The following is a 57,671-nucleotide window of genomic DNA, read 5'->3' as shown; positions in this document are numbered from 1 at the left end:
CTGGCTGGCGCTGGTGCTCGCCACGCTGGCGCTGTGGGCGTGGCGCTCCCGGGCCGCCGTGGCCGCCGGCGACGAGGCGACCGGCCTGGCGCTGACCGGCGCGGTGATGTGTCTGGTCAGCCCGGTCACCTGGGTGCACCACCTGGTCTGGTTGCTGCCCGCGCTGATCCTGCTGGTGGACAACGGCATGGCCGCACCGGGCGGCGGCCGCCGGCGCCGCGTCCTGCTGGGCGCCGCGATCGTCGGGTACGGCTTCCTGATCAGCCGGATCGTCTGGGCCTGGGAGAAGGACTTCACCGGGCTCGACGGCTTCCTCGGCAGCAACACCTACGTCTGGATCAGCCTGGCGCTGCTGGCGTTCCTGCCGGTCCGTCGCCTGGGCGACGCCGGCCGGATCAGCCGCCGCTGGGCGACCCCGGCCAGGTCAGCCGTCGAGGCGCCCGGCGTACCGCAGCTCGACGAGCCCGACCGGCGGGCGCCCACCGGCCAACGGCACCGGGTAGGTCGACCGCTCACCGTCCGGTGACAGCCCCGCCCGCGCGTAGAACCGGCGGGCCCGGTGGTTGTCGGCCAGCACCCAGAGCCGGTAGTCGGACCAGCCCCGCCCGGCCAGGCCGGCGCGGGCCGAGGCCAGCAGCGCCCCCGCCGTGCCGTCGCCCCAGTGCGCCGGCTCGACGTACATCGCCACCACCTCCCCGTGCGCGAGGTCGAGGTCGCCCCGGTCCTGGTTGATCCGGTACGGGCCGAACGTGGTGAACCCGGCCAGCGTCCCGTCGGCCTCGGCGAGCATGGTGGTGAACGGGTGCTCCGGATCGGCGGTGCCGAGGTCCCGGCGGCGCTGCGCCCACGCCGCGACGTTGAGCCGCCGCAACACCTCGTCGGGCATGATCCCCGCGTAGCCGGCCTGCCACCCGTGGATGTGCACCCGGGCGACCGCCTCGGCGTCCTCGGGCTCCTCGCGCCGGATCGTGAGCATGCGTCCGTTCTATGCCTCGGCGGGCGATCGGTCCAGCGTCCGCTCCGGTGTCGTACGCGTGGATTAGGGTGCCCGACGATGGCCGCACCGGAATCACTCTCGCTCGCCCAGGCGCGCCGGGTGGCGCTCGCCGCCCAGGGCTTCGCCGATCCCGCGCCCACCGGCGTGCCCACCCGCCGACACCTGCGCCGGGTGCTGGCCCGGGTCGGGCTGATCCAGATGGATTCGGTCAACGTCCTGCAACGCGCGCACTACCTGCCGCTCTACAGCCGGCTCGGGCCCTACCCGACGTCGCTGCTCGACACCGCCGCCTACCGACGCCCCCGGGAGTTGTTCGAATACTGGGGCCACGAGGCGTCGCTGGTCCCCGTCGGGTTGCACCCGGCGTTGCGCTGGCGGATGGCCCGGGCCCGCGCGGAGGCGTGGGGCGGGATGCGCCGGATCGCCGAGGAGCAGCCCGGTCTGGTCGCCTGGGTCCGCGACGAGGTGGCCGGCCGGGGGCCGCTCACCGCCGCCGAGATCGAGCACGACGCGCCCCGGGAGACCGGCAACTGGGGGTGGAACTGGTCGGCGGTGAAGCGGGCGCTGGAGTTCCTGTTCTGGGCCGGCGAGGTGACCGCCGCCGACCGCACCACCTCGTTCGCCCGCCGCTACGACCTGCCGGAGCGGGTGCTGCCGGCCACCGTGCTGGACGCGCCCACGCCGACCGACGCCGAGGCGTACCGCATGCTGGTGGCCATCGCCGCGCGGTCGCTCGGGGTGGCCGCGGAGCCGGAGCTGCGCGACTACTTCCGGCTGCCCCTCGCCGGCGCCCGGCAGGCCATCGCGGAGCTGGTCGAGGCGGGCGAGCTGCTGCCGGTCGCCGTGCAGGGCTGGCGGCAGCCCGCCTGGCTGCACGCCGGGGCGCGGCTGCCCCGCTGGGTGCGCGGCAACACACTGGTCAGCCCGTTCGACCCGCTGGTCTGGGAGCGGGCCCGCACCGAGCGGCTCTTCGACTTCAGCTACCGGATCGAGATCTACGTCCCGGCGCCGCAGCGGGTCCACGGCTACTACGTGCTGCCCTTCCTGCAGGGGGAGCGCTTCACCGCCCGGGTCGACCTGAAGGCCGATCGCAAGGCCGGGGTGCTGCTGGTGCCGGCCGCCTGGGTCGAGCCGGGCGCCGACCCGGGCGAGACCGCGCTGGCACTCGCCGCCGAGCTGCACCGCCTCGCCGGCTGGCTCGGCCTGGACGCGGTGGCGCCGCCCGCCGCCGGCGATCTGGCCGCCCCACTGGCCGCCGCACTGCTGGGCGTGGCCGGTGTACGGTGAGCCACGTGACGAGCGTTGACGGGCCCGCCCCCCAGCCGCATCCGCAGAGCGGCGGGGTCGACGCCCCGCCCCAGGCGTCTCAGGCGGGGCAGCCCGACACGGGGCCGGCGGGCGAGCCGGGCGCCTGGCCCTCCGGTGAGCCGGGTGCGTGGCCCGCGGGCCAGGTGCCGCCCTACCCGGTGCCCGAGCCGGACCGGCTGACCCGCTTCGTCGTCGGCCTCTACGACCGCTCGCCGCGCTGGGCCGTGCCGCTGGCCGCGCTCGGCTGCGTCGCCGCCGGCGTCGGCTACACGCTGCTCAGCAACCCGACCCACGCCGCGCCGGACGCCGCGCCGACCTGCCTGCTCAAGCTGACCACGGGGCTGGACTGCCCGGGCTGCGGCGGCACCCGCGCGCTCTGGTACGTGCTGCACGCCGATCTGCCGGCCGCCGCCCGGCACCACTTCCTCTTCGTCTTCGCGCTGCCCTTCCTGGCCTACCTCTTCGTCGCCTGGGCGGGGAAGCAGGCGTTTGGCTGGCGCCTGCCCGAGCTGCAACTCAGCTCGAAGGTGATCGGCGGCTTCCTCGCCGCCTGGCTGGCCTTCTCGGTGGTACGCAACCTTCCCTGGGCGCCGTTCACCTCGCTCTACGTCTGATCCTCCCTCCCGGCGCGGCCCACGCTTTCCGAGGCGGCCCACGCCTCCAGATTTGCCGGCGGGGTCGAGTGGGTCGGGCGGGGCTCGGCGGGGCTCGGGCGGGGCTCGGCGGGGGCTCGGGCGGGGGCTCGGGCGCGGCGGTCGCCGGCCCGTCGCACCATCGACTTCCGGCAGCCCACGGTGCCCTGCCGCGACACTGTCGAGCTGCCCCGCCTGTAGGACCACCACGGGTGGTGGGCTCTGCCCGCCTCGCCCGGCCGCACCGCCGGGCATCGACCTCGCAGAGTGGAACGCCACGGGTGTCACGCAGGGCTCGTGACACCCGTGGCGTTCCACCGGCGGGTCGGTGCGCACCCTCCTTGCGCGCCGGGCTCGCGGCCGCCGCCCGCGCGGCCGACCCGTCGTGGCCGCTGTCGTCCGCGCCGCCGACCCGGTGGTGGCGCCTCCGTGCCGCCGACCCGTGGTGGTTGCCGGCGCCCGTGCCGCCGACCCGTGGTGGTTGCCGTCGCCCGTGCCGCCGACCCGTGGTGGTTGCCGGCGTCCCGGCCGCTCGGGTGGCTCCCGGCCGCTCGGGTGGCTGCCCCATCTGTGAGGGCAGCTCGACAGCGTCGTCGCGCATCCATCCATCGGCAGCCCGAGCGCGTCGAGATCTTGGCCACGTGTCGGTCAGGCGGACCGGCACCTGTCCGACCATTTCGCAGCTCAACGACCCGTTCGGCCCGTGAGCCCAACTTTCTCCCGCGACCGCGGGGCCACTACAGTGCCAGGAATGCCGGACATGGTGCAGCCGCAGGTCAAGCTCATCGCGTGGACCCACTTCGAGGCCCCGGACGACGTGCCGTGGTCGACCGACGCCGAGGGCGGCCAGGCGCTCGCCGAGTTCGCCGGCCGGGCCTGCTACCAGAGCTGGAAGAAGCCCAACCCGGCCACGGCCACCAACGCCGGCTACCTCGCGCACATCCTGGAGGTCGGGCACCTCTCGGTGCTGGAGCACGGCTCGGTCAGCTTCTACTTCAGCGGAGTGTCCCGCTCGTTCACCCACGAGCTGATCCGGCACCGCCACTTCTCCTACTCCCAGCTCTCCCAGCGGTACGTGCCGGAGCGGGACGCCGCCATGGTCGAGCCCACGGTGATCGCCGAGGACCCGGAGCTGCACAAGAAGTTCGTGGAGGCCGCCGAGGCGAGCGTGCGGGCGTACAACGAGCTGCTGGCGGGGCTGGAGCGGCGCTTCGCGGACGTGGAGAACGCCACGCTGCGGCGCAAGCAGGCCCGCCAGGCGGCCCGCGCCGTCCTGCCCAACGCCACCGAGACGCGGATCGTGGTCACCGGCAACTACCGGGCCTGGCGGCACTTCATCGCCATGCGCGCCACGGAGCACGCCGACGTCGAGATCCGCGAGCTGGCGGTGGAGTGCCTGCGGCAACTCCAGCGGGTCGCCCCGAACGTCTTCGCCGACTTCGTCATCTCGGCCCTGCCCGACGGCACCGAGGTGGCCGCCAGCCCGCACGCCGAGCTGTCCTGAGCCCTTCCCCGGCGGGGTGCGGGTGGTCGTCCGCTAGGTTGGTGGCATGACGCACGACCACCCTGACACCCCCGCCCGGACGGTGTCCCGCCCCTTCGGGCGAGTGCTCACGGCCATGGTGACCCCGTTCACCGCCGACGGCTCGCTCGACCTCGACGGCGCGGCGCGCCTCGCCAGCTACCTGGTGGACGAGCAGGGCAACGACGCGCTGGTGGTCAACGGCACCACCGGCGAGTCGCCGACCACCACCGACGCGGAGAAGGAACACCTGATCCGGGCCGTGGTGGAGGCCGTCGGCGACCGCGCCAAGGTCGTGGCGGGGGTCGGCACCAACGACACCCGCCACACCATCGAGCTGGCCGCCGGCGCGGAGAAGGCCGGCGCGCACGGCCTGCTCGTGGTGACCCCGTACTACAACAAGCCGCCGCAGGCCGGCCTGCTGCGCCACTTCACCGCCGTCGCGGACGCCACCGGGCTGCCGGTGATGCTCTACGACATTCCGCACCGCTCCGGCGTGCCGATCGCCACCGAGACGCTGGTGCGGCTGGCCGAGCACGGCCGGATCGTCGCGGTGAAGGACGCCAAGGGCGACCTGACCGCGACCGGCTGGGTCACCGCCCGCACCAACCTCGCCTTCTACAGCGGCGAGGACTCGCTGACCCTGCCCGCGCTGGCCGTGGGCGCCGTCGGCGTGGTCGGCACCTCGACCCACTTCACCGGCGCGCTCACCAAGCGGATGATCGAGGCGTACGACGCGGGGGACACCGCCGGTGCGCTGGACCTGCACCGGCGGCTGCTGCCGTTGTACACCGGCATCTTCCGCACCCAGGGGGTGATCCTGGTGAAGGCCGGCCTGGCCGCCGCCGGGATGCCCGCCGGCCCGGTGCGTCCGCCGCTGGTCGACGCGACCGACGACGAGATCGCCCAGCTCCGCGCGGACTGCGCGGCAGCGGGCCTGGAACTGCCCGAATGACCGAACGACACGACGGGCGCCGGATGACGGCGCCGCAGAATGAGGTGGACGCGTGACCGAGGCGCACATCGAGGCGGAACTGCCCCCGCCGCTGCCGGAGGGTGGGCTGCGGATCATCCCGCTCGGCGGGCTCGGCGCCATCGGTCGCAACATGACCGTCTTCGAGTACGACGGCAAGCTGCTCGTCGTCGACTGCGGGGTGCTCTTCCCGGACGTGGAGCAGCCCGGCGTCGACCTGATCCTGCCGGACTTCGGCCCGATCCTCGACCGGCTCGACGACGTGCAGGCGATCGTGCTCACCCACGGTCACGAGGACCACATCGGCGCGGTGCCCTACCTGCTCGCGCACAAGCCCGACATCCCGCTGGTGGGCTCGCAGTTCACGCTGGCCCTGGTCGAGGCGAAGCTCGCCGAGCGGCGGATCCAGCCCTACACGCTGACCGTGCGGGAGGGCGGCCGGGAGCGGCTAGGCCCGTTCGAGTGCGAGTTCTTCGCGGTCAACCACTCGATCCCGGACGCGCTCGCGGTGGCCATCCGCACCCCGGCCGGCCTGGTGCTGCACACCGGCGACTTCAAGATGGACCAGCTCCCGCTGGACGGCCGGATCACCGACCTGGCCGGGTTCGCCCGGCTCGGCGCCGAGGGCGTGGACCTGCTGTTGTCGGACTCCACCAACGCGGAGATCCCCGGCTTCGTCACCCCCGAACGCGAGATCGGGCCGGTGCTCGACTCGATCTTCGCGAAGGCGCGCGGCCGGATCATCGTCGCCTCGTTCGCCTCGCACGTGCACCGGGTGCAGCAGGTCTTCGACTCCGCCGCCGAGCACGGCCGCAAGGTCGCCCTGATCGGCCGCTCCATGGTCCGCAACATGGGCATCGCCCGCGACCTCGGGCTGCTCAACATCCCGGCCGGGCTGGTCGTCGGGTTGGAAGAGGCGACCACCATGCCGCCCGAGCAGATCGTGCTGATGTCCACCGGCTCGCAGGGCGAGCCGATGAGCGCCCTGGGCCGGATGGCCAGCGGCGACCACCGGCACATCACCATCGCCCCCGGCGACACGGTGGTGCTCGCCTCGTCGCTGGTGCCCGGCAACGAGACGTCCGTCTACCGGGTCATCAACCGGCTGGCCCGGGCCGGCGCGGTGGTGGTGCACAAGGACGTGGCCAAGGTGCACGTCTCCGGCCACGCCCCCGCCGGCGAGCTGCTCTACCTGCTGAACGTGGTACGCCCCAGCAACCTGATGCCGGTGCACGGTGAGTGGCGGCACCTGCGCGCGCACGCCCGGCTCGGCATCGAGTCCGGTGTCGCCCCCGACCGCGTGGTGCTCTGCGAGGACGGCGACGTCGTCGACCTCGTCGAGGGCCGGGCCAGCCTCGTCGGGCACGTGAAGAGCCGCTACGTCTACGTCGACGGCCTCGCCGTCGGCGACGTCAGCGAGTCGCTGCTCACCGAGCGGCGGATCCTCGGCGACGGCGGGTTCATCGCCACCACCGTGGTCGTCGACTCGGTCACCGGCAAGGTGGTCGCCGGCCCGACCCTGTCGGCGAAGGGCTTCTCCGAGGACCCGGAGGCGTTCAACCCGGTTATCCCGCTGGTCACCGAGGCACTGAACCGGGCGGCCTCCGACGGCATCACCGACCCGCACCAGCTCCAGCAGATCGTCCGGCGCACCGTGGGGCGGTGGGTGAACGACGCGTACCGGCGCCGGCCCATGATCGTGCCCACCGTCGTCGAGGTCTGACCGCGCTCCACCGACGCCCGCCCGCACCCCGTGTGCCGGCGGGCGTCGCGGCGTCCGGAGCCGTCGGCTCAGGCCAGCAGCGCGTTCAGCTCGCCGTAGCTGATCGCGCCGGCCAGCGAGTCGTACGAGCCGGAGCGCAGCGCCTCCCGAACGGGGCGGTCGGCGATGAAACAGGAAACCTATGGGGCGACCCAGGGACTCCCCGTCCTTGAGGACGGGGAGGATGTCAAGGGCACGAGTCCACCAGGGCGGGAGGAGATCGTCCGGCGGGTTTCGGGCCTCACCTGTGAGCCCGCCCGGCCGGTCAGGGCAGCGCGGCCACGGCATCGGCGTACGCGACGCCGGTGTCGACGGCCGCGTCGAGCAGGACCGTGAGCTGGGCCGGGGCCACCCCGTGCGCCAGGTCGGTGCTGACGTCGCCGGCCAGCACCAACTCGCCCCCGAGGTCGTGCACGTACGCCTTCGGCAGCAGCCGGTCGTGGTTCCACGCGTTGCAGAACGCGTACGCCTCGGCGAGCCGGTCGGCCGGCAGCCGGCGGCTCGCCACCGCGCGCGCCCGGAGGATCTCGCCCCGCTCGCCGGCCCGACGGAACTGGATGAGCGCCTCGCCCCACCGGCCGACCACGGTGCCGTCGGCGTCCACGGCGTAGTGGTCCCCGCGCCGGTCCAGGGCGGCCGTGATCATCTCCAGGCTCAGCGGGCGCGGCTCCCCGTCGGCCGGCGGGCCGTCGTCGGCCGGGTCGTCCGGATCGTCCCGGTCGCCCGGGTCGTCGTCGGGCGGCAGCGGCACCGGTGCGGCGAGCGGCCGCTCGGCCAGCCAGGACGCGATCCGGCCGGACTGGTGGCCGGTGCCGTTGCGGGCGTCGAAGCTGCCAGCCAGCGCGGTGGCCAACCCGAGCAGGGTGGCGCCGAGCGTGGCCACGTCGAGGTCGGCGGCCGGCCGGTCGCCGTACCCGGGTCGGTGCACCGTCCGACCCCCCAGCCCCGCCTCGACGGCGAGCGTGCAGACCAGCGCCCCGGCGGCGGCGAACTCCATCGCGGACAGGTCGTCGTGCGGCCGGTCCAGCCGGGGCAGTTGCTCGGCCAGGACGTCCAGCCCCCGGGCGGGGTGCCCGGCCAGCGCGCACCACCGCAGGTGCGCGGCGAGGTACGGGAAGGCGGCCTGCTCCCGCCGGTGCCGCCGGTACGCCCGCACGTGCGCCTCGGCCGCCCGCTCCGGCTCCCCGGCGCGCAGCCAGGGCAGCAGCCCGGCGGCCAGCGCCCGCTCGGGTTGCTCGGTGCAGCCGCCCGTGCCGGCCGGCGCGTCCGCCAGCGCGTCCAGCGCGGCCCGGTGGTCGCCCCATCCGGCGAGCAGTTCCGCGCGCCGGGCCGGCGCGCAGCCGGGGCAGCCGCCGGCCGGCCCCGCCCCGGCCGCCGACCAGCGGTCGAACCACCGCCGGGCGGTCGGCTCGTCGCCCAGGTGGTCGGCGATCCGGCAGCGCAGCTCGGCGACCACCGCCGCGTCCCCGCCCGACCCGCCGGCGCGGCCGTGGCCCGTTACGCCCGCCGGGGCGCCGCCGTGGCCCGTTACGCCCGCCGGGGCCCCGCCGTGGCCCGTCGCGCCCGCCGGGGCGGCACCGCCGGAGCCTGTCCCGCCCGGCGGGGCGGCTGCGTCGCCGACGTCCGGCGCAACGGGGGAGCGGGCGGCGGCCCGGGCGGCGAGGTCGTCCAGCATGGCCCGGGCCTGGTCCAGCCCGACCCGGGGGCTGCCGAGCAGGGACTCCACGGCGTACCGCTGGTAGCGCAGCAGCAGCGCGGCGTCCGGGCCGGGCAGCAGGTCGGGGCGACGGTCGACGGCGGCGAGGCAGCGGCGCACCGGCTCGACCAGCCGCCACCGCTCCCCGTGCAGCAGACAGCCCTCGATCAGCGCGAACCGGGCCTCCACCGCGGACCGGTCGTCGCCGGTGGCGTCGGCGTGCGCGGCGATCCGTTCCAGCTCCGCGCTGCGGGCCTCGCCGTCGGGCGCGTCGCGGGCGTCGGCGAGCGCCTCGGCCAGCGCCGGGTCTCGGTGCCCGCCCCCGCGCCGCCGCCCGCCCCACCGGCCGGTCGGCCCGAAGGGGTCCAGCCCGCGCGGGGCCGGCTCCCCGCCCCGGCCCGTCACGCCACGACTCCGCCGGGCAGCCGGGCGACCTCGGTGGCGAGCTGGCAGCCGGTGGCGATACCGCAGTCGAGCAGCTGGTCGAGCTGGTGCGGGGTGACGCCGCGCTCCAGGTCGGTGATGACCTCGCCGCAGACCCGGGCCCGCCCGTCGTCCTCGACGTGCACGAAGGCCTTCGGCCAGAGCCGGTCGTGGTTCCACGCGTTGCAGAAGGCGTGCAGCGCCGGCACGTACTCGATCGGGAACGTCGGCGCGGCCAGGGTGCGGACCTGGAGCAGCTCACCGGCGGCGCCCGGCCGCAGGAACCAGATCAGGCTGTCGGCCCAGCGGCCGACCAGGTCGCCGTCCGCGTCGGCCTGGACCACGTACCCCCGGCTGCGCAGCACGGCGGCGATCAGCTCACCGGTCAGCGGTCGCAGCGCCGCCGGGTGCCCGGCCAGGGGGCCGTCCGGAGCGTCCTCGATTCCCGGCGACGCCATCGGGCATCCCTTCTGAGACAGATATCACGTGAAGCGGCGGGGTCCGCGCTGCGACGCGCGGACACGACCCGGAAAAGCGGCGATCTGCCGGGTCACGCCGTTAAGTTGATGCTATGGCGGGCCGTACCTCTCAGGCGAGTCGGCGGCGCGGCGCGTCGCCGCGTGGCACCACGAACAGTCGTGCCCGCCAGCCGGCGAAGAAGACCGCCCGGGCGGCCCCCCGGCGGCGGCCCGCGGCGCGGCCGGGCCCGGGGCTCCTCGTCGGACGCGCGGTCGGCGCACTGTGGATGGGGCTGGCGCACGGCGTCGGCTGGACGTTCCGCGCCGCCGGCCGGCAGGCCGCCTCGGCCCGCGGGCTCGACCCGGAGCACCGCCGCGACGGCGCGGGGCTGCTGGTCTTCGGCCTCGCCCTGCTCAGCGCGGTGGCCATCTGGTTCTCCGGCGCCGGCCCGGTCGGCGAGCAGTTGGCCGACACCGTCCGGCTCTTCCTCGGCGCGATCGCCATCGTGGTGCCGGTGCTGCTGATGATCGGGGCCTGGCGCCTCATGCGCGAGCCCGGCGACCCGGAGCACCGCGGCCGGGGGCTGGTCGGCTGGGGTTCGATGCTGGTCGCCACCGCAGCGATGCTGCACATCGGGCAGAACCCGGTCGACGCGGTCCAGCGCGACTTCGCCGGCGGCCTGGTCGGCGCGGGCGTGGGCAGCCTGCTGGAGCGGGCCGTCACCGCCTGGGTCGCCGTGCCGCTGCTGATCCTGCTGCTGGTCTTCGGCCTGCTGGTGGTCACCGCGACACCGATCAACAAGATCCCGGAGCGGCTCGGCCTGCTCGCCGGCACCCTGGTCGCCCCGCCGGCGGAGGAGGAGACGGACGAGGCGCCCGCGAAGCCCGCCCGCAAGCGCGCGACGAAGCGGGCGGCGCCGCCGCCGGTCGACCCGGCGGAGTTCGACGACGACCTCGACGGGGCGGACCTCCAGGAAACCCTCGTGCTGCCCCGCAAGCCTCGCGGCAAGGTCCCGGCCAGCCGCAAGCCGGTCGAGCCGCCGGAGCACTCGCCCGCACCGACCCGGGCCGAGCAGCTCGCGCTGACCGGGCTGGCCGGCGACTACACCCTGCCGCCGGCGAACATGCTCAGCGGCGGCGCGGCCCCGAAGAGCCGGAGCAGGGCCAACGACGAGGTGATCGCCGCGCTCACCGGCGTCTTCGAGCAGTTCGACGTGGACGCCGCCGTCACCGGCTTCACCCGCGGGCCGACCGTCACCCGCTACGAGGTGGAGCTGGGCCCGGGCGTCAAGGTCGAGCGGATCACCCAGCTCTCCCGCAACATCGCGTACGCGGTGAAGTCGCCGGACGTGCGGATCCTCAGCCCGATCCCGGGCAAGAGCGCGGTCGGCGTGGAGATCCCGAACACCGACCCGGAGAACGTGGCGCTCGGCGACGTGCTGCGCTCGCGGGCCGCCACCAGCGACCACCACCCGATGGTGGTGGCGCTCGGCAAGGACATCGAGGGCGGCTACGTGGTGGCCAACCTCGCCAAGATGCCGCACATCCTGATCGCCGGCGCGACCGGCGCGGGCAAGTCGTCCTGCCTTAACTCGCTGCTGGTGTCCATTCTCACCCGGGCCACGCCGGACGAGGTGCGGCTGCTGCTGATCGACCCGAAGCGGGTCGAGATGACCGGCTACGAGGGCATCCCGCACCTGGTCACGCCGATCGTTACCAACGCCAAGAAGGCGGCGGACTCGCTGGAGTGGGTCGTCCGCGAGATGGACATGCGCTACGACGACCTCGCCGCCAACGGGGTCCGGCACATCGACGACTTCAACCGCAAGGTGCGCACCGGCGAGATCAAGGCCCCGCCGGGCAGCGAGCGGGAGATGCGCCCGTACCCGTACCTGCTGGTGATCGTGGACGAGCTGGCCGACCTGATGATGGTCGCCCCGCGCGACGTGGAGGACTCGGTCGTCCGGATCACCCAGCTCGCCCGGGCCGCCGGCATCCACCTGGTGCTGGCCACCCAGCGTCCCTCGGTCGACGTGGTCACCGGCCTGATCAAGGCGAACGTGCCGTCCCGGCTGGCGTTCGCCACCTCCTCCCTGGCCGACTCGCGGGTCATCCTCGACCAGCCGGGCGCGGAGAAGCTGCTCGGCCGCGGTGACGGTCTCTTCCTGCCGATGGGCGCCTCGAAGCCCATCCGGATCCAGGGCGCCTGGGTGACCGAGCGCGAGATCGCCGACGTGGTGAAGTTCTGCAAGGACCAGCGCGAGCCGGAGTTCCGCCCCGACGTGCTCGCCGCGCCGGACAGCGGCAAGAAGAAGATCGACGAGGACATCGGCGACGACCTCGACCTGCTGGTGCAGGCCGTCGAGCTGGTGGTCACCTCGCAGTTCGGCTCGACCTCCATGCTGCAACGCAAGCTGCGGGTCGGCTTCGCCAAGGCGGGCCGGCTGATGGACCTGATGGAGACCCGGGGCGTGGTCGGCCCGTCGGAGGGCTCCAAGGCCCGCGACGTGCTGGTCAAGCCCGACGAGCTGGAGGAGGTCCTGGTCGGCCTGCGCGGCGGCGAGGAGTGACGCCGACCGGGCGCCGACACGTCGCCTGCTCCCTTGTCCCGCCCTGGTCGGCCGGGTCGGACACGGACGGGCCCGCCGGAAGCCGGCGGGCCCGTCCGTGGGGGAGCGGCGGTCAGGAGTTGTAGAGGGCGGCGCCGATGACCATGCCGATGATCGCGCCGGCCACGCTGGCGACGGCGGTGTACCAGCCGAGCGGCTTGTCGCCGAGCACGGCGCCGACGATCCCGAGGATCAGGCCGGCGAGGCCGAACAGCGGCGGCAGGAACAGGATCGCGATGACCGCGAAGACGAAGCCCAGGATGGTGCAGATGCGGGCCGCGCCGTGCGGTCCTCAGTGGAAGATCTTCAGGCCCACGATGCCGGCGATCACCAGCAGGAGGCAGGCGATCCGGGGCAGGTTGGCCGGCTCGTTCAGGGCGAGCATCCCGACCAGGGCGGTGCCGACCGTCCCGATGCCGACCCAGACGGCGTAGCCGGTGCCGACCGGGATCTCGCGCAGCGCGTACCCCAGCCCGGCCATGCTGAGCACCAGGGTCACCGCGAAGACCGCCGACGGGACGGGACGGCTGAAGCCGGCGCTGCGGTCGAGGGCGATCGCCCACGCCGTCTCGAGGAGTCCAGAGATCACCAGCACGATCCAGGCCATTGAAGATCACCTCTGCGGTTGCGCCCGGACCTCCGGGGCCGGGACGAGTCGGGTCTGCACGTCACGCGGGCGTCTTGGCCTGACCGGGTACGCCCACCACTCGTCCGGGACGGCCGTGGCCGTCAGGGCCGACGCTAGCACCGGACGGGACGTGCCGGAGGAGGGTGGTGAGCCCCGCCACCCCTCGTTGACCTTAACTTGACTTCAACTTGCAGTATGGGCGCATGCCGCTGCTCTTCTCCGACGCCGAGGTCACCGCCGCGCTGGACGCCCCCACCACCGTGGCGGCCATGCGGGACGCCCTGCTCGCCGCGTACGCCGGCCGCCTGGTGGCCCCGCCCCGGGCCGCCGCGCCGCTGGGTGGGGGGCGGATGGTGCTCACCGCCGGGCACCTCACCGGCGAGTGGTACGGCTTCCGCTCGTACGACACGTTCGGGCACCCGGAGAGCGAGCAGGTGGTGGTGCTGCACGACGGGCGTACGGGGGCGGTCCGGGCGGTGGCGGTCGGGGAGGAGTTGGGCTCCCGCCGCACCGGCGGGCTCGGCGGGGCCGCCGTGGACGCCCTGGCCCGCCCGGACGCCGCCACCCTGGGCGTGGTCGGCTCGGGCCGGCAGGCGTGGACGCAGGTCTGGGCGGCGGCCGCGGTCCGCCCGCTGCGCGAGGTCACGGTGCACAGCCGCTCCGCCGTCCGGCGGGAGGCGTTCGCCGCCCGGGTGCGCGCCGAGCTGGGCGTGCCGGCGCGCGCCGTGGAGTCGGCCCGGGCCGCCGTGGCCGACCGCGACGTCGTGGTGCTCGCCACCACCAGCGTCACCCCGGTGCTCGACGCCGCCGACCTCGCTCCCGGCACCCACGTCAACACGGTCGGCTTCAAGCAGGTCGACCGGCACGAGTTCGGCCCCGACCTGCTGGACGCCGCCGACCTGCTGGTCACCGACTCGCCGGCGCAGGCCACCGCGTACGACCCGCCGATGCTCGCGGCGCTGCCGGCGTACGCCGGGCGGCTGCGCGACCTGGGCGCGGTGCTGGCCGGCGCGGTGCCGGGCCGGACCGGCGCGGACGAGGTCTCGGTCTTCTGCTCGACCGGCCTGGCCGGCACCGAGGTGTTCCTGCTCGACCGCCTGGTCCGGGTCGGCGCGGCGACCGTCTGACCGGCGCGGCACCCGTCACCCCGCCCGCCAGGAGCGTCAGGAAGGGCCCCTTGCTCCACCAGGGGCGTCGCGTGCCCTTTCTCGCAGGACGGGCGTGCGTGGGGGTCGCGGACGGCCCGGTACCCTCGGATGGTGTCTGCCACCTCCCCTTCCGACAACTCCGCCGGCCGCCGCGTCGCCCTGCTGACGCTGGGCTGCGCCCGCAACGAGGTCGACTCGGAGGAGTTGGCCGCCCGGCTGCACGCCGACGGCTGGCAGGTCACCACCGACGGCGAGGGCGCCGACGTGGTGGTCGTGAACACCTGCGGCTTCGTGGAGAAGGCGAAGCAGGACTCCATCCAGACCCTGCTGGCCGCCGCCGACACCGGCGCGAAGGTGGTCGCGGCCGGCTGCATGGCCGAGCGGTACGGCCGTGAGCTGGCCGACAGCCTCCCCGAGGCGCAGGCCGTGCTCAGCTTCGACGACTACCCGGACATCGCCGCCCGGCTGGACGCCGTGGTCGCCGGCGAGGCGATCCACGCGCACACCCCGCGCGACCGCCGTGAGCTGCTCCCGCTGACCCCGGTCTCCCGCCGGGACAGCGCGGTGTCGCTGCCCGGCCACGGCACCCCCGCGCGGGGCGTCACCGAGACCGACGAGCACACCCCGGCACACCTGCGCCAGGTGCTGCGCCGCCGGCTCGACACCGGCCCGGTCGCCTCGCTGAAGCTCGCCAGCGGCTGCGACCGGCGCTGCGCGTTCTGCGCCATCCCCGCCTTCCGCGGCGCCTTCGTCTCGCGTACGCCGGACGAGCTGCTCGCCGAGGCGGAGTGGCTGGCCAAGACCGGCGTCCGCGAGCTGGTGCTGGTCAGCGAGAACTCGACCTCGTACGGCAAGGACCTGGGCGATCCCCGGGCGCTGGAGAAGCTGCTGCCGCAGCTCGCCGCGATCGACGGCATCGTCCGGGTGCGGGCGAGCTACCTCCAGCCGGCCGAGACCCGGCCCGGCCTGGTCGAGGCGATCGCCACCACGCCCGGCGTGGCCCCGTACTTCGACCTGTCGTTCCAGCACTCCAGCGAGCCGGTGCTGCGCCGGATGCGCCGCTTCGGCTCCACCGACCGGTTCCTGGAGCTGCTGGCGAGCGCCCGCGCCCTGGCCCCGGAGGCGGGTGCGCGGAGCAACTTCATCGTCGGCTTCCCGGGCGAGACCCGCGCCGACTACCAGGAGCTGGTCCGCTTCCTGACCGAGGCGCGGCTCGACGCGATCGGCGTGTTCGACTACAGCGACGAGGACGGCACCGAGGCCGCCGGGCTGCCCGGCAAGGTCTCCGCCGCCACCGTCAAGCGCCGGTACGACCGGCTCGGCGCGCTCGCCGACGAGCTCTGCTCGCAGCGGGCCGAGGAGCGGCTCGGCTCCACCGTCGAGGTGCTGGTCGACTCGGTCGCCGACGGCGTGGTCGAGGGGCGGGCGGCCCACCAGGCCCCCGAGGTCGACGGCTCGACCACCCTCGTCGCGCCGTCCGGCGGCGGGGTGGACCTCGCCGCGCTGCGCCCGGGCGACCTGGTGCGGGCGACGGTGACGGGCACCGAAGGGGTGGACCTCGTCGCGGTCCCGGATGAGATGATCTCGGCTGCGCCCGGCGCGGCACGGTGACGGCGGGCCCGGACAGAGCGGGGGAGCCACGTGGTGGGGTGCCAGGTGCGCCACGGCGGCCGGAGCCGGGGGCGGCGGTGACCGGGGCGACGGATTCCACGCCGGCGCCGGTGGTGGCCCGGGTGCCCGTGCTGAACGCGGCGAACGCGCTCACCGCGCTGCGGCTGGTCCTGGTGCCGATCTTCGGCGCGTCCCTGGTCATCTCGGGGATGACCCACGCCGGCTCGCAGATGGCCGCCTGCCTGATCTTCGCCGTCGCCTCGGTGACCGACCTGGTCGACGGCTGGATCGCCCGCCGCTTCGCCCTGGTCACCTCGGTCGGCAAGGTCGCCGACCCGATCGCCGACAAGGCGCTCACCGGCGCCGCGCTGCTGCTGCTCTCCTGGTACGACCGGCTGCCCTGGTGGGTGACCACGGTGATCCTCGCCCGCGAGCTGGGCATCACCGCGCTGCGCTTCTGGGTGATCCGGCACGGGGTGATCGCGGCCAGCCGGGGCGGCAAGATCAAGACAGCGCTCCAGATCCTCGCGATCACCTGGTACCTGTGGCCCATGCCGGCCGCCCTCGCCGCCGTCGGCCCGTGGATCATGGCCGCGGCGGTCGGGGTCACGGTGGTCACCGGTTTCGACTACGTCGCCCAGGCCCTGCGCCTGCGCCGGCCCGCCTCCTGACCCGGTCTCCCGGCGGCGCTCCGGCGCAGCAGGCCGAGCTCGGCGGCCATCCGGACCGACCCGGGCCGGCACAGCTCGGGCGGGCCGGGGATCCAGGCCGCCCACCCTGTGATCCTGTCGGCTCGGGGAGGATGAGTAGGCCCGGCGGGGCGGGGGAAGGAGCTGGGACATGGAGAGTGACGCGGCCGGCGCGCGGCCGGTGGGCAGCCCGGCGGCGGGCGTGGTGCACAGTCTGGCGGAGCGCCACGAGACCCTGGCCACGGTGGAGTCGTTGACCGGGGGGCTGCTGGCCGCCTCGATCGTGGAGATCGCCGGGGTGAGCGGCATCTTCCGGGGCGGGCTGGTGGTCTACGCCACCGAGTTGAAGTCGCAGCTCGCCGGCGTCGCGGAGGATCTGCTGGCCGACCGCGGGCCCGTCGACCCGGATGTGGCGGTGGCCCTGGCGGAGGGCGGGCGGCGGCGCTGCGGGGCCGACTGGGGTCTGGCCACGACCGGGGTGGCCGGCCCGGAGCCGCAGGACGGCAAGCCGGTCGGGCTGGTCTACGTGGCGGTGGCCGGGCCCGCCGGGGCCGACGTCCGGCAGCTCGACCTGGACGGTGGCCGCGACCACATCCGCTCCGCGGCGGTCGTCGAGGCGCTGCGGCTGCTCGCCGAGCGGATCCACCGCGCCGACGCGGGCGAGGCCGAAGCCGGGCGGACCGACACCGCCGCCGCCGGGCGGCACTGAGCCGACCCGCGGGTCGGGTCGGGTCGGGCCGGGCCCGGCCCCGCAAGCCGAGCCCGACCCCCGCAACGCGGGCTCGGCGTCCCACGCCGAGCCGATCCCACAGGCTGAGCAGACTCCGCAATCCGAGAGGCGGGGTGGGATGTCGGCGGGGCCGGCAACGGGTACGGTTGCGGGAAGGCTCCGACGGTCGGAGCCGGCACGACGTGCCGGACGGCCGCGCGAAACAGCGGTGTCCCTCAGGGGAGGTGCGAATGGTCCTGCTACGCCGGGTTATCGGTGACGCACTGCGGGCGCGCCGGCAGGGGCAGCACCGCACCCTGCGCGAGGTCTCCTCCGCCGCCAACGTCAGCCTGGGCTACCTCTCCGAGATCGAGCGCGGCCAGAAGGAGCCGTCCAGCGAGCTGCTGGCGGCGATCTGCGACGCGCTGGGCGCCCGCCTGTCCGAGCTGCTGCGCGAGGTCAGCGACACGGTCGCGCTCGCCGAGCAGATGCCGGGCGTGCTCGTGCCGGTGCAGGACGAGACCGTCGACACCGCCGGGGTGACCACGGTGCGCAAGGCCACCGGCCGGGGCGTGCACCAGGTCAGCTCCGACGGCAAGGTCGCCGTCCAGGTCCGCCAGGATTCGCCGCTGAAGGCCACGCTGCGCACCTCCCGCGTCCGCGGGGGCGACCGCGACGTGGTCTGCGCCGCCTGACCCACCCACCCCACCCCCGTTCGCGTCCCATGGTCGCGGTGGCGACCGCCGCGTAGGGTTGATCGCGGACGGCGTCGGCGCTCGCTTCGCTGGCCGGTACGGATGCCCCGGTGGCGTCCGGCTGGGACGATGGAGCCACTGCCGCGCCGCAGCCGGCCGGGCCCGCCCGGCCGAGGCGGAGCGACGCTACTGAGGGGATACCGGGGAGATGGCTAACCCGTTCGTCAAGGGTTGGAAGTACCTGATGGCGCTGTTCGGCGCCAGGATCGACGAGCACGCCGATCCCAAGGTGCAGATCCAGCAGGCCATCGAGGAGGCCCAGCGCCAGCACCAGGCGCTCGTCCAGCAGGCTGCCGCGGTGATCGGCAACCAGCGGCAGCTGGAGATGAAGCTGTCCCGCCAGATGTCGGAGGTCGAGCGGCTCCAGGCCAACGCGCGCCAGGCCCTCGTCCTCGCCGACCAGGCCCGCGCCCGGGGCGACGAGGCCGAGGCCAACCGCTACGAGCACTCCGCGCAGACCCTGGCCACCCAACTGGTCTCCGCCGAGCAGGCCACCGAGGACCTGAAGACCCTGCACGACCAGGCGCTGGGCGCCGCCGCCCAGGCCCGCCGGGCCGTCGAGAACAACTCGATGATCCTCCAGCAGAAGCTCGCCGAGCGCACCAAGCTGCTCAGCCAGCTGGAGCAGGCCAAGATGCAGGAGAGCGTGGCCCGCTCGCTGGAGTCGATGTCGGCGCTGACCGCGCCCGCCAACACCCCCTCGCTCGACGAGGTGCGCGACCGGATCGAGCAGCGGTACGCCACCGCGATGGGCCGCGCCGAGCTGGCCGGCAACTCCGTCGAGGGCCGGATGCTGGAGATCCAGAAGGCGACCCTCGACTCGGCCGGCTCCGCCCGGTTGGAGCAGATCCGGTCGAGCATGGCCGGTGAGCAGCTCGGCGGCAGGCAGGAACGACCGCCCGTCGCGCGTACGGAGCCCGCCGCGCCGGCCGCCGACCCGGCCGCCGCCGCCCGGCTGGACGAGATCCGGGCCAGCATGGGCCGGGAACGCGGCACCGGGGACACCACCGCCGCCGGCTGAGGCCGGTCAGGTCGAGGAGGCAGCAGAGGTGGCAGACGAGCGCACGCGATACTTCCGGCACCTGAGTCGGTTGCGGCGGTCCGCCCGCCGGTGGAGCGTCACGGCAGGGGGCCTCGGCGGCGCGGCCGCCGTGCTGACCCCGTACGCCGGGCTCGGGCTGCCCGACGCGGCCTGGGCGGCCGGGGCGGGCGGGGCGGTGGTGCTCGCCGCCTGGCGCTGGGTCGACCTGCGCGCGCTGGCCGCCCGGCCGGCGCCGCCCGCGCTCGACCCGGCCGAGGCCGCCGCCCGATCCCGCGCCCGCTTCGTCGCCGCCGTGGAGCGGCTCCCCGCCGGCCCCGGCGTGCTGGCCGAGGTGCGCCGGGTGCGCTCCCGGGTGGCGCTGCGCGGCACCAGCGCCGCCGAGCCGTGGGCCCGGCTGGACCGGGCCGCCCTCACCCTCGCCGGGATGGCCGGCCGGCTGACCGGGCTGGCCGGGCCCGCCGTGTCGGAGGCGGCCGACGCCGACCGCTCGCTGCGGGACCTCGCCGGCCGGGTGGCCAGTGTCGAACGCGCGCTGCGGCTCGCCCCCGACGACGCCCGACCGCCGCTGGCCGAGGCGCACCGGGCGTTGGCCGGCCAACTGGAGCAGGGCGTCGCGGCGTACGAGCGGCTGGTCGTGGCCGCCGCCGGCTACGTCGCCGAGGACGCGCGTCCCGACGCCGACCACCCGGCCGCCTCCCGCCTGACCGAGGCGACCGACCTGCTGCACGGGGTCGCCTCGGCGCTGGCCGAGCTGCGCGGCGCGGGCGCGCCGCTGCGCACTCCCTGATCAGGCGGGCCGCTGCGCACTCCCTGATCAGGCGGGCCGCTGCGCACTCCCTGATCAGGCGGGCCGCTGCGCACTCCCTGATCACGGCGGCGTCGTGACCGGCACCGGGCCGGTGAACGGGGAGCTGCCGACGACGTTGAACGACCGGATGCGGTAGTGGTAGGTGACGCCCCGCGCCAGGCCGGTGTTGGTGAAGCCGCGGCCGGTGACGGTGAAGGTCGACACCTCCCGGCTGAATGCCGGGTCCAGCGCCCGCTGCACGATGAACCCGGCCCCCGGTCCGGCGGGGGTGCTCGACGACCAGCCGAGGATCACCGTCGCCGTGTCGGGCCCGGGTGCCGTGGCGGTGGCGGTCACCCCCGTGGGCAGGCCCGGGGCCGGCGGCGTGGTCGCCCGGGCCACCGTCGACCAGGGTGACGCGGCCCCGAGGTAGGTGCTCCGCACCCGGTAGTAGTACGTGGTGTCCGGGGCGACCGCCGCGTCGAGGTGGTTGTCGCCGACCCCGATCGCCGTGGTGCCCGGCCCGCTGCTGAAGGTCGGGTTGGTGGCCCGCTGCACGTCGATGCCGGTGGCGTAGGAACGGTTGGTCCAGCGCAGCGCGATCCGCAGCGGAGCGGCCGGCGGGATCGCCGCGGTCAGCCCCGCCGGCGCGGCGAGCTGCACCGACGCCGGCACGCTGTTGGACCAGGTGGAGCAGCTCACCGCGTTCTCCGCCCGGATCCGGTAGTGGTAGGTCGCCCCGGGGGTGACGGTGGCGTCGGTGTAGCGGCTCGCCGTGGCCGCCACGGTGATCGCGGTCAGCCCCTGCGTGAAGGTGGCGTCGGTGGCCCGCTGGAGCAGGTGGCTGGTGGCCGCCGGGCGGCTGCCGTTGCCCGTCCAGGCCAGCGCGATCGCCGGCAGCGCCGTCGCCGAGCCCGGGGCCGGGGTCGCGGTCAGCCCGGTCGGTGCCCTGGGCGAGACCCGCAGCACCAGGGGCCGGGTCATGCCCTGGTCGCGGTGCCCGGCGAGCTGGCTGTGCCAGTGGTACTCCCAGCCCAGGTTGACGAGCTGGTTCACCACCAGCGACGGCCGGCCGTCGATCGGGCTGACCGGGGTCGAGCCGGTCCGGGCGCCGGCCGGCCGGGCCGGGTCGAGCAGCCGTACGCTGTCGCCGATCTTGAACGGCAGGGGCGGCGCGACGGGGCGCAGGGCGACGATCACGTCCTCCCGCGGGTTGACCCGGACCACCTGCTTCCAGCCCCGCTCGGCAGGGTGCGGCGGGCGGGTGGCGCCGTCCCAGCCGACCCGGTTGACCAGTTGGACGTCGCAGCCGGCGAACCGCACCGGCTGGGTCTGCCGGCTGTTGCCGCGGATGCGCCAGAGCTGGGTGCCGTCGGCGGGCGCGCCCACTCCGACGGCCGGATCGCTCACGTGCAGCACCTCGGTGGCCGGATCGGTCGGGCCGAGCGGCAGGGTGGTGGGGGCGAGCGGCCCGGCGTGCGGGTGCCCGACGCCCAGCCGGCCGACGAGCCGGCCGTGCTCCGGTTCGAAGACCTGCTGCACCGCCTTCACCTGCAACGGGAGGAGCACCGGGGCGGCGCCGGCGGTCGGCACGAAGCTGACCGTGGCGGCGTGCACCGGGACGACCGTTTCCCGGCCGGTACGGGTGCCGAACGCCGCGTCGTACGCCGCCTGCGGCACGATCGGCGGGCGCTGGCTGGCCGCGTACGCGCGGGGCAGGCGGTCCCGCAGCCGGGCCAGGTCGTACGGCGGCGCCGGGGTGCCGGCGACCCGGAACTGGAGCAGCGTGCGGGTGTTCGGGCCGTACCCGGGGCGGGTCGGCGGCGGGCCGCCCTCGGCGGTGCGGTCCGGGGCGCCCGTGTGGTGGTCGGCGCGCGGGTCGAAGCCGGGCAGCGGGGCGGGGCAGTCGTTGTAGAGGATCACCGTGCCGCCCGGCGGCACGGTCGAGAAGTCGACCAGCACGTCGGCCACCTCGCCCGGGGCGAGCAGCAGCGCGTGCGAGTCGACGTTGAGCACGGTCGGGTCCCGGCGGTCGTACCGGTAGCCGACCGGCTGGTTGGGCACGACCACCGGCGCGGGGAGCAGGCCGCCCTCGTTGCCGATCTGGACCAGCTCCGGGCCGGCGGCGCGCGGGTCCGGGACCCCGCCCTCGCGCCCGTCCGTCGGCCAGCCCGCCGGACGGTCCGGCGCGCGGACCGCCTCCACCATCGGCACCTCGCCGGCGTCCGCGTCGGCCAGGTCGCCCTCCGGGTCCCACATCGGGCCGTCGGAGCGGGCCCGGTAGAGCTGGAGGTTCAGGCCGCGGTCCAGGCAGGCGTTGAGGACCCGGAAGCGGTACGTCCGCGGCTCGACCTCCAGGTACGGGTACGCGATCCCGTTGACGAGCATGGTGTCGCCGAACGCGTCCGGCACCGCCGACGGGTGCGGGACGCCGGGCGTCAGCGGCGGCTCCTCCGGGTCCGTGACCGGGTCGTGGTGCGGGTTCGGCACCGGGCCGGCGTCGGGCGTCCCGGGGTGCTCCCGCGGCCCGGGCTCGTCGGCCGTACGCGACCACGGGCCGTAGTCCCACCGGCCGGTCGGGTTCGTCCCGTCGGCGCGGTGCGGGTTCTGCCGGGGCTGGTAGACGTGCGGGTGCCAGAGGCTGCCCCGGGAGCCCCAGCGGTCCCGGTCCCAGGTCGGGTCCTCCCCGGCGAGCTGGGTGTCGTCCGGCACGAACGTCTTGTCCTCGATCACCAGCGGGAGCTGGTCGGCGGGCAGTACGCCGTCGGCGACGAGCTCCTCCTCGGCCGGGTCGGTGAGCAGGTAGAGCGCGAGCTGCCCGGAGTAGACGGTCAGCCGGGCCAGGCCGACGGTGTTGTCGTGGAACCAGCACAGCCGCCCGCTCTGCTCGTTCGGGTAGTAGAGCGTGGTGGCACCCGCGCCGGGCGGCGGCATGTCGGGGACGTGGGTCGGGCCGATCCCGTTCGGGTACGGGGTGATCTCGCCCGCCGGGGTCACCCACTGCCAGGGGTTGCCGGCGCTGATCCACCCGGTGTGCGCGCCCGCCAGGCGCAGCACCGCCCGGTTCTGCGGGTAGGGCGCGGGCCCGTCGAGCGGGCCCGTCCCCGCGCCCTCGACGGTCGGGTCGACGGGCAGGAAGAGCTCCCCGGCCCGGCCGGTGGGGAGGTGGTTGATGAACTTGACCCGGACCGGGCGGCCCCGGCGGGCCAGGATGACCGGGCCGAGGTGCCAGGGGCGCCCCGCCGGCACGACCGTGTTGTGCCCGTCGGCGTCCGTGCCGAGGTTGAGTTGGCGGTAGCCGCGCAGCCGGGTCGCCGGCAGGTCCCGGTGCAGCCGCTGCGCGTACTGCTCCAGGACGATCTCGTAGTAGTCGCAGCCCGGGTAGCTGATGGTGTCGGGCACCGCCACGGGGAGGTGGCCGCCCAACTGGGTGTGGCCGAGCGTGCCGAGGCCGGGCAGCGCGTCGACGAACTTGCGGATGCCGGTGCCGGGCACCACCCGGCCGTCGGCCCCGACGACCGGCAGCGGGCTGCGGGCGTAGTTCGGCACCGGGCCGAAGCAGCGCGGGACGGCCGCCGGGTCGAGGCTGGCCGGCACCACGACCGGCTCCTCCACGCGCCGGGCCGCCGGGACTGGCCCCGCCGCCGGGCGGGACCCGGCGGGGGCGCCGTTCCCGGTGCGGGGCGCCGCCCGCTCCCACGGGATCCGGAGTCTGCGGAACAGGTCCATGGCTCTCCCCGGTGTCCGGGCGCGCGGCCCGCCACGGCGGCGTGGCGGCCCGGTCGCGCGTCGCTGACGATGCGTGAGGAGTCAACCGCAGCATGCGACGCGACGGCGGGGTTAGGAAGTACCCAATCGTCCGTATCTGTGGCGGGGACGCGACTTTCCCGCCACACCGGCGGAGTGTCTCGCCCGACACGCCGGCCCCACGTCGGCCGGCCGGTGGCGGAGGGAGGGCCGACGTGCCCCCGGGGTCGTCAGCCGGCCGGGCGTTCGGGCTGGCAGACGGGGCACCAGTAGGTGACCCGCGCGCCCAGCTCCTCCTTGCGGATCGCGGTGCCGCACCGGCGGCAGGGCTGGGCGCGCCGCCCGTAGACGTAGCTGGTCTGCCCCCGGTGCAGCGACCCGGTGGTGCTCTGCGTCCAGCGGCCCCGGTTGGCCGCGAGCAGCTTCTGCGCCAGGGCCACGGTGCCGGCGAGATCCGGCACGGCGCGTACCGGCGTCCACGGCGACACGCCGCGCAGGAACAGGATCTCGCACTTGTAGAGGTTGCCGACGCCGGCCAGGTTGCGCTGGTCCAGCAGGGCCTCGCCGATGGTGACGTCCGGGTGTGCGGCCAGCCGGCGTACCGCCTCGGCCGGGTCCCAGTCCGTGCCGAGCAGGTCGGGGCCGAGGTGGCCGACCAGCGAGTCCTCCTCGGCCGTCGGCACCAGTGCCAGCTCGTGCAGGTGGTAGCCGACGGCGACCGCCTGCGGGGTGCGCAGCACCACCCGGATCAGGTGCGCCGGCCGGGCGGTCCACCGTTCCCCCGGCGCGTACGCCCGCCAGGCGCCCTTCATCCGCAGGTGGGAGTGCAGCGTCCAGCGCGCCCCGCCGCCTCCCGGAACGGCGCCTCCCGGTGCGTTTCCCGGCGGTGCGTCCTCCGGCGGCGCGACGAGGCGGAGCAGCAGGTGCTTGCCCCGGCTGACAGACTTCCGCACCGTCCAGCCGGTGAGGTCGGTCGCGGCGAGCTGCGGCACCCGGAATTCGCTGCCGGTCAGGCGGGCGCCCGCCAGCGTGCGGTGCAGGACGCGGGCGGTGTTCCAGACGGTGTCGCCTTCGGGCACCCGTCCATCCTCCCTCGCCGCCCGGGACCCGGCGCCGCGGTCACCCGGCCGTGACGCGCAGCAGGTCGCCCGGCGCCACCGTGAGCAGGTCGACCGCCCGGCCGCCGTTGACCGCCACGGCGACCAGGCCGGCCGAGTCGGCGTGCACCACCAGCCCGCCCGCCGGGGCGTCCCCGAAGGTGCGGCCGTGCACGGCCTCGCGCCCGGCCCCCGGCTCGACGTCCGGCCGCACCCGCACCCAGGCCGGCAGCGGCGCCAGCAGGTCGGCCGGCGCCGCCAGTTGCACGTTGCCGAAGTGGTCCACGGTCAGCACCTCGGCGGTGAAGCCCGCCGCCTCCGGCCGGACGACCGGCGCCGGCAGCCGGACCAGGGTGGCCGGGTCGACGGCCGGGCCGGCCCCGGACAGCGGGGCGCCGAGCGCCAGCCGAGCGGCGACGGGCGCGAAGACGTCCCGGCCGTGGAACGTGCGGGACACCTCGGGCGCGAGCCAGTCCGGAGCGGTCAGTTCGACGGCCGCCGTGACCCCGCCCAGCGCCTCGGCGGCGTCGACGAGCAGGCCGTTGTCCGGCCCCACCAGCAGCCCGCGCGGCGCGGCCAGGGCGACGCCCCGGCGGGCGGTGCCGACGCCGGGGTCGACCACCGCCACGTGCACGCCCTCGGGCAGGTGGGGCACGGTCTGCGCCAGCACCGCCGCGCCCCGGCGCACGTCGGCCGGCGGCACCAGGTGGGTCACGTCGATCACCCGGGCGGCCGGCGCGAGCCGGGCGATCATCCCGTGGCAGGCGGCCACGAAGCCGTCGGCGAGACCGTAGTCGGTGGTCAGCGAGATCCAGGGCGTGCGGTCCATGCCGGGCAGGCTAGCCGCCGGTGGTGAGCCGCAGTTCGAGGATCAGCTCGTCGTGCAGCGGGACAGCGCGTCGACCGCCGCGCGGTCCCCGGCCCGGGGCGGCGCTGGCGGATATGGGACAGCCGGATGGCCGACCGGCCACTGCCGGGACGGGACCGGGTTGGGCAGACTGCCAGGGGTGACCAACCGGAGCCTGCCCGCCGTCGCGGTGCTCGTGATCGCCGCCGCCCTGACCGCCGCCTGCGGGGACGACGCGGAGGAACCGCCGCCTGCCGCGCCCCCGGCCGCCTCGGCGTCGACGCCGGCCGCCGACGTGCCGTCGGGCTCCACGGGGGCGCCCGGGACGGCCACGACGCCCGCCGCACCGTCCACCGGCGCGGGTCCGGCCGGGCCGAGCGCCGGGACCACGGAGCGTCGCCCCGCCAGCCCGCCGCCGGTGGCGTTGCCCGTCCGGCCGACCGGGACGCCCGGCGCGCGGCAGGTCGTCGACGCGTTCAAGGCGGCCGGGCTGAAGGTGCCGAACCCGCGGGACCGCTCGGTCGACTGCGGGCCGGACGGCCTCGGCCTGGGCTGCTCCGAGCTGATCGCCACCGACGCCGTCACCGTCTACGTCTTCCCGGACGAGTCGAGCGCCAGCGACATCGCCGAGACCTGGGGCGGCCAGTCCTTCCGGCGTGGCACCGTGGTGCTCAACTACCTGGAGGCGAGGACGCCCAAAACTGACCGCGCCAGGTACGAGAAGGTCCTCACCGGCCTGCGCTGACGCGCCCGGGCATCCGGCAACCCCGGCCGCCCATCCGTCGTCGGACGCCTGGTGCCGAGCACGGCCGCGTCGGTCGCGTGGCGGGTGCCCGGCAGGCTCGCCCCGGGGACGCTGTCGAGCTGCCCCGCCTGTGAGACCGCAGCACCGAGCCCGCACCTGTCGACCTGCTGACCCCGTCAGCCGGTGAAGGACTCGGGGCCGAAGCGGCCCCACGCCACGAAGGCGGCCATGGCGAGATAGACCAGATCGGGCACGATCGTCACCGTCTCGCCACGGCGGAGGCGCATGGTCGCCGCGCCGGCGAACAGCAACGCCACACAGGTGGCGGTCACCGGCACCAGAACCGGCGCGATGTCGAGGACCGCGGGCAGGACCAGGCCCGCCGCAGCCAGGATTTCGAGGGTTCCGATGACCCTGAGGGTGCCGGGGCTGAAATCCAGGACCCATTCCGCGGCGTGGCCCCCCATGGAGGCCATCTTCTCCCTGGGTACGAACATCTTGGAGGTGCTGACCAGGAGGACAACGGTCAGCAGCCCGGTGGCGATCCACAGCCAGCGGTTGAGGTCCATCGGTTGCTCCTTGCAGGGTGGTCGTAGCGATTGTCGTTCCTGCGTGGCGGTGGCCGGTGCCGGCTGCGCGTCAGCGACTCCGGTCCCGTTCTCACGTCAGTCCGTGGGCCGGCGAGCCTGGTGAAACGTGCGGGCGACCGCCCAGGCGTCGGCCACCGAACCCAGGTGCTGGAGCTTGTCGGGGTTGATCACCAAGCGGATCGCCTGGATCTGCCCGTCGAGGATGTCGAGCGCCAAGGCGTTGACCGCTCTGTTGTCCCGGTCGCGGAAGATCGCGCCCGGCTGGCCGTTCACCTCGTGCGGCTCCAGGACGCCGCCGATCCGGACCATCGGCGCAGCGGCCGCGGCGAGCACCCGGGCCACGTTGTCGGTGCCGATGATGGCCCTGGGCAGTTGCGGGGCCTTGCCACCGCCGTCGCTGACCATCTGCACGTCGGCGGCGAGGAGTTCCCGTAACCCGTCGAGATCGCCTTCCCGGAAGGCGTCGAAGAAGCGTTCGGCGAGTTCCTCGCGCTCCCTGCGGTCTGCCTCGAACCGGGGCCGGCCCGCGTCCATGTGGCGGCGTGCCCGCACCGCGAGCTGGCGGCACGCCGCCTCCGAGCGGCCCACCGCCGACGCGATCTCCCCGAAGCCGAACCCGAACACCTCCCGCAGCACGAAGACCGCGCGCTCGAGCGGACTGAGCCGCTCGAGCAGCAACAGCGCCGCCATCGACACCGAGTCGGCCAGCTCCGCCGACCGCTCCGGATCCTCGTACGGGTCGGCCAGCAGCGGCTCGGGCAACCACTGCCCGACGTACTCCTCCCGCCGCAGGCGGGCCGAGCGCAGCACGTTGAGCGCGACCCGGGTGACCACGGCCGAGAGAAACGCCTTGGTCGAGGTGGGTCGTGTCGGGGAGGCCTCGTAGCGCAGCCAGGTCTCCTGGACCGCGTCCTCGGCCTCGCTCACGCTGCCGAGAATCCGGTAGGCGATCGCGAACAGCAGCGACCGCAGCTCTTCGAACTCCTCGGCCCGGGTCACGCCGGCTCCTCCCTGAGGCACTGCCGCCACGGCGGATCGCGCCGCTCCCACCCGAGCTCAGTCACCACGGAGCGGGGCCGTTGCGATCGATGAAGGTCCCGGTCGGCCCGTCGGCGTCGATCATCGCGAGTGCGACGATCGAGTCGGTGGTGGTCGCGCGAGCCGAGGAAGATCGTCCAACCCTGCTCCCCGAGCCGGCGGGCGGCGTCAAGACCAGGTCCCTTGTTGCCTCCAGTGATCAACACAGAGGTCTGTTCCGAGTTCGTCATACCCCCGAGACACATACGCCTGCCCGGCTGTGACACGGTGAGCGCTGCGTCACAGCCACTCCACCAGGAGCCCCGCAACGGCGCCTGCTGCGCCGCCACCACGTCCCGCGCCGACGCAGCCTCCGGTCATGGGGCCCGAGTGCGGTTCAGCCGCGCAGGCGCAGGCCGCGTGGGGTGGCCCGGAAGCCGGCGGCGGTGAGCGCGTCGCGTAGCGGCGAGGAGCGCACCGCCTCGCCGTCGGCCCGTTCGACCGACATCGCCCCCAGCGCGCCGGAGTGGACCGCGTCGGCGAGCGCCTTGCCGGCCGCCGCCAGCGTGTCGGCGTCGTCGCTGAAGGAGAGAATGGTCCGCCCGCCGCGCTCGACGTAGAGCACCAGGTCCCCAGCGACCAGCACCACCAGGGCGCCGGCCTTGCGCCCCGCCCGGTGCCCGGTCGCCGGGGCGGCCCCGTCGCCCGAGTCGACCACCCGTTCCGGCCAGGGCAGCGCCGCCCCGTACGGGTTGGCCGGGTCCGTCGCGGCGAGCACCAGGGTGGGCCCGCCGCGCCCCCGCCCGCCGTCGACCGGCTCCGCCAGCGCCCGGATCCGGTCCACCGCGCCCGGCACCGCGAACTGCGCCGCACCCAGCCCCTCGACGAAGTAGCCCCGCCGGGCCGCGCCGCGCTCCTCAAGCGCGGAGAGCACCGGATAGACCGCGGCGAACCCGCCGGCCACCTGCTCGGCCATGACCGCCCCCCGGGTCACCACGCCGTGCCGTTCGAGCAGCACGTCGGCCAGGGCGGCGGCACGGCGGGTGGGATCGGTGTCGCGCTCCGGCAGGCGCGACCAGCGCCCGGCGACGGTCGGCGGGCCGCCTCGGGTCGGCAGGGCCACCCGCCCGGGGCGGCGGTAGCGGGTGCGCGGCGCGGTCGGGCGGGACCGGTGCGCCCCGCCGCCGCCGAGCACCGCCCGCAGCGGGGCCAGGGTGTCGTTGGTGAGCTGGCCGGCCCAGACCAGATCCCAGACGACCGCGGTCAACGCGGCGTCGTCCGTCGAGCCCACCCGGTCGGACAGCGACCGGAAGAACAACGCCTGCCCGTCGCCGAGCGCCTCCAGCACCGCGTCGTGCAGCGGGGTGCGGGTGAGCGCCTCGTCGGGCGGGGGCAGCAGCAGCGGAGCGGCGTCCGCGTACGCGAGGGTGACCCAGCCGTCCCCGCCGGAGATCGCCCCCGAGCCGGCCCAGAGCACCTCGCCGCTGGCGCACAGCTCGTCGAGTTGGGCGGGGGAGTAGTCGGCGACCCGGCCGGGCAGCACCAGGCGTTCCAGGGCCGACGCCGGCACCGCCACCCCCTGGAGCTGCTCAACCGCCGCGGCCAGCGCCTCCACGCCGCGCGCCGACGAGCCGACCTGCTGCCACCGGGGCAGGAACGCGGCCAGCGCGCGGGGCGGCACCGGCTCGATCTCCCGGCGCAGCGCGGCGAGGGACCGGCGGCGCAGCAGGCGCAGCACCTCCGCGTCGCACCACTGGGCGCCGGCCGTGTCCAGGGCGAACTCGCCGGAGACGACCCGCCCGGTGGCGGCGAGCCGGCGCAGCGCCTGCTCCACCACGGCCACCCCGAGCCCGAACCGGGCGGCGCAGGTGGCGGCCGCGAACGGGCCGTGCGTACGCGCGTAGCGGGCGACCAGGTCGCCCAGCGGGTCGGCCACCGGGGCGAGGTACGCCTCGGCGACCCCGACCGGCAGGGCCACGCCGAGGGCGTCGCGCAGCCGGGCCGCGTCCTCGACGCCCACCCAGCGCTCCTCGCCGGCGATGCGCACCCGCAGCACCCGGCGGGCGGCCGCCAGCCCGGTCAGCCATTCCACGGGCGCGCCCCGCTCGGCCAGCTCGGCCTCGGACAGGTCGCCGACCACCCGGAGCAGCTCGACCACGTCCTCCGCGTCGCGCGGTCGGCGCTGCTCGGTCAGCCAGCGCAGCTGCCGCTCGGTCTCGGTCAGCACCGCCGGGTCGAGCAGCTCGCGCAGGTCGACGCGGCCGAGCAGCTCGCCGAGCAGGGCCGAGTCCAGCGCCAGCGCGGCCGCCCGTCGCTCCGCGAGGGGGGCGTCGCCTTCGTAGAGGAAGGCCCCGACGTAGCCGAACAGCAGTGACCGGGCGAACGGCGACGGCTGGGCGGTCTCCACCTCGACCAGACGCACCTTGCGGGCGGCCAGGTCCCGCATCAGCTCCGCCAGCGCGGGCTGGTCGAAGACGTCCTGGAGGCACTCCCGGGCGGCTTCGAGGGTGACCGGGAAGTCGGCGTACTCGCGGGCGACGTCGAGCAGTTGGGCGGCGCGTTGACGCTGCTGCCACAGCGGCTGGCGGCGGCGCGGGTCGCGGCGGGGCAGCAGCAGCGACCGGGCGGCGCACTCCCGGAAGCGGGACGCGAACAGCGCGGAGGTGCCGACGGACTCCTCGACGAGCTGTGCGATCTCCTCCGGCTCGAAGACCACCACGTCCGCGCCCGGCGGCTCGTCGGCCGTGTCGGGCAGGCGGACGACGATGCCGTCGTCGGACGGCATCACCTGGGCGTCCACCCCGTAGCGCTCGGTGAGCCGGCGGCCGATCGCCAGCGCCCACGGCCCGTTGACCCGGGCGCCGAGCACGCTGTGGACGGCCAGCCGCCAGTCGCCCAGCTCGTCGCGGAACCGCTCGACCACCACCGTGCGGTCGTCGGGCAGGGACCGGGTGGCCTCCTTCTGCTCGCGCAGGTAGGCCATCAGGTTGCCGGCGGCCCAGTCGTCGAGCCCGCCGGCCCGCAGCGCGGCGACGGCGGACTCGTCGTCCTGCCGCAGCAGGGCGCGCACCCGGGCGCCGATGGCCCGGCCCAGCTCGACGGGCCGGCCGAGCTGGTCGCCCTTCCAGAAGGGCATCTTCGCCGCCTGCCCGGGGGCCGGGGAGACCAGCACCCGGTCGGGCGTGATCTCCTCGATCCGCCAGGACGAGGAGCCGAGCAGGAACACGTCGCCGACCCGCGACTCGTAGACCATCTCCTCGTCCAGCTCGCCGACCCGGGCGGCCCGTTCGGCGCCGGCCAGGAAGACGCCGAAGAGCCCCCGGTCGGGGATGGTGCCGCCGCTGGTCACCGCGAGCCGCTGCGCGCCGGGTCGGCCGGTGAGCGTGTCGGTGGCGCGGTCCCAGACCAGCCGGGGCCGCAGCTCGGCGAACGCGGTGGACGGGTAGCGGCCGGAGAGCATGTCGAGCACGGCGTGCAGGGCCGAGTCGGGCAGCTCGGCGAAGGGCGCCGCCCGGCGGACCAGGACGGCCAGGTCGCCGACGTGCCACGGCTCCAGCGCGACCATGGCGACGATCTGCTGGGCGAGCACGTCGAGCGGGTTGCGCGGGTAGTGCAGCTCCTCGATGGCACCACCGCCCATCCGCTCGGCCACGACCGTGCAGGACAGCAGGTCGCCCCGGTGCTTGGGGAAGACGACGCCCCGGGAGACCGCGCCGACCTGGTGCCCGGCCCGACCCACCCGCTGCAGGCCGGCGGCCACGCTGGGCGGCGCCTCGATCTGCACGACCAGGTCGACCGCGCCCATGTCGATGCCCAGCTCCAGGCTGGAGGTGGCCACCACGGCGGGCAGTTGGCCGGACTTGAGCGCCTCCTCGATGTGCTTGCGCTCCTCCCGGGAGACGCTGCCGTGGTGGGCGCGGGCGATCACGGTCGGTGCGCCGGACGCCCCACCGGCCTGGGCCATCATCTCGGCCGGAGTGCGGCGCGCCGGGCCGGTGGTGCCGCCCCGCGTGCCGGTGCCCCGGTCCAGGCCGGTGGTGCCGCCCCGCGTGCCGGTGCCCCGGTCCAGGCCGGTGGGACCGTCCCACGCGTCGGCGCCCCGGCCTGGGCCGGTGGGGCCGTCCCACGCGTCGGCCTCCCGGGCCGGCACGGCCCGGTCGTCCCCGGCGCCGGGGACGGCGGGCGGGCCGGCCAACTCGTCGGCGGCCAGCTCGTTGAGCCGCGCGCAGAGGCGCTCGGCGGAGCGCCGCGAGTTGGTGAAGACGATGGTCGAGCGGTGTGCCCGGATCAGGGAGAAGACGCGCTCCTCGACCGCCGGCCAGATCGACGCCCGGCGCGGCCCGGGCCCGCCGAGGTCGTCCTCCGGCGCCTCCCGCTCGTCGAGGCGGGTCATGTCCTCCACCGGCACCTGGACGCTGACCTCGATCGTCTTCGCGGTGGGCGGGGCGACGACGTCGACGGGCCGGGCGCCGCCGAGGAAGCGGGCGCACGCGTCGACCGGCCGGACCGTGGCGGACAGGCCGATCCGCTGCGCCGGCGCGGGCAGCAACCCGTCGAGGCGCTCCAGGGAGAGCGCGAGGTGAGCTCCGCGCTTGGTGCCGGCCACCGCGTGCACCTCGTCGACGATGACCGTCTCGACGCCGCGCAGGGAGTCGCGGGCGGCGGAGGTCAGCAGCAGGAACAGCGACTCGGGCGTGGTGATGAGGATGTCGGGCGGGGTGCGGGCGAACGCGCGCCGCTCGTCGGCCGGGGTGTCGCCGGTGCGCATCCCCACGGTGATCTCCGGCGGGGCGACGCCCAACCGGGTGGCGGCCTGCCGGATCCCGGCCAGCGGCGTGCGCAGGTTGCGCTCGACGTCGACCGCGAGCGCCTTGAGCGGGCTGACGTAGAGCACCCGGCACCGGTGCCGGCGGTCGGCCGGGGCCGGCTCGCGGGCCAGCCGGTCGAGTGACCAGAGGAACGCGGCGAGCGTCTTGCCGGAGCCGGTGGGCGCCACCACCAGCGCGTTGCGGCCGGCGGCGACGGAACTCCAGGCACCGGCCTGGGCGGCGGTGGGCGCGGCGAAGGCGGCGGTGAACCATTCCCGGGTGGCCGCGCCGAAACCCGCCATCGCATCCGTCACGCCATCCATCCTGCCCCGGCCGTCTGACATCCGTTTCCCTGGCGGGCGCTGATGTGTCCTGGTCCGGCTCATACGCGATGGTTGTGCCGTTGAATGCGTTAAGTCTTACTTAACTGCTTGCTTGTGGCGCGCAACGTAAAGTAACTTCACTCGGAGTCGGCCGGGGTGGAGGGGATCGGATGACCGTCGAGCAGCGGAGCTTCGAGCCCGGCACCGACGTGCTCATCCGCAAGGTCGACAGTCATCTCGCCGCCGTCCGCGCCGGTCTCGCCGGCCCGGAGCTGGAGTTGGCCGAGCGGCTGGCCGCGGCGCTGCGGGAGTTGGTCGTCTCCACCGCCCAGGCCAGCGCCGCCGACCGGGGCCAGGTGCGTGCCGCGGTGCACTACTTCGTGCTGCGCCGGGAGAGCCGGGGCCGGCTGCTGTCGGTGCGGTCGCTCGCCGCCGCCCAGCGGGTGGTCAACAAGGTGGTGCTCCAGCTCGACCGCCCCGATCTGCTGGTGGAGACCCGCCGGGAGCGCCCCGCCCGGGAGCCCGCCGTCCCCGCCGCCGACGTCCCCGTCGGCTGACCGCGCCGCCCGGGAGCCCGCCGCCGACATCCCCGTCGGCTGACCGCGCCGCACCACGCCCTTCGACCCGGCACCGGGCAGTCCACGGGAGAGCGGCAAGGCCGCCGAGGGTACGAATTCCGGCAAAACGGCCCGACGGGCGGTCATCTGGCGTCTGATCGCACCTAGGTGCCGGCCCACCTCCGGCGCGCGCCGCTGCCACCTCGACCGGGAGTGCGGGTGCTCGTACTGCTGATCCTCCACCTCGTGGCGGCCCTCCTGGCGCCGCTGCTGGTCCGGCGGTGGGGTCCGCGTGCCTGCTACGCGCTGGCGCTGGCGCCGGCCGCCGCCTTCGGCTGGGCGCTGGCCCGCACGCCGGCCGTCCGCGACGGCGGGGCGGTGGTGGAGACGTACCCGTGGATCCGGCAGCTCGGGCTCGACCTGGCGCTGCGGCTGACCACCCTGTCCTGGCTGATGACGCTGCTCGTCGGCGGCGTCGGTGCGCTGGTCCTCGTCTACAGCGCCCGCTATTTCGGCCCCGGGGCGGTCGGGATGGCCCGGTTCGCGGCCGTGCTGGTGGCCTTCGCCGGGGCGATGCTCGGGCTCGTTCTCGCCGACGACCTGCTGCTGCTCTACGTCTGCTGGGAGCTGACCACGATCTTCTCGTACCTGCTGATCGGGCACAGCACGGAGCGGCGTGCCAGCCGCTGGGCGGCCGCCCAGGCGCTGACCGTGACCACTCTCGGCGGGCTGGCCATGCTGGTCGGGTTCATCATGCTCGGCCACCACGCCGGCAGCTACCGGTGGTCCGAGATCGCTGCCGGTCCGCTGCCCGGCGGGGCGTACCTGGTCACGGCGGTGCTGCTGATCCTGGCCGGGGCGCTGTCCAAGTCGGCGGTGCTGCCGTTCAGCTCCTGGCTGCCGGTGGCGATGGCGGCCCCCACGCCGGTGAGCGCGTACCTGCACGCCGCCGCGATGGTGAAGGCCGGCGTCTACCTGATCGGGCTGCTCGCCCCGGTGCTGGCGGGCGTCGGCCCGTGGCGGCCGGTGGTGGTGGTCGCCGGCCTGGCGACCATGCTGGCGGGCGGCTGGGCGGCGCTGCGGCAGACCGACCTGAAGCTGCTGCTGGCGTACGGCACGGTCAGCCAGCTCGGCCTGCTCGCCGTGGTCGTCGGGGCGGGCACCCCGGACGCCGCGCTGGCCGGCGTGGCCATGCTGCTGGCCCACGCCCTGTTCAAGGCGGCGCTGTTCCTCGTCGTCGGCATCGTCGACCACGGCGCCGGCACCCGCGACCTGCGGGAACTGTCCGGCCTGGGCCGGCGGGCACCGCTGCTGGCCACCGTCGCGGTGCTCGCCGCCGCGTCGATGGCCGGCCTGCCGCCGCTGGTCGGCTTCGTCGCCAAGGAGGCCGTGCTGGCCGCCTTCACCGACCGGCCGGTGGTGCTCGCCGTGCTGGTGGCCGGCACCGCGCTCACCGTCGCCTACAGCGCCCGGTTCGTCTGGGGCGCGTTCGCCACCCGGCCCGGCGTGGAGCCCTCCGACCCGGGGCGGATCGCCGTGCCGATGCTCGCCCCGCCGGCCCTGCTGGCCGTCCTCGGGCTGGTCGCCGGCCCGGCCGCCGGGATCCTCGACGGCCTGCTCGCCCCGTACGCCGAACTCTTCGGCACGGTCGGCGGGCACCTGGCGCTGTGGCACGGCCTCAGCCCGGCGCTCGGCTTCTCCGCCCTCGCCGTGGCCGGCGGCGCGGCGCTGCACGCGCTGCGCGGCCCCCTCGCCCCGGCGCTGGCCCGGCTGCACGTCCCGGTCAGCGGCAACCAGGGGTACGAGTGGGTCATCGGCCGATTCGACCGGCTGGCCATCGAGGTCACCAGCGTCACCCAGCGGGGTTCGCTGCCGCAGTATCTCGGGATCATCCTGCTCGCCCTCACGGTGCTGCCCGGTGGGGCGATGCTGGCCACCCGGCCGTGGCGGGACCGGATCGACCTCTGGGACAGCCCGTTGCAGGTCGTGGTGGTGGCCGTGGTGACCGTGGCGGCGGTGCTCGGGGTGGGCGCCCGGCGGCGGCTGACGGCGATGCTGCTGGTGGGGATGACGGGCTACGGCAGCGCGATGCTCTTCGTGCTCTATGGCGCGCCGGACCTGGCGCTGACGCAGTTCCTCGTCGAGACCGCGACCATCGCGGTGTTCGTGCTGGTGCTGCGCCGGCTGCCCGAACGGTTCTCGGCCCGCCCGCGCCGGCGCCGCTGGGCGCGCCGGACGATCGGCCTGGCGGCCGGCGTGGTGACGGCTGGGCTGGCGCTGACCGCCGCGGCGGCCCGGAACGCGCCCACCATCTCCGACGCCTTCCCCGACCTCGCCGTCAGCCAGGGGTACGGCCGCAACGTGGTCAACGTGACCCTCGTCGACATCCGGGCCTGGGACACGATGGGGGAGCTGGCGGTGCTGGTGGTGGCCGCGACCGGCGTGGCCAGCCTGATCTTCCAGCGGTCCCGGACGGGGCCGCGTCCCCGCCGCCCCGAGCCGTCCGGTCCGGCGCGCCGGCCGGGCCGCCCGGTCTGGCTGCGCGGCGGCGCGACCCTGCACGAGCGGCGGCGCTCCATCGTGCTGGAGGTGGTCACCCGGCTGATCTTCCACACCGTCGTGGTCTTCTCCCTGTTCCTGCTCTTCTCCGGCCACAACGCCCCGGGCGGCGGGTTCGCCGGCGGCCTGGTGGCGAGCCTGGCGCTGGTCGTGCGCTACCTGGCCGGCGGCCGCGACGAGCTGGCCGAGGCCGCGCCGGTCGGCGCCGGCACGGTGCTCGGCGCCGGCCTCCTCGTCTCGATCGGCACCGGGGTGATCGCGCTACTGGCGGGCGGATCGGTGCTCGAGAGCGCCCGGATCGACCTGTGGCTGCCGCTGATCGGCGACTTCTACCTGGTCACGTCCCTCTTCTTCGACGTCGGGGTCTACCTCGTCGTGGTCGGGCTCGTGCTGGACATCCTGCGCAGTCTCGGCGCCGAGGTGGACCGGCACATCGAGGCGGCCAGCGCGTCCGGCGGCGGGCTGCGCGTCGACCGGGGCGGGGAGCGGACGTGAGGCCGGGGGTGGAGGGACCGACCCTGGTGCTGGTCGTCGCCGTCGGCGTGCTGGTCGGTTGCGGGGTCACCCTGCTGCTGGAGCGCAGCCTGACCCGGATCCTGCTCGGCGTCATCCTGCTCGGCAACGGGGTCAACGCGCTCATCCTGATGGGTGGGCGGGCCGGCGCCGCCCCGGTGGTCGGCGCCGCGCCCGCCGGCCGGCTGAGTGACGCGCTGCCGCAGGCCATGATTCTCACCGCGATCGTGATCACCTTCGGGCTGACCGCGTTCCTGCTGGCCGTGAGCTACCGCAGCTGGTACCTGACCGGCGACGACGAGGTCCCCGACGACATCGAGGACCGGCAGATCAGGCGGGCGGCGGAGCGCAACGAGGTGGCCGCCGCCGACCTCGGCGGCGAGGGCCCGGACGCCGACCCCGAGCAGGTCGACCCCGAGCTGCCGCGCCGGCTCCGGCCCGGGGACGGTCCCGGATGACCGGGTACGCGCGAGGGGCCGCCCCGTGAGCGCCCTCGTGCCGCTGCCGGTGGTGGTGCCGCTGCTGGGCGCGGCGCTGACCCTGCTGCTGGCCCGGTGGCCCCACCTGCAACGGGTGGTCAGCGTGTCCTGCCTCGCCGGCACGCTGGCGGTGGCGGCGCTGCTGCTGGTGCAGGCGTACCGGCACGGGCCGGTGGTGGTGCAGGTCGGCGGGTGGCCGGCGCCGGTGGGCATCGTGCTGGTCGCCGACCAGTTGGCCGCGCTGATGCTGGTGGTCTCGTCGGCGGTGACGCTGTGCGTGCTGCTCTACTCCGTCGGGCAGGGCCAGGGGGACTTCGGCGAGACCGTCCCCGTGACCATCTACCACCCCACCTACCTGGTGCTGACCGCCGGCGTGACGAACGCGTTCCTCGCGGGCGACCTGTTCAACCTCTTCGTCGGGTTCGAGATCCTGCTGGCCGCGAGCTTCGTGCTGATCACCCTCGGCGGCACCGAGGCGCGGATCCGCACCGGCTCGACGTACGTGGTGGTCAGCATCCTCTCCTCGATGCTGTTCCTCACCGCGGTGGGCCTCGTGTACGCGGCCACCGGCACGCTGAACATGGCCCAGCTCGCCCACCGGCTGGACGCCCTGCCGGACGGCGTACGGCTCAGTCTGCAACTGACGCTGCTGCTCGCCTTCGGGGTCAAGGCGGCGGTCTTCCCGCTCTCGGCCTGGCTGCCGGACAGCTACCCGACCGCGCCGGCCCCCGTCACCGCGGTCTTCGCCGGCCTGCTCACCAAGGTCGGCGTCTATGCGATCATCCGGACCGAGACGCTGCTCTTCCCCGACGGTCAGGTGGCCGGGCTGCTGATGGTGGTGGCCGGGCTGACCATGGTGGTCGGCATCCTCGGCGCGGTGGCCCAGTCCGACATGAAGCGGCTCTTCTCGTTCACCCTGGTCAGTCACATCGGCTACATGATCTTCGGGGTGGCGCTGAGCACCGTGGCCGGGCTGTCCGGCGCGATCTTCTACGTGGTGCACCACATCACCATCCAGACCACGCTGTTCCTGGTCGCCGGGCTGGTCGAGGAGCGGGCGGGCAGCACCGACCTGCGCCGCCTCGGCGGGCTGGCCCGGGTGGCGCCGTTGCTCGGGATGCTCTTCTTCGTGCCGGCCATGAACCTCGCCGGCGTGCCGCCGTTCTCCGGGTTCCTCGGCAAGCTCGGCCTGCTCCAGGCCGGGGTGGCGGCCGGCGGGCCGCTGCCCGGCGCGCTGGTCGCGGCCGGGGCCGTGACCAGCCTGCTCACCCTCTACGTGGCCTCGCGGGTGTGGAACATCGCCTTCTGGCGCGCCCCCCGGCTGGCCACCGCCGAGCCGGCCGTCCGGCTCCCCCGGCTGATGGTCGGCGCGACGGTCGCGCTGGTCGCGCTGGGGCTGGTGCTGACCGTCGTCGCCGGGCCGCTCTTCGACGTCACCGCCGACGCGGCCGTCGACCTGCGCGAGCGCACCCCGTACATCCGTTCCGTGCTGCCCGGCGGCGCCCCGTGAAGCCGGAGTCCAGCGCGCCGCCGCGAAAGCGGGCGGCGCGGTGGCGGGACCAGCTGATCGCCCTCGGCTGGCTGGTGCTGGTCTGGAGCCTGCTCTGGGGCGAGTTCTCCTGGGGCAACCTGGTCGGCGGGGTGCTGGTGGCCGGGGCGGTGCTGCTGTTCTTCCCGCTGCCGCCGGTCACCTTCGGCGGGCGGCTGCGCCCTGGGCCGCTGCTGGTCTTCCTGGTGCGTTTCGTCGGCGAGCTGGTCAGCGCCAGCCTGCACGTCGCCCGGATCGCGGTGCAGCCGGGCTACCGGCCGCGGGGCGCGATCATCGCGGTCCGGCTGCGCGTGCGTACCGACCTGAATCTGGCGCTCACCGCCGAGGCGGTCTCGTTGGTGCCGGGCACCCTGATCGTCGAGGTGGACCGGGACGCCGGGGTCCTCTACGTGCACGTGCTCGACGTCCACGGCCCGCAGGACCTGACCGACAGCCGGGAGCGGATCCTCGCCGTCGAGCGGCGGATCGTCCGGGCGGTCGGCTCCGCCGTGGAGCTGCGCCAGGTGGCCACCGATCCCGCCGAGAGGGGTCCTGAACCGTGACCGCGTTCCTCGTCGTCGTCCTCACCGTCCTGTTCTCGGTGACCGCGCTGCTCGCGCTGGCCCGGCTCTACCGGGGGCCGTCCCTGATCGACCGCGTGGTCGCCGCCGACATGCTGCTCGCCACCATGGTCGGCGCCGTCGGCGCCGAGGCGGCGGTGAACCGCCACGCCACCACCCTGCCGGTGCTGGTGGTGCTCTCCCTGCTCGGCTTCGTCGGCTCGGTGTCGCTGGTCCGCTTCGCCGCCCGCGAGAAGGAGGAGGAGTGATGTTCGGCACCGTCGCCGACTGGGTCGGCGCCGGCTGCCTGGTGGCCGGCGCGCTGCTGAGTCTCGCCGCCGGCATCGGGGTGCTGCGCTTCCCGGCCACGCTGGACCGGATGCACGCGGCCACCAAGCCGCAGGTGCTCGGGGTGCTGCTCCTGCTGCTCGGCCTGGCCCTACGGCTGCGCGCCCCGGCCGACCTGGGCATGGTGGCCCTGGTCGGGATCTTCCAGCTGGCGACCGCTCCGGTGGCCGCGCAGATGATCGGCCGGGCGGCCTACCGCGCCGGCCGGGTGGACCCCGACCTCCTCGACGCCGACGAGCTCGCCGACCGCTGACGTGTGCCGTCCGCACCGCCGGGTCCGCGGGCGTCCCAATTCGGGGAATGCGGCGATTCTGAGTCTTGCGTCTTGCCGGGGGGCCGGTCCCGCTGCACGCTTCGCAACGATGGCCATCGATCAATGGCCGTCCCCGGTGACCGCCCACCCGGCGGGAGCCGGACCCCGCCCCCACCCGGAGGACCCATGAGACCTCGTACCCCCCGCTCCGCCTGGCTGGCCGCGGTGGCCGTGGCGGCGGCGGTCGTGACCGCCTCCTCGGCGACCGCCGCGCCCACCGGAGCGGCCGCCCCCGCAGCCCTCGCCGCTCCGGTCGCCCTCGCCGCCCCGGCCGCCCGTGCCGGCGGGCCGGCGGCGCTGGCCGCGCCCGACGTCCCGCTGGCCAACGTGAAGGCACACCTGTCCCAGTTCCAGTCCATCGCCACCGCCAACGGCGGCAACCGGGCGCACGGCCGCCCCGGCTACCTCGCCTCCGTCAACTACGTCAAGGGCCAGCTCGACGCGGCCGGGTTCAGCACCGTGGTGCAGTCGTTCACCTACAATGGCGCCACCGGCTACAACCTGATCGCCGACTGGCCCGGCGGCGACCCGAACCAGGTGGTCATGACCGGGGCGCACCTGGACGGCGTCACCGCCGGCCCGGGCATCAACGACAACGGCTCCGGCTCGGCGGCGATCCTGGAGACCGCCCTCGCGGTGGCCCGCAGCGGCTTCACCCCCACGAAGCACCTGCGCTTCGGTTGGTGGGGCGCCGAGGAACTGGGGCTGCGCGGCTCGCAGTACTACGTGAACAACCTGCCGTCGACCGAGCGCACCAAGATCAAGCAGTACCTCAACTTCGACATGGTCGGCTCGCCCAACGCCGGCTACTTCGTCTACGACGGCGACAACTCCGACGGGGTGGGCTCCGGGCCGGGCCCGGCCGGCTCGGCGCAGATCGAGCAGACCATCCAGGCGTTCTTCACCTCGATCGGCGTGCCCACCCGGGGCACCGACTTCGACGGCCGCAGCGACTACGGGCCGTTCATCAACGTCGGCATCCCGGCCGGCGGCACCTTCACCGGAGCCGAGGGGATCAAGTCCAGCACCCACGCCTCGCTCTGGGGCGGTACGGCCGGGCAGGCGTTCGACCCGTGCTACCACCGCTCCTGCGACACCACCGCCAACATCAACGACACGGCGCTGGACCGCAACGCCGACGCGATCGCGTACACGGTGTGGGCGCTGGCCGAAGCCGGGGCCCCGCCGGGCAGCACGGTTTGGAGCGACACCTTCGAGACCGCGACCGGATGGACCGCGAACCCGGCCGGCACCGACACCGCCACCCTCGGCCGGTGGGAGCGCGGCGACCCTGCGGCCACCAGCTCCGGCGTGGCCACCCAGCTCGGCACGACCGTCAGCGGCAGCTACGACCTGGTCACCGGGCCGCTCGCCGGCGGCAGCGCCGGGGCGTACGACCTCGACGGCGGGGTGAGCACCATCCAGTCGCCGGCGATCACGCTGCCGTCGACCGGCACGCTGAACCTCTCGTTCTCCTGGTACCTGGCCCACCTGAACAACGCCAGCAGCGCCGACTACCTGCGCGTGCGGGTGGTGGGCAGCGGCACCGTCACGGCGCTGAACGCGACCGGGGCCGCGACCAACCGGGCGGCGGCCTGGCAGAGCGCCGGCGTCGACGTCTCGGCCCTGCGGGGACAGACCGTACGGATCGTCGTCGACGCGGCGGACGCCGGCGGCGCCAGCCTGGTCGAGGCGGCCGTGGACGACGTGAGGATCACCCAGAGCTGAGCCGGCACGGCCCCTGTCGACGCCGGGTAACGGCCCCCTGTCCACGCCGGGTAACCGGACGACAGGGGGCCTTCGACGCACCGTCAGCGGGCGTACAGCCGGCGCGGATAAAATGGCTGCATGATCGACTCCTCTGCCCAGGAGGGCAGCAGTAGCCAGCCGGGTCCTGCCCGGCGTATCCCGACCCCGACGTCCCCGGGAGCCCTGAGCGACCCGTGTTGATCGTCGTTGGTCTCCTCTTCATCATCGTGCTCACCGCCGCCACCGGTTACTTCGTGGCCCAGGAGTTCGGTTACGTCGCCGTCGACCGGGGCAGGCTCAAGCAGCTCGCCGACGACGGCGACAAGGCCGCCGCCCGGGCCCTGGAAGTGACCGGACGGCTGTCGTTCATGCTCTCCGGCGCGCAGCTCGGCATCACCGTCACCGCCCTGCTGGTCGGTTACGTCGCCGAGCCGTTCCTCGGCGCCGGGCTGGCCGAACTGCTCGGGGTGGCCGGCGTCTCCACGGCGGTCAGCCTGCCGCTCTCGGTCGCCCTGGCCCTGGTCATCGCGACCGTGGTGCAGATGGTCCTGGGCGAGCTGGCCCCGAAGAACCTCGCCATCGCCCGGGCCGAACCCCTGGCCAAGGCCCTGAGCCGCTCCACCCTGATGTACCTCAAGGTGGCCGGTCCGCTGATCAAGCTCTTCGACCGCGCCGCGGTGCGGCTGCTCCGCCGCGTCGGCATCGAGCCGATCGAGGAGCTGCCCAGCGGCGCCACCCCGGAGGACCTGGAGCAGATCATCGCCGAGTCCCGCCAGGAGGGGCACCTGACCGCCGAGATGTCCACGCTGCTCGACCGGGGGCTCGACTTCCGCGAGCTGACCGCGGGCGAGGCCATGGTGCCCCGCGTCGACGTGCACACCGTACGCGCGCACGAGCCGGTCAGCCGGGTGGTGGAGCTGCTGGACACCGGCAAGTCCCGCTTCCCCGTACGCGGCGCGGAGGGCGTCGACGACCTGATCGGCGTCATCGGCATCGCCGACGTGCTCGGGGTGCCCCCCGAGCGGCGCGCGACCACCCCGGTCAGCGCGGTCGCCGGCCCGCCGCTGCTGGTGCCGGAGACGCTGCCGCTGCCGACCGTGCTGGACCGGCTCCGCTCCGGCCACCGGCAGCTCGCCTGCGTGGTCGACGAGTACGGCGGCTTCGCCGGCGTGATCACGCTGGAGGACATCGCCGAGGAGCTGGTCGGCCCGATCCGGGACGAGGACGACCCGCCCGAGCGGGCCCCGGCCCGGCAGGAGGACGGCTCCTGGGTGGTGCCCGCGCGCTGGCGCATCGACGAGGTCGCCGACAGCACCGGCATCGAGCTGCCCGAGGCCCCGGAGTACGACACCCTCTCCGGCCTGGTCATGCGGGAGCTGGGCCGGGTGCCCGAGGTCGGCGACCGGCTGGAGATCAGCCTGCTCGCCGACGGCGAGGACGGCGCGGTCGAGCCGCGCGCCCTGGTCGAGGTGCTGGCCGTCGACCGGCACGTGGCCGACTCGGTCCGGCTGCGGCTCGCCGGGTCCGGGGAGGTGTCCGAGTGAGCCCGGGCATCGCGCTGTTCACGTCGGTGATCCTGCTGGCGCTGAACGGCTTCTTCGTGGCCGCCGAGTTCGCCCTGGTGGCCAGCAAGCGCTACCGCCTGGAGCAGGCGGCGGCCGGTGGCGGCCGGGCCGCCCGGGCCGCCCTGGAGGGCGTACGCGAGCTGTCGCTGATGCTCGCCGGCGCGCAGCTCGGCATCACGCTGTGCACCCTGGGGCTCGGTGCCCTCGCCGAGCCGGCGATCGAGCACCTGCTCAGCCCGCTGCTGCACGCGGTCGGGCTGCCGGACGCCGCGAGCCACGCGGTCGCGCTGGTCTTCGCCCTCAGCCTGGTCACCTTCCTGCACCTGGTGGTCGGCGAGATGGCGCCGAAGTCCTGGGCGATCACCGACGCCGAGCGCTCGGCGATGCTGCTGGCGTTGCCGTTCCGCGCCTTCGCGCGGGTCGCCCGGCCGGTGCTGTCGGTGATGAACGCCCTGGCCAACGCGATGCTGCGGCTCGTCAAGGTCAACCCGCAGGACCAGCTCGCCCAGGTGCACGGCCCCGACGAGCTGCGCATCCTGCTGGAGCAGTCCCGTGAGCACGGGCTGCTCGGCGTCGAGCAGCACCAGTTGCTGACCAGCATGCTGGAATTGCAGGGCACCACGGTGGCCCAGGTGATGGAGCCGTTCCACCAGATGGTGACGGTCCGCCGGGACGAGGACGCCGCCCGGATCGAGCAGGTCAGCCGCGACAGCGGCCGGTCGCGGCTGGCCGTGCTGGACGCGAACGGCGACGTCTGCGGCCTCGTCCACGTCCGGGAGGCGGTGCGGGCCACCACCACGGGCCGCAGGGTCACCGCCGGCGACCTGATGACCAGCGCCTTCACCCTGCCCGCCGCGGCCACGGTGACCGACGCGGTGGCGGCGATGCGGGCCCGGCAGTCCCAGCTCGCGCTCGTGCGCAACGGCGGCGGCCCGACCCGGCCGATCGGGTTCGTCGCGCTGGAGGACCTCCTGGAGGAGGTCATCGGCGAGTTCGACGACGAGACCGACCCGGTGCCGCGCGGCCGACGCATGAGGTGAGACCCGCGGGCCGCCCCGGTGAGGCGTGGGGGCGGCCCGGCGTGGTCCGGCACGTCGGGACCGTGCGGTCTTCGGCGAAGACCGCACGGACGCCCGCCAGGTCCGCGAGGCTGGAGGGACCGGGCCGGGTGGCGTCCCGGCTGGTACCGGGTGGCGCACGAGGACCGATTCGCACAGCGACGGCGCCGGCGGTATCGGGCCGGTGCTGGGTGGCGCTCGGGCCGGCACCGGGTGGCGCACGGGCCGGGGCCGGGTGGCGCACGGGCTGCGCGGGGTGACCCGCGCGCCGGGTCGCGGCGAGGCCGGTCCCAGCGGGTCCGCCGGGGCGCGGGATGCGGACGGGGGAGTGCGGGTGCGGTTGACCGGGGTGTCGCCGGAGTCCGGGTGGACCGGGCTCTCCGTCCGCACCGCCCTGGCCAACCCGAGCACCCGCCCCGGGCTGCGGCTGCCCGGGCGGGTCACGGTCATCGCCGGCTCGACCGATGTGCCGGTGCTGCACGTCCGGCTCGGCCTGGTCACCACGGCGGAGCCGGACGACCCGGAGGCGCCCCGCCGCCTGGTGCAGTTCCACCAGGCGACCGTCGCCGACGGCTTCGTGCTGCGGGCTGGGCGGGGCCGCACGATCCCGTTCGAGTTCCCGCTGTCCTGGGAGACCCCGGTGACCATCTTCGGCGGGGTGCCCCTGCTCAGCCTGCGGATGGGCCTGCGTACCGAGGTGGCGGTCGAGCCGCGGCTCGACCAGGGCGCGATGGTGCCGGTCTTCGTGCACCCGCTGCCCACCCAGGCGCACATCCTGGCCGCCCTCGACACGCTGGGCTTCAGCATGCGCCAGGCCGGCCTGGTCGACGCCCGGCTGCCGGGGGTGGAACAGACCCTGCCGCTGCACCAGCGGCTGGGATTCTGGGTGGCGCCGCTCTACGCCGGGCCGATCACCGAGCTGGAGCTGATCTTCATCGCCAACCCGGCCGGCCTGGAGGTCATCTTCTGGATGGACCGGCGGCTGGCCCTGGCCGGGATCACCCACCAGAGCATCAGTCGCTTCCGGATCTGGCACGTCGGCGCCGACCGGCGGGACTGGGTGGCGACGGTGGACGGCTGGCTGCGTGCGGCGATCAACCGGCACGCCGCGGCCGCCGCGCACGCCGACTGGTCCGCGACCATCGCGGAGTCGGCGCACGTCAGCCGCCCGCCGGACGAGCCCACCCGCCCCGGCTTCGGCCTGGGCGGCACCGCCGGCGGAGCCGGCATCGGCGGCTCCGGCGACGGCACCTGACCACCCACCCCACCCTCGCTCCCGCGATCTTGCACTTCGTGCCCCGGCATATCGGACTTACCGACCGTAACGAGGGCCGAAAGTGCAAGATCCCGGGAGGTCAGACGGGGAGGGCGGGGAGGGGAGGCGAGGGGGGAAGGGAAGGGGAGGGTAGGTCAGACGGTGGCGGTGGCGAGTTTCAGGCTGAAGCCGAGGAAGAGGGCGGCGACGCCGGTGGTGGCGCCGGCGGCGAGGCGGCGGCGCTGGCGGAACTGGGCCGCCAGGAAGGTCCCGGCGAAGATCAGCGCGGTCAGGTAGAGCGCGCTGGTGACCTGGGCGATCAGCCCGAGCAGGAGGAACGACAGCGCCGGCCACGCGTAGCCCGGGTCGACGAACTGGATGAAGAACGAGACGAAGAACAGGATCGCCTTCGGGTTGAGCAGGCTGACCACGAGCGCCTTGCGGAAGGGGCTGCGCATCGCCACCGGCTCCGCGGCGTCGATCAGCCGCGGCGTGGCCGGGTCGTTGCGGTCGCGCCAGCGCCGCCACGCGCCGCGCAGCATCGTCAACCCCACGTAGCCGAGGTACGCGGCGCCGGCGTACTTGATCACCAGGAAGAGCGGCGGGTACGCCTTGAGCAGCGACGCCACCCCGGCGGCGGAGAGGAACATCAGCACCCCGTCGCCGACGAAGACCCCGCCGGCGGCCCGGTAGCCGGCGGCCACACCGCGCTGCGCGGCGGTGGAGAGCACGAAGAGGGAGTTGGGCCCGGGCAACAGAACGATCGCCACGGTGCCCAGCACGTACGTCCAGATGTCGGTGATGCCCAGCACGCCCGACATCATCGGGCCACCGGTGCCGTCCGGCGAAGCCTTTCCCGCAGCGCGACCTGTGCGTTTGGCCACTCGTCGACGGTCATCGAATACTGCACGGTGTCCCGCCACGAGCCGTCCGGGCGGAGCTTGTGCATCCGCAGCACCCCCTCGCGGGACGCGCCGAGGCGCTCGATCGCCCGCTGGGAGCGCTCGTTGCGGATGTCGGTGTGCCAGACCACCCGCACCGCGCCCAGCTCCTCGAAGGCGCGGGTGAGCAGCAGCAGCTTCGCCTCGGTGTTGATCCCGGTACGCCACCACGGCCGGCCCAGGAAGGTGTAGCCGATCGCGACCGACCGCCGCTCCGGGTCCACCTCGTAGTAGGAGGTGGTGCCGACCACCGCGCCGGTGACGGCACAGCGCTGCACCCACGGCACCCGCTCGCCCCGGCGGTGGGCGGCCAGCGCGGTGGCGACCACCTCGGCGATGCCGGCGGGGTCGGCCGGCAGCGGGCTGCCCAGGTGCTGCCAGACCTCCGGATCGGCGGTCGCCGCGTGCAGCTCGTCGACGTGCGCGAGGTCGAGGGGTTCCAGCGCCACGTGCTCCCCGCGCAGCACTGCCGGTTCCAGCCACGGCGTGGGGGCCGGCCGCAGGTACGCCGGCACCGGCGCGGTCACCCCGGCGTCCGGCTCGGGCAGTCCGGCGGTGAGCCGCAGCGGCACCACCCCGGCCCAGTGCGGCAGGGCGAGGTCGGCCTCGTCCTCGCGTACCCCGCCGGTGCGGGAGCGGACGGAGACCTCCCGCAGCGGGAGGGCCAGCACGGCGGTCTCGGCCAGCTCCCGGCGCGACGGCGGTCGGCTGTCGGCGCTGCGCCCGGCGCCGACCTTCTCCACCAGCGCGGTGAGCACCCGCGCCTTCTCCCGCTCGTCGGTGACCAGCTGCGCGGTGCCGTGCGCGACGACCGACCGGTAGTTGGCGCTGTGGTGGAACTGGGAGCGCGCGTAGACCAGGCCGTCGAGCAGGGTCACCGCGACGCAGACCGGCAGCCCGTCGCCCCGGGCGGCGAGCAGCGGCCGGCTGCCGGTGGAGCCGTGCAGGTAGAGGGTGTCGTCGATGCGGACGTGCAGGGTGGGCAGCACCCGGGGCTCGCCGTCGACGGTGAACCCGAGCGCGCAGTGGTACGCCTCGTCGAGGACCGCGTGCGCGGCGGCGGCGTCGTAGCTCATCCGGTCCCGGGAGCGGCTGGCGGTGGTCCGGTCGGTGCGTGCGTACATGCTCCCGCCTTTGTTCTAGTACAATCTCCGATTTGTGTCAGCACGCTATCAGGTCACCGGTGCGACGGCCGTCGAGATTTCGGCCAGCATCGAGTCGGGCATCCGTTCCGCCGCCCTCGCCCCCGGCGCCGCCCTGCCGGCGGTGCGCGCGCTCGCCGCCCAGCTCGCGGTCAGCCCGGCCACCGTGGCCCGGGCCTACCAGGAGCTGCGCCAGCGGGGCCTGGTGGTCACCGCCGGCCGGCACGGCACCCGGGTCCGGCCCCGCCCGCCGGTGGCGGCCCGCCGCTCCGCGCTGCACCCGCCACCCGCCCCCGGCCTGCGCGACCTCTCCCTGGGCGAGCCCGACCCGCGGCTGCTGCCGCCGCTGGGGGCGCACCTGGCCGGGCTCGCGGCCGACGCCGGGCCGCCCGTCGGGTACTCGGCCGCCGGGGTGCTGCCCGAACTGGCCGAGACGGCCCGCGAGCGGCTGGCCGCCGACGGCGTGCCGGCGGCGGAGCTGACCCTCACCGGCGGCGCGCTGGACGGCATCGAGCGGCTGCTCGGCGCGCACCTGCGCCCCGGCGACGCGGTCGCCGTCGAGGACCCGGGCTGGGCCAACCTGCTCGACCTGGTCGCCGCGCTCGGGCTGCGGCCGATCGGGGTGCCGGTCGACGACGACGGTCCGCTCGTCGAGGGCGTCCGGGCCGCGCTCGCCGCCGGGGCCCGGGCGCTGATCGTGACCAGCCGGGCGCAGAACCCCACCGGCGCGGCGGTCTCCGCCGGGCGGGCCGAGGAGCTGCGTACGCTGCTCGCCGGCCGGTCCGACCTGCTGCTGATCGAGGACGACCACGCCGCCGAGCTGGCCCGCGTACCGCTGCACCCGCTCGCCGGGGCGACCCCGACGTGGGCCTTCGTCCGCTCGGTGAGCAAGCCGTTCGGTCCCGACCTGCGGTTGGCCGTGCTGGTGGGGGACGAGACCACGGTGGCCCGGGTGGCCGGCCGGGCCCGGGTCGGCGCCGGCTGGGTCTCCACCGTGCTGCAACGGCTGGTCCTGTCGCTGTGGCGCGACCCGGCGGTGGCCGGGCTGGTGGACCGGGCCGCCGCCAGCTACGAGCGGCGGCGCGCGGCGCTGGTCGACGCGCTCGCCGGCCACGGCCTCGCCGCCCACGGGCGCAGCGGCATCAACGTGTGGCTGCCGGTGGCGGACGAGACCAGCGCGCTGACCGCACTGCGCGACGCCGGTTGGGCGGTCGCGCCCGGCGCGCTCTACCGGATCGCCGGCCCGCCGGGGCTGCGGATCACCGTCAGCTCGCTGGACGACGGCGAGGTGGCACCGCTCGCCAACGCCGTCGCCCGCGCCGTCCGGCCCGCCGGGTCATCCGGTTTCACCGCATGACCCGCGCCCGGGCCGGCGACGTGTCGGTGTGCCGGGCGCGGGCGTGACCAGGCGCCGAGTGGGTAAGCGCGGTGCCGGAGGTGGACGACCATGGCTTCGTCGGGATCGAGGAGAGGCGTCTGGATCGCCGTCGTGGTGGCGGTGATCGTGCTCGTGATCGTGGTGATCGCGCTGGCCTCCGGCGGCGGCGACGGCGGCGGATACTGACGGCCCGGCCGCCGGTGGGACGTCGTGCGGAGGCAGGGCGGACCGGCATCGCGGCCCGAACGGGTATATAACAGTCGACATGGCCGAGCAGACCGAGACCGCGCCGGGCGCGCAGCAGTTCATCCCGCCGCAGGCCGACACCCTCGACGACCTGCGCGCCGCCGCTGCCGGCTGCCGGGGCTGCGAGCTGTACCGGGACGCGTCGCAGACCGTGTTCGGTCGCGGCGACGCCGGCGCACGGGTGGTCTTCGTCGGCGAGCAGCCCGGTGACATGGAGGACCAGAAGGGGCTGCCGTTCGTCGGCCCCGCCGGTCGGCTGCTCCGCAAGGCGGTCGACGACGCCGGGCTCGATCCCGGGCACATCTACCTCACGAACGCCGTGAAGCACTTCAGGTTCGAGCTGCGCGGCAAGCGGCGCATCCACCAGACCCCGGACCGGGTGCACGTCACCGCCTGCCGGCCCTGGCTGGTGGCCGAGTTCGCCCAGTTGCGCCCGGAGATCGTGGTGGTGCTCGGCGCGACCGCGGCCAAGGCGCTGCTCGGCCCGACGTTCCGGGTCACCCGGCAGCGCGGCGAGCTGCTGCCCTGGCCGGCGTCGGCCCAGCACCCGGAGGACTTCCAGCGGGTGCCGGTGGACGCGAAGGGCACGGTCGCCGACGCCCCGCCGGCCCGGCTGCTGGCCACCATCCACCCGTCCGCCGTGCTCCGCGCCGACGACCAGGACAAGGCGTACGAGGGGCTGGTCGCCGACCTCGCCGTGGCCGCCCGCGCCCTCGCCGGCTGAGCCGTCACCGAGCCACCCGTCGGCCCCTGGGCAGGGCGGGGGCGCGGTGCCACACTGGCGGACATGGAGCAGCATCTCTACGAGCGCGACCACGAGGACTTCCGCGAGCTGTGCCGCGAGTTCCTGGACCGGGAGGCCGTGCCCCACCACGAGCGTTGGGAGGCCGCCGGGATCGTCGACCGCGAGGTGTGGCGCCGGGCCGGGGCGGCCGGCCTGCTGGGCACGGACGTCGACCCGGAGTACGGCGGCGGCGGGCAGCGGGACTTCCGGTTCAACGCGGTGCTGGCCGAGGAGATCGTCGCCGCCGGCTGCACCGGCCTCGGCTTCGGGCTGCACAACGACGTGGTGGCGCCGTACCTGACCGAGCTGACCACGGAGGACCAGCGCAAGCGCTGGCTGCCCGGGTTCTGCTCCGGCGACCTCGTCACGGCGATCGCGATGAGCGAGCCCGGCGCCGGCTCCGACCTCGCCGGGATCCGTACGAGCGCGGTCCGCGACGGCGACAGTTGGGTGCTCAACGGCCAGAAGACCTTCATCACCAACGGGGAGATGGCCGACCTGGTGGTCGTGGTCGTCCGCACCGCTCCGGACCAGGGCGCGCACGGGGTGAGCCTGGTCGCCGTGGAGGACGGCACCCCCGGCTTCTCCCGCGGCCGACGGCTGGCGAAGGTCGGGCTGAAGGCCAACGACACCGCCGAGCTGTTCTTCGAGGACTGCCGGGTGCCGGCGGAGAACCTGATCGGCACCGAGAACCACGGCTTCTACCACCTGATGGCCAACCTGCCCCGGGAGCGGCTCAGCATCGCGGTCGCCGCGGTGGCCGCCGCCGAGCGGCTGCTCGCCGTCACCCTCGACTACGCCCGCTCCCGGCAGGCGTTCGGCCGGCCGATCGGCGCGTTCCAGCACAACCGCTTCCTCCTGGCCGAGCTGGACACCGAGGTCACCATCGCGCGCACCTTCGTCAACCACTGCGTCGCGGAGTACAACGCCGGCCGGCTCTCGGTGACCGACGCGGCCAAGGCGAAGTGGTGGACCACCGAGCTGCAGAACAAGGTCGCCGACCGCTGCGTGCAACTGCACGGCGGCTACGGCTACATGCTGGAGTACCCGGTGGCGAAGGCCTGGCTGGACGGGCGGGTGCAGACGATCTACGGCGGCACCACCGAGATCATGAAGGAGATCATCGGCCGCGGCCTGGGCCTGTAGCGCAACCGGGAGAGGGGCGCAGCCGGGGCGGCGACCGGCTGCGGGGCGTCGCGCCGGGTGCGCAAGGATGAGACGGGCACCCCGCCCCTTACCGCCGAAGGAGCCGCCGATGGCCACCGACCTCGCCGCGCCACTCGCCGCGCCCGACGTCACGCCGATCCAGCGGCGTACCCTGCGGCTGCTCTTCGTCACCCAGATCGTCGGCGGGATCGGGGTGACGGTCGGCGTCGCGGTCGGGGCGCTGCTCGCCGCGGACATCGCCGGCACCGCCGTGGCCGGGCTGGTGAGCAGCGCCGCCGTGGTGGGCGGGGCCCTGCTCGCGGTGCCGGTCACCCGGATCATGAACGGCCACGGCCGGCGACCCGGCCTGGTCGTGGCCTATCTCGCCGGCGCGGCCGGCGGCGGCCTGGTGGTGTTCGCCGCCGTCACCCGCTGGGTCCCGCTGCTCTTCCTCGGCATGCTCCTCTTCGGCGGCGGCAGCGCGGCCAACCTCCAGGCCCGCTACGCCGCGGTGGACCTGGCCGAGCCGGCGCGGCGGGGTCGCCAACTCGCCCTGATCGTCTGGGCCACCACCATCGGCGCGGTCGCCGCGCCGAACTTCGCCGCGTTCGCGGACCGCACCACCAGTGGCTGGGGGCTGCCGACGCTGGCCGGTCCGTTCGCGTTCAGCGCCGTCGCGCTGGCGCTGGCCGCCGGCGTGATCCTGGCGCTGCTGCGGCCCGACCCGCTGCTGACCGCGCGCCGGCTGGCGGCGGCCGTCGTCCCGCCGGTCACCCCGGGGCCGGCCGCCGTCGTCCCGGCCGCCCCGTCGCCGGACGCCGTTCCCGCCGTCACCCCGCCGCCGGACGCCGTCGTCGCGCCGGCACCGACCGGCCGGCGCGGCGTGGGCATGCGGGCCGCCTGGTCGGTCGTACGCGCTCGTCCGGCCGCCCGGCTCGGCATCGCCGCGGTGGCGGTCGGGCACCTGGTCATGGTCGCGGTGATGGTGATGACCCCGGTGCGCCTGCACGAGTGGCACGCCGACGCCGACGTGCTGCGGGTGGTCGGTCTCGTGCTGAGTCTGCACATCGCCGGCATGTACGCCCTCGCCCCGGTGGCCGGCTGGCTCACGGACCGGCTCGGCCGCCGGGCGGTGATCCTCGGCGGCGTCGGGCTGCTGCTCGTGGCGTGCGCGGTCGCCGGCACCGCCGGGCACCACACGGCCCGGCTCTCGATCGGGCTGTTCCTGCTCGGCCTGGGCTGGTCGGGGACCATGGTGGCCGGCTCCACCCTGCTGTCGGAGTCGGTGCCGGTGGGGATCCGGCCGAGCGTCCAGGGGCTCTCCGACCTGACCATGGGGCTGGCCGGCGCCGCCGCCGGGGCGGTCAGCGGGTTTGTCATGGAGGTGGCGGGTTATCCGGTGCTCGCCCTGCTCGCGGCGGTCGCGGCGGTGCCCCTGGTGGCGCTAGCGTTGCGTCCGGTGCCGGCGGGCGCACCGGACGAGGAGGGCTGATCACGTGCGGCTGACCGACTTCTGGTCGCGGTTGGAGGAGGCGTTCGGCCCTGCCTACGCGGCCAGCATCGCCCGCGACCAGGTGCTTTCCCAACTCGGCGGCCGGACCGTCGAGCAGGCGCTGGCATCGGGTGAGCAGGCGCACGTCGTGTGGCGGGCGGTCTGCGCCGCCTACCCCGACCGGGTGCCCGCGCGACTACGCTGAGCAGCCGTTTCGTCGCTTCCGCGTGTCGCTTGCCGACTCGTACACCTGTTCGGCTATTGTCCACAGCGGGGTGCTCGTCCACAGCTCACGGCCCGTCGGCTGGTTTTCTGTCGGACCCAGCGCCTAGCGTGTCCGCGTGACGCGAAGCTCAGGAAAGACGCCGGCGAAGGCAGGGGTGGCAACGATGGCAGCAGGGCCTGACCGGGAGAAGGCACTCGACCTTGCTCTCGCTCAGATCGACAAGCAGTTCGGCAAGGGCTCGGTGATGCGGCTCGGGGAGCGGCCGGTCATCCAGACCGCGGTCATCCCCACCGGGTCGATCGCCCTCGACGTGGCGCTCGGCGTGGGCGGCCTGCCCCGCGGCCGGGTCGTCGAGATCTACGGTCCGGAGTCCAGCGGTAAGACCACGGTCGCGCTGCACGCCGTGGCCAACGCCCAGCGGGCCGGCGGCATCGCCGCCTTCGTCGACGCCGAGCACGCGCTCGACCCGGAATACGCGAAGGCCCTCGGCGTCGACACCGACGCCCTGCTGGTCTCCCAGCCCGACACCGGTGAGCAGGCGCTGGAGATCGCGGACATGCTGGTCCGGTCCGGCGCGCTCGACATCATCGTGATCGACTCGGTGGCCGCGCTGGTGCCGCGCGCCGAGATCGAGGGCGAGATGGGCGACAGCCACGTGGGTCTGCAGGCCCGGCTGATGAGCCAGGCGCTGCGGAAGATCACGGGTGTGCTCAACAACACCGGCACCACCGCGATCTTCATCAACCAGCTCCGCGAGAAGATCGGCGTGATGTTCGGCAGCCCCGAGACCACCACGGGCGGCCGGGCGTTGAAGTTCTACGCCTCGGTCCGGCTCGACGTGCGCCGCATCGAGAGCCTCAAGGACGGCACCGACGTGGTCGGTAACCGCACCCGGGTCAAGGTCGTGAAGAACAAGGTCGCCGCGCCGTTCAAGCAGGCCGAGTTCGACATCATGTACGGCAAGGGCATCTCCCGCGAGGGCTCGCTGATCGACGTCGGCGTCGAGCAGGCGATCATCCGCAAGTCCGGCGCCTGGTACACCTACGACGGCGACCAGCTCGGCCAGGGCAAGGAGAAGGCCCGCGAGTTCCTCCGGGAGAACCCGGACGTGGCCGCCGAGATCGAGAAGAAGATCCTGGAGAAGCTCGGCGTCGGGGTCGGCGCGGGCGACGCCGCCGGTGGCCCGGAGCTGCCGCCGGTCGACTTCTGACCGGTCAGTGACCCGTGGCAGGACGACGCGCCCGCACGGGGCGGGGCTGGGATGCCAGTCCGCCCCGCGCGGGTGACGGCACCACGACGCCCCGACCCCGCCGGGGTCGCCGCGGCCGTGCCGAGGAGACCGACTCCGAGGCGCCCCCCGCCCCGCCGCCCGACGAGGCGGAGTTGGCGCGGGAGATCTGCCTGCGCCAGCTCGCCGTCCGGCCGCGCACCCGGGCAGAGCTGGCCGGGGCGCTGGCGAAGCGGGGGATCTCCGAGGAGGTCTCCGCGGCGGTGCTCGACCGCTACGACGAGGTCGGCATCATCGACGACGCCGCCTTCGCGCGAGCCTGGGTGTCCAGCCGGCACGCCGGCCGGGGCCTGGCCCGCCGGGCGCTCGCCAACGAGCTGCGTCAGCGCGGCGTCGACGGCGAGGTCGCCAGCGAGGCCCTCGGCGAGCTGGACGAGGAGACCGAGGCCGAGACCGCCCGCGCACTGGTGGAGCGGAAGCTGCGGTCCGCCCGTGGCGAGCCGGACGCGGTCTTCCGGCGGCTGGTGGCGATGCTGGCCCGCAAGGGCTACCCGCCCGGCGTGGCGATCCGGGCGGTGAAGGACGCGCTCGCCGCGCAGAGCGCCGAGGCGGCCGAGTTCGCCGAGCAGATCGACGCCGACGCGCTCGCCGACGCCGAGGGCGAGCTCGACCGCGACAGCCGCTCCGTCGACTGAACAGCCGCTCCGCCGACTGAGCGGAGCGGCGGCCGGAGGGAGGGTCCGTGCTCAAGGCGTGCCTCAACGGCGCCCGTGGGCGCGACGAGCATCCGTCGGTGCCGGTCACCCCGGCCGACCTGGCCGCCGACGCGGCCCGCTGCGCCGGGCTCGGTGCCGGGGCGGTGCACGTGCACCCCCGGGGCGCCGACGGCCGGGAGTCCCTGCACCCGTCGGTGATCGCCGCCGCGCTGGACGCGATCCGGGCGGCCAGCCCGGGCCTGCCGGTCGGGGTGAGCACCGGGGCCTGGATCTTGCCGGACCCGGCCGCTCGGGTGGCCGCCGTCCGGGCCTGGGCGGTGCTGCCGGATTTCGCCTCGGTCAACGCGCACGAGCCGGGCGCCGAGGCTGTCGCGGCGGCGCTGCACGAGCGGGGCGTCGTGGTGGAGGCGGGGCTCTGGACGGTCGACGCGGTCGAGGCGTACAGGGGCTGGCGGGTGCCGGCGGGGCGCGTCCTCGTCGAGTGCATGGCCGAGGAACCGGCGGTGGCGCTGGCCGACGCGACGGCCATGCTCGCCGCGCTGCCGTACCCGGCCGCCGGGCCGCCGCCGGTGCTGCTGCACGCCGAGGGCCCGGCGACGTGGCCGATCCTCGCCGAGGCGGTCCGCCGGGGCCTGCACAGCCGCATCGGCCTGGAGGACACGCTGCGGCTGCCCGACGGGGCGGTCGCGCCCGGCAACGCCGACCTGGTGATGGCGGCGGTGGCCGCCGGCGCCCGCTGACTCCGTCCCACAACGGATGGGGCGGCCTGCTGGCTCCGCCCCCACAACGGCGGGTCGGACTGCTGGCTCTGTCCGCGCGGCAGACCGGGTCGGCCCGCGACGAAGCCGCGTTCCCCGCACGACTCCGGACGCCGGCGCCGTGGCACCACCGGTCCACCCCGATGCCGGCCCGGACCAGCTCGGTCGTCGGGTTGAGCCGGGGCGGGCGGTCCGGCCTGAGCAGGGCCGATGGGTTGCGAGGCCCCGCTGGCTGCCCGGGTTGTCCGCTGGTGTCCGTCGTGCAGTGAGCGCACGGTGACGCGACAACTTCTCTCCGTTCGGGGGGTTTGATCATGACTTCTTGACCAGACGGCCCCGGGAGACCTAGCCTCGCCATACAGGCTCACATTGCCCGACCAGCGCAGGCTAAGCGCACAACATAGATCTCGTAACGGAACAGCATCACTTTGGCCGACTCGTCGGCCACTGGCGGCAGCTTCGGACAGGCCGGTCCGGGGCTGGCGCGACAACTGCACCCGGCCGCCGGCGATGCCTCGCGCGGGCACCGCCGACGGAACCTACCCACGGCCAGTCGCTCCGGTCGGGCGTCCACAGCCGCAGGGTGCGTGCCCACCGGCACCGTCGCTGCGGTCCCGACGTTCAGGGGAGGCGGCCATGGCGAGGCGGCGCAGGTCCACCGGGGTGCCGACATGAGCGGGCTGAACGTCGGGCCGGGCCCGCACCGATCGCGGGCCGGCCGGGGCGCGGCCGACCGCGTGACGGCCGTGCGGAACGGGGCGCCGGCATGAGCGGCTTCGACGTCGTGATCCTCGCGGTGGTGCTGGTCCTGACCGTGGTCGTGCTGGGGGCGGTGCTGCTGGGCGTACGGACGCTGCGCCGGCTCGGCGCGGCGCCGGCGCCCGAGGATCCCGCCTTCATCGCCGAGAAGGACCGGCAGGAACAGTCCCTGGCCGCGCTGCGCAGCGCCGCCGACGAGGCCAACAGCACGATCGACGTGGCGAAGTCCGCCGCCGCGGCGGCCCGGGCCGAGGCGGCTGCCGCGAAGGCCGAGGCGAAGGCGGCCCGCGCCGAGGCGCGTCGGGTGCTCGACGACGCCCGGGCGGAGGCAGACACCATCCTGGAGCGGGCCCACAAGCAGGCCGAGGCGGACGCGGAGCAGCTACGGAGCACAGCCCGGCGCAGCGGCGAACGCGAGGTCGCGGTGCTCGCCGCCACCACCCGGGAGCAGGCCGCCGAGGTGGAGCGGCGGGCGACCCGGATGGACGAGCGCGAGCGGCTGCACACCGAGGAGGTGGAGCGGCTCGCCGAGCGGGAGCGTCAGCTCACGGCCGCCAGCGCGGCCCTGGCCGCCCGCGGCGCCGCGCTCGACCAGCGGGAGGCGGAACTGGCCGAGGCGGAGGAGCAGCGGCGCCGGGAGTTGGAGCGGGTCGCCGGGCTCACCGCCGACACGGCCCGGGCGGAGCTGATCGAGGCGATCGAGGGCCAGGCCAAGCGGGAGGCCGCGCTGCTGGTCCGGGACATCGAATCCGACGCGCGCAACACCGCCGAGCAGCGCGCCCGGCACATCGTCGTCGACGCGATCCAGCGGGTCGCCAGCGAGCAGACCGCGGAGAGCGTGGTCAGCGTCCTGCACCTGCCCGGCGACGAGATGAAGGGACGGATCATCGGCCGGGAGGGCCGCAACATCCGCGCCTTCGAGTCGGTCACCGGCGTCAACCTGATCATCGACGACACCCCCGAGGCGGTGCTGCTTTCCTGCTTCGACCCGGTGCGCCGGGAGGTCGGCCGGCTCACCCTGGAGAAGCTGGTCCTGGACGGGCGGATCCACCCGCACCGGATCGAGGAGGTCTACGACCTGGCCCGGCACGAGGTGGAGGAGCTGTGCCAGCGGGCCGCCGAGGACGCCCTGGTCGAGGTCGGCATCACCGAGATCCACCCGGAGCTGGTCACCCTGCTCGGCCGGCTGCGCTACCGGACGTCGTACGGGCAGAACGTGCTCAAGCACCTCGTGGAGACCGCGCACATCGCCGGGATCATGGCGGCCGAGCTGCGGCTCGACGTGCCGACCATCAAGCGCTCGGCGTTTCTGCACGACATCGGCAAGGCGCTGACCCACGAGGTGGAGGGCAGCCACGCCATCATCGGCGCGGATCTCGCCCGCAAGTACGGCGAGAGCGAGGACGTCGTCCACGCCATCGAGGCGCACCACAACGAGGTGCCGCCGC

Annotated in this window: 46 protein-coding genes, 1 pseudogene and 1 riboswitch (2 of these 48 only partly in view); of the genes and pseudogenes, 35 read left to right on the top strand and 12 right to left on the bottom strand. The window is 75.1% G+C overall.

Features of this window, described 5'->3' with window-relative positions; all coding sequences use genetic code 11:
• Positions 1-526, top strand: the 3' end of a protein-coding gene (locus AB0G14_RS05015) for a glycosyltransferase 87 family protein (RefSeq protein ID WP_357693833.1). It extends 782 nt beyond the left edge of the window; only the last 526 of its 1,308 coding nucleotides appear in the window; its start codon lies off the left edge, out of view; its stop codon occupies positions 524-526.
• Here AB0G14_RS05015 and AB0G14_RS05010 read toward each other — a convergent pair.
• Positions 425-976 carry a GNAT family N-acetyltransferase gene (locus AB0G14_RS05010; protein ID WP_357693831.1) on the bottom strand — a complete coding sequence of 184 codons (552 nt, stop codon included), beginning with the start codon at positions 974-976 and terminating at the stop codon, positions 425-427. The two genes, AB0G14_RS05015 and AB0G14_RS05010, sit on opposite strands and share 102 nt — an antisense overlap.
• Positions 977-1,054: 78 nt before the next feature.
• On the opposite strand from AB0G14_RS05010, the gene AB0G14_RS05005 reads away from it, so the two are divergent.
• The 5 genes from AB0G14_RS05005 (at position 1,055) to AB0G14_RS04985 (ending at position 7,155) form a co-directional block, all read left to right on the top strand.
• Positions 1,055-2,284, top strand: coding sequence for a crosslink repair DNA glycosylase YcaQ family protein (locus tag AB0G14_RS05005; protein WP_357693829.1), 1,230 nt, complete (start codon positions 1,055-1,057; stop codon positions 2,282-2,284).
• On the top strand, positions 2,281-2,919 hold the full coding sequence (locus AB0G14_RS05000; RefSeq protein WP_357693827.1) for a DUF2752 domain-containing protein: 639 nt from the start codon (positions 2,281-2,283) through the stop codon (positions 2,917-2,919). The genes AB0G14_RS05005 and AB0G14_RS05000 overlap by 4 nt, the downstream gene beginning before the upstream one ends.
• Before the next feature lie 778 nt (positions 2,920-3,697).
• Entirely contained in the window at positions 3,698-4,441 is a 744-nt protein-coding gene (gene thyX, locus AB0G14_RS04995) for an FAD-dependent thymidylate synthase (RefSeq protein WP_357693936.1), read from the top strand.
• A gap of 46 nt (positions 4,442-4,487) precedes the next feature.
• Entirely contained in the window at positions 4,488-5,414 is a 927-nt protein-coding gene (dapA, locus tag AB0G14_RS04990; RefSeq protein WP_357693825.1) for a 4-hydroxy-tetrahydrodipicolinate synthase, read from the top strand.
• A gap of 52 nt (positions 5,415-5,466) precedes the next feature.
• Positions 5,467-7,155 (top strand): ribonuclease J, encoded by a 1,689-nt coding sequence (locus AB0G14_RS04985; protein WP_357693823.1) that lies wholly within the window; start codon positions 5,467-5,469, stop codon positions 7,153-7,155.
• 304 nt (positions 7,156-7,459) lie between these two features.
• Here AB0G14_RS04985 and AB0G14_RS04980 read toward each other — a convergent pair.
• Together AB0G14_RS04980 and AB0G14_RS04975 are read right to left on the bottom strand one after the other, a co-directional pair.
• Positions 7,460-9,187: pseudogene (locus AB0G14_RS04980) on the bottom strand (YbjN domain-containing protein); the annotation flags it as partial.
• Positions 9,188-9,291: 104 nt separating this feature from the next.
• Entirely contained in the window at positions 9,292-9,771 is a 480-nt protein-coding gene (locus AB0G14_RS04975) for a YbjN domain-containing protein (RefSeq protein ID WP_357693821.1), read from the bottom strand.
• 113 nt (positions 9,772-9,884) lie between these two features.
• Here AB0G14_RS04975 and AB0G14_RS04970 point away from each other — a divergent pair, with 113 nt between their 5' ends.
• A complete protein-coding gene (locus AB0G14_RS04970; protein ID WP_357693819.1) occupies positions 9,885-12,341 on the top strand; it encodes a DNA translocase FtsK 4TM domain-containing protein in 2,457 nt (818 codons plus the stop codon).
• 331 nt (positions 12,342-12,672) lie between these two features.
• On the opposite strand, the gene AB0G14_RS04965 is transcribed toward AB0G14_RS04970, so the two are convergent.
• Complete coding sequence (locus tag AB0G14_RS04965) at positions 12,673-12,987, bottom strand: multidrug efflux SMR transporter (protein WP_357693817.1); 315 nt, start codon at positions 12,985-12,987, stop codon at positions 12,673-12,675.
• A 62-nt stretch (positions 12,988-13,049) separates the two neighbouring features.
• Positions 13,050-13,114: riboswitch (guanidine-III (ykkC-III) riboswitch) on the bottom strand.
• Positions 13,115-13,211: 97 nt separating this feature from the next.
• Between AB0G14_RS04965 and AB0G14_RS04960 the strand changes: the two genes are divergently transcribed.
• The 7 genes from AB0G14_RS04960 to AB0G14_RS04930 all read left to right on the top strand — a co-directional run bounded on the left by AB0G14_RS04960 (position 13,212) and on the right by AB0G14_RS04930 (position 19,749).
• Positions 13,212-14,135: an ornithine cyclodeaminase family protein gene (locus AB0G14_RS04960; protein WP_357693815.1), complete on the top strand. Its 924-nt coding sequence runs from the start codon at positions 13,212-13,214 to the stop codon at positions 14,133-14,135.
• 129 nt (positions 14,136-14,264) lie between these two features.
• Positions 14,265-15,767, top strand: coding sequence for a 30S ribosomal protein S12 methylthiotransferase RimO (gene rimO, locus AB0G14_RS04955; RefSeq protein WP_357693813.1), 1,503 nt, complete (start codon positions 14,265-14,267; stop codon positions 15,765-15,767).
• Positions 15,768-15,844: 77 nt separating this feature from the next.
• Positions 15,845-16,438 carry a CDP-diacylglycerol--glycerol-3-phosphate 3-phosphatidyltransferase gene (pgsA, locus tag AB0G14_RS04950; RefSeq protein ID WP_357693811.1) on the top strand — a complete coding sequence of 198 codons (594 nt, stop codon included), beginning with the start codon at positions 15,845-15,847 and terminating at the stop codon, positions 16,436-16,438.
• Between the two features lie 169 nt (positions 16,439-16,607).
• Complete coding sequence (locus AB0G14_RS04945; protein ID WP_357693809.1) at positions 16,608-17,165, top strand: CinA family protein; 558 nt, start codon at positions 16,608-16,610, stop codon at positions 17,163-17,165.
• A gap of 251 nt (positions 17,166-17,416) precedes the next feature.
• A complete protein-coding gene (locus tag AB0G14_RS04940) occupies positions 17,417-17,860 on the top strand; it encodes a helix-turn-helix transcriptional regulator (RefSeq protein WP_350683725.1) in 444 nt (147 codons plus the stop codon).
• Between the two features lie 208 nt (positions 17,861-18,068).
• Positions 18,069-18,941 carry a PspA/IM30 family protein gene (locus tag AB0G14_RS04935; RefSeq protein ID WP_357693807.1) on the top strand — a complete coding sequence of 291 codons (873 nt, stop codon included), beginning with the start codon at positions 18,069-18,071 and terminating at the stop codon, positions 18,939-18,941.
• Between the two features lie 28 nt (positions 18,942-18,969).
• Complete coding sequence (locus tag AB0G14_RS04930; protein ID WP_357693805.1) at positions 18,970-19,749, top strand: hypothetical protein; 780 nt, start codon at positions 18,970-18,972, stop codon at positions 19,747-19,749.
• A gap of 81 nt (positions 19,750-19,830) precedes the next feature.
• Here AB0G14_RS04930 and AB0G14_RS04925 read toward each other — a convergent pair whose 3' ends face one another.
• The 3 genes from AB0G14_RS04925 to AB0G14_RS04915 form a co-directional block, all read right to left on the bottom strand.
• Positions 19,831-23,478 (bottom strand): hypothetical protein, encoded by a 3,648-nt coding sequence (locus tag AB0G14_RS04925; RefSeq protein WP_357693803.1) that lies wholly within the window; start codon positions 23,476-23,478, stop codon positions 19,831-19,833.
• A gap of 248 nt (positions 23,479-23,726) precedes the next feature.
• On the bottom strand, positions 23,727-24,575 hold the full coding sequence (locus AB0G14_RS04920) for a zinc finger domain-containing protein (protein ID WP_357693801.1): 849 nt from the start codon (positions 24,573-24,575) through the stop codon (positions 23,727-23,729).
• A gap of 40 nt (positions 24,576-24,615) precedes the next feature.
• Positions 24,616-25,422 (bottom strand): SAM-dependent chlorinase/fluorinase, encoded by an 807-nt coding sequence (locus AB0G14_RS04915; protein ID WP_357693799.1) that lies wholly within the window; start codon positions 25,420-25,422, stop codon positions 24,616-24,618.
• Between the two features lie 178 nt (positions 25,423-25,600).
• On the opposite strand from AB0G14_RS04915, the gene AB0G14_RS04910 reads away from it, so the two are divergent.
• A complete protein-coding gene (locus AB0G14_RS04910) occupies positions 25,601-26,185 on the top strand; it encodes a hypothetical protein (RefSeq protein ID WP_357693797.1) in 585 nt (194 codons plus the stop codon).
• A 176-nt stretch (positions 26,186-26,361) separates the two neighbouring features.
• Here the strand turns inward: AB0G14_RS04910 and AB0G14_RS04905 are convergent, their stop codons facing one another.
• From AB0G14_RS04905 to AB0G14_RS04895, 3 genes are all read right to left on the bottom strand, one after another.
• The gene (locus tag AB0G14_RS04905) at positions 26,362-26,754 is read right to left on the bottom strand and encodes a DoxX family protein (protein WP_357693795.1); all 393 of its coding nucleotides are present in this window, start codon (positions 26,752-26,754) and stop codon (positions 26,362-26,364) included.
• Between the two features lie 96 nt (positions 26,755-26,850).
• Positions 26,851-27,774, bottom strand: a complete 924-nt coding sequence (locus tag AB0G14_RS04900) for an RNA polymerase sigma-70 factor (protein ID WP_357693793.1) — start codon at positions 27,772-27,774, stop codon at positions 26,851-26,853.
• A gap of 415 nt (positions 27,775-28,189) precedes the next feature.
• Positions 28,190-32,944, bottom strand: coding sequence for a DEAD/DEAH box helicase (locus AB0G14_RS04895; protein WP_357693791.1), 4,755 nt, complete (start codon positions 32,942-32,944; stop codon positions 28,190-28,192).
• A gap of 149 nt (positions 32,945-33,093) precedes the next feature.
• On the opposite strand from AB0G14_RS04895, the gene AB0G14_RS04890 reads away from it, so the two are divergent.
• The 11 genes from AB0G14_RS04890 (at position 33,094) to AB0G14_RS04840 (ending at position 45,407) form a co-directional block, all read left to right on the top strand.
• Positions 33,094-33,480, top strand: coding sequence for a hypothetical protein (locus AB0G14_RS04890; RefSeq protein ID WP_357693789.1), 387 nt, complete (start codon positions 33,094-33,096; stop codon positions 33,478-33,480).
• Between the two features lie 219 nt (positions 33,481-33,699).
• Complete coding sequence (locus AB0G14_RS04885; RefSeq protein ID WP_357693787.1) at positions 33,700-36,534, top strand: Na+/H+ antiporter subunit A; 2,835 nt, start codon at positions 33,700-33,702, stop codon at positions 36,532-36,534.
• Positions 36,531-37,010 carry a Na(+)/H(+) antiporter subunit C gene (locus tag AB0G14_RS04880; RefSeq protein ID WP_357693785.1) on the top strand — a complete coding sequence of 160 codons (480 nt, stop codon included), beginning with the start codon at positions 36,531-36,533 and terminating at the stop codon, positions 37,008-37,010. Before AB0G14_RS04885 ends, AB0G14_RS04880 begins: the two co-directional genes overlap by 4 nt.
• Positions 37,011-37,035: 25 nt before the next feature.
• Positions 37,036-38,541, top strand: coding sequence for a Na+/H+ antiporter subunit D (locus tag AB0G14_RS04875; protein ID WP_357693783.1), 1,506 nt, complete (start codon positions 37,036-37,038; stop codon positions 38,539-38,541).
• Positions 38,538-39,122 (top strand): Na+/H+ antiporter subunit E, encoded by a 585-nt coding sequence (locus AB0G14_RS04870; RefSeq protein WP_357693781.1) that lies wholly within the window; start codon positions 38,538-38,540, stop codon positions 39,120-39,122. The genes AB0G14_RS04875 and AB0G14_RS04870 overlap by 4 nt, the downstream gene beginning before the upstream one ends.
• On the top strand, positions 39,119-39,388 hold the full coding sequence (locus AB0G14_RS04865) for a monovalent cation/H+ antiporter complex subunit F (protein WP_357693779.1): 270 nt from the start codon (positions 39,119-39,121) through the stop codon (positions 39,386-39,388). The genes AB0G14_RS04870 and AB0G14_RS04865 overlap by 4 nt, the downstream gene beginning before the upstream one ends.
• A complete protein-coding gene (mnhG, locus tag AB0G14_RS04860; protein WP_357693777.1) occupies positions 39,388-39,720 on the top strand; it encodes a monovalent cation/H(+) antiporter subunit G in 333 nt (110 codons plus the stop codon). Before AB0G14_RS04865 ends, mnhG begins: the two co-directional genes overlap by 1 nt.
• A gap of 186 nt (positions 39,721-39,906) precedes the next feature.
• Positions 39,907-41,508 carry a M28 family metallopeptidase gene (locus AB0G14_RS04855; protein ID WP_357693775.1) on the top strand — a complete coding sequence of 534 codons (1,602 nt, stop codon included), beginning with the start codon at positions 39,907-39,909 and terminating at the stop codon, positions 41,506-41,508.
• Positions 41,509-41,723: 215 nt separating this feature from the next.
• Complete coding sequence (locus AB0G14_RS04850) at positions 41,724-43,073, top strand: hemolysin family protein (protein WP_357693773.1); 1,350 nt, start codon at positions 41,724-41,726, stop codon at positions 43,071-43,073.
• Complete coding sequence (locus AB0G14_RS04845) at positions 43,070-44,134, top strand: hemolysin family protein (protein WP_357693771.1); 1,065 nt, start codon at positions 43,070-43,072, stop codon at positions 44,132-44,134. The genes AB0G14_RS04850 and AB0G14_RS04845 overlap by 4 nt, the downstream gene beginning before the upstream one ends.
• 352 nt (positions 44,135-44,486) lie before the next feature.
• Positions 44,487-45,407, top strand: a complete 921-nt coding sequence (locus AB0G14_RS04840) for a sporulation protein (RefSeq protein WP_357693934.1) — start codon at positions 44,487-44,489, stop codon at positions 45,405-45,407.
• A gap of 155 nt (positions 45,408-45,562) precedes the next feature.
• On the opposite strand, the gene leuE is transcribed toward AB0G14_RS04840, so the two are convergent.
• Both leuE and AB0G14_RS04830 read right to left on the bottom strand, forming a co-directional pair.
• Positions 45,563-46,231, bottom strand: coding sequence for a leucine efflux protein LeuE (leuE, locus tag AB0G14_RS04835; protein WP_350705081.1), 669 nt, complete (start codon positions 46,229-46,231; stop codon positions 45,563-45,565).
• Positions 46,228-47,472, bottom strand: coding sequence for a bifunctional pyridoxamine 5'-phosphate oxidase family protein/GNAT family N-acetyltransferase (locus tag AB0G14_RS04830; RefSeq protein ID WP_357693769.1), 1,245 nt, complete (start codon positions 47,470-47,472; stop codon positions 46,228-46,230). The genes leuE and AB0G14_RS04830 overlap by 4 nt, the downstream gene beginning before the upstream one ends.
• Before the next feature lie 34 nt (positions 47,473-47,506).
• Between AB0G14_RS04830 and AB0G14_RS04825 the strand changes: the two genes are divergently transcribed.
• The 9 genes from AB0G14_RS04825 to rny all read left to right on the top strand — a co-directional run.
• On the top strand, positions 47,507-48,847 hold the full coding sequence (locus tag AB0G14_RS04825) for an aminotransferase class I/II-fold pyridoxal phosphate-dependent enzyme (RefSeq protein WP_357693767.1): 1,341 nt from the start codon (positions 47,507-47,509) through the stop codon (positions 48,845-48,847).
• A 286-nt stretch (positions 48,848-49,133) separates the two neighbouring features.
• Positions 49,134-49,838, top strand: a complete 705-nt coding sequence (locus AB0G14_RS04820; RefSeq protein WP_357693765.1) for a UdgX family uracil-DNA binding protein — start codon at positions 49,134-49,136, stop codon at positions 49,836-49,838.
• Between the two features lie 63 nt (positions 49,839-49,901).
• Complete coding sequence (locus AB0G14_RS04815) at positions 49,902-51,044, top strand: acyl-CoA dehydrogenase family protein (RefSeq protein ID WP_357693763.1); 1,143 nt, start codon at positions 49,902-49,904, stop codon at positions 51,042-51,044.
• A gap of 109 nt (positions 51,045-51,153) precedes the next feature.
• Complete coding sequence (locus AB0G14_RS04810) at positions 51,154-52,536, top strand: MFS transporter (protein ID WP_357693761.1); 1,383 nt, start codon at positions 51,154-51,156, stop codon at positions 52,534-52,536.
• 4 nt (positions 52,537-52,540) lie between these two features.
• Entirely contained in the window at positions 52,541-52,741 is a 201-nt protein-coding gene (locus AB0G14_RS04805; protein WP_350705093.1) for a DUF3046 domain-containing protein, read from the top strand.
• 184 nt (positions 52,742-52,925) lie between these two features.
• Positions 52,926-53,972, top strand: coding sequence for a recombinase RecA (gene recA, locus AB0G14_RS04800; protein WP_088995380.1), 1,047 nt, complete (start codon positions 52,926-52,928; stop codon positions 53,970-53,972).
• Positions 53,973-53,986: 14 nt separating this feature from the next.
• Positions 53,987-54,685 (top strand): regulatory protein RecX, encoded by a 699-nt coding sequence (locus tag AB0G14_RS04795; protein ID WP_357693758.1) that lies wholly within the window; start codon positions 53,987-53,989, stop codon positions 54,683-54,685.
• 47 nt (positions 54,686-54,732) lie between these two features.
• A complete protein-coding gene (locus tag AB0G14_RS04790; protein ID WP_357693756.1) occupies positions 54,733-55,446 on the top strand; it encodes a 3-keto-5-aminohexanoate cleavage protein in 714 nt (237 codons plus the stop codon).
• Between the two features lie 784 nt (positions 55,447-56,230).
• Positions 56,231-57,671, top strand: the 5' portion of a protein-coding gene (rny, locus tag AB0G14_RS04785) for a ribonuclease Y (protein WP_357693754.1). The gene runs 326 nt beyond the window's last position; the window shows 1,441 of its 1,767 coding nt (coding positions 1-1,441); its start codon is at positions 56,231-56,233; the stop codon falls past the right edge of the window.

This window comes from Micromonospora sp. NPDC023814 (assembly GCF_040639595.1).
Lineage (GTDB): Bacteria > Actinomycetota > Actinomycetes > Mycobacteriales > Micromonosporaceae > Micromonospora.
The sequence above is the reverse complement of the archived record's forward strand: the minus strand, read 5'-3'. Positions and strand labels throughout refer to the sequence as shown.

Coding starts and splice junctions, on each gene's coding strand:
- AB0G14_RS05010 (WP_357693831.1), bottom strand. CDS start 976: ATGCTCACGATCCGGCGCGAGGAGCCCGAGGACGCCGAGGCGGTCGCC.
- AB0G14_RS05005 (WP_357693829.1), top strand. CDS start 1,055: ATGGCCGCACCGGAATCACTCTCGCTCGCCCAGGCGCGCCGGGTGGCG.
- thyX (WP_357693936.1), top strand. CDS start 3,698: ATGGTGCAGCCGCAGGTCAAGCTCATCGCGTGGACCCACTTCGAGGCC.
- dapA (WP_357693825.1), top strand. CDS start 4,488: ATGACGCACGACCACCCTGACACCCCCGCCCGGACGGTGTCCCGCCCC.
- AB0G14_RS04975 (WP_357693821.1), bottom strand. CDS start 9,771: ATGGCGTCGCCGGGAATCGAGGACGCTCCGGACGGCCCCCTGGCCGGG.
- AB0G14_RS04970 (WP_357693819.1), top strand. CDS start 9,885: ATGGCGGGCCGTACCTCTCAGGCGAGTCGGCGGCGCGGCGCGTCGCCG.
- AB0G14_RS04965 (WP_357693817.1), bottom strand. CDS start 12,987: ATGGCCTGGATCGTGCTGGTGATCTCTGGACTCCTCGAGACGGCGTGG.
- AB0G14_RS04960 (WP_357693815.1), top strand. CDS start 13,212: ATGCCGCTGCTCTTCTCCGACGCCGAGGTCACCGCCGCGCTGGACGCC.
- rimO (WP_357693813.1), top strand. CDS start 14,265: ATGGTGTCTGCCACCTCCCCTTCCGACAACTCCGCCGGCCGCCGCGTC.
- AB0G14_RS04945 (WP_357693809.1), top strand. CDS start 16,608: ATGGAGAGTGACGCGGCCGGCGCGCGGCCGGTGGGCAGCCCGGCGGCG.
- AB0G14_RS04940 (WP_350683725.1), top strand. CDS start 17,417: ATGGTCCTGCTACGCCGGGTTATCGGTGACGCACTGCGGGCGCGCCGG.
- AB0G14_RS04935 (WP_357693807.1), top strand. CDS start 18,069: ATGGCTAACCCGTTCGTCAAGGGTTGGAAGTACCTGATGGCGCTGTTC.
- AB0G14_RS04925 (WP_357693803.1), bottom strand. CDS start 23,478: ATGGACCTGTTCCGCAGACTCCGGATCCCGTGGGAGCGGGCGGCGCCC.
- AB0G14_RS04915 (WP_357693799.1), bottom strand. CDS start 25,422: ATGGACCGCACGCCCTGGATCTCGCTGACCACCGACTACGGTCTCGCC.
- AB0G14_RS04905 (WP_357693795.1), bottom strand. CDS start 26,754: ATGGACCTCAACCGCTGGCTGTGGATCGCCACCGGGCTGCTGACCGTT.
- AB0G14_RS04895 (WP_357693791.1), bottom strand. CDS start 32,944: ATGTCAGACGGCCGGGGCAGGATGGATGGCGTGACGGATGCGATGGCG.
- AB0G14_RS04890 (WP_357693789.1), top strand. CDS start 33,094: ATGACCGTCGAGCAGCGGAGCTTCGAGCCCGGCACCGACGTGCTCATC.
- mnhG (WP_357693777.1), top strand. CDS start 39,388: ATGTTCGGCACCGTCGCCGACTGGGTCGGCGCCGGCTGCCTGGTGGCC.
- AB0G14_RS04855 (WP_357693775.1), top strand. CDS start 39,907: ATGAGACCTCGTACCCCCCGCTCCGCCTGGCTGGCCGCGGTGGCCGTG.
- leuE (WP_350705081.1), bottom strand. CDS start 46,231: ATGATGTCGGGCGTGCTGGGCATCACCGACATCTGGACGTACGTGCTG.
- AB0G14_RS04830 (WP_357693769.1), bottom strand. CDS start 47,472: ATGTACGCACGCACCGACCGGACCACCGCCAGCCGCTCCCGGGACCGG.
- AB0G14_RS04820 (WP_357693765.1), top strand. CDS start 49,134: ATGGCCGAGCAGACCGAGACCGCGCCGGGCGCGCAGCAGTTCATCCCG.
- AB0G14_RS04815 (WP_357693763.1), top strand. CDS start 49,902: ATGGAGCAGCATCTCTACGAGCGCGACCACGAGGACTTCCGCGAGCTG.
- AB0G14_RS04810 (WP_357693761.1), top strand. CDS start 51,154: ATGGCCACCGACCTCGCCGCGCCACTCGCCGCGCCCGACGTCACGCCG.
- recA (WP_088995380.1), top strand. CDS start 52,926: ATGGCAGCAGGGCCTGACCGGGAGAAGGCACTCGACCTTGCTCTCGCT.